The sequence below is a fragment of the Cupriavidus sp. SK-4 genome (assembly GCF_000611125.1).
In the GTDB taxonomy this organism is placed as follows: domain Bacteria; phylum Pseudomonadota; class Gammaproteobacteria; order Burkholderiales; family Burkholderiaceae; genus Cupriavidus; species Cupriavidus necator.
The window spans coordinates 73,383-128,726 of sequence record NZ_JFJW01000095.1; the positions used below are offsets into that span (position 1 = coordinate 73,383).

Consider the following 55,344-nt stretch of genomic DNA (forward strand, 5'->3'; position numbering starts at 1 on the left):
TCCTGCGCCATGCGGACGATGGTGTCGTAGACTGCGGTGTCGCCGTGCGGGTGATACTTACCGATCACATCACCGACGATACGGGCCGACTTCTTGTAGGGTCGGTTCCAGTCGTTGTTGAGCTCGTGCATCGCAAACAGCACGCGCCGGTGCACCGGTTTCAGGCCGTCCCGCACATCAGGAAGCGCCCGGCCCACGATCACGCTCATGGCGTAATCGAGATAGGAGCGGCGCATTTCCTCTTCGAGGGAGACCGGAAGGGTTTCTTTTGCGAATGGATCCATTGCGGCGTGGTTTATGCGGCAGGTTTAAGCGAATGACAGGCCCTTTAGCGCGCGGCACAGTGGGCGCCTGACGGCTGGGCAACATGCCATTCTAACATGCCGCCACCCCCCGCCTCCCGCTCTCCGGACAGCCCTTGCGCACGCCTCCCGAGGCCCTCGCTGAAACCCGGAATCCCTGATGCCACAAGGCTTTGCGGGCGACACAAGACCCATGTTGCACAAACACCACAGGCCCAAAACCCATGCGGCGAATCGAATATATTTACTTCTTAGGAAACGACCCTTGTGGCACAATTCCCCAGCGAAGAGCCAGACATTGTTCGAAGTGGAGCATCCACCACATCGAGAATGTTATACTCCGAAGAATGTATGACTTGTTTTCGTCCATTTGCTCGCAGTAACCCTGCGGTGATCTCATCCTGAGAGGAGAAATATGAAAAAATTTGCCAAGCTCGCGCTCGTTGCAGCTACCGCAGTAATGGCTGCATCCGCTCAAGCTCAGTCCGTCCCTTATGAAAAGAAGGCAGTGAACGACAACTGGGGCAACGGTACGAGCGAGTACGTGTGGAAGAATGGCACGAACGAGCTCTGCTGGCGCGACAGCTCCTGGACCCCGGCCACCGCCAACGCGCTGTGCGACGGCGCCCTGGCCCCGGCCGTAGCGGCACCGGCACCGGCTCCGGTGGCTCCGCCGGTCGTCTCGAGCGAGAAGGTCACTTTCGCTGCTGACACCCTGTTCGACTTCGACAAGGCTGTCCTGAAGCCGGAAGGCAAGGCCAAGCTGGACGACCTGGTCTCGAAGCTGCAAGGCATCACCCTGGAAGTCATCATCGCCGTTGGCCACACCGACTCGTTCGGTTCGGACAAGTACAACGATCGCCTGTCGATCCGTCGTGCTGAATCGGTCAAGGCTTACCTGGTGAGCAAGGGCGTTGAAGCCAACCGGGTCTACACCGAAGGCAAGGGCAAGCGCCAGCTGAAGGTCGATCCGAAGTCGTGCAAGGGCAACCGCAAGTCCCAGATCGCCTGCCAGCAGCCGAACCGCCGCGTGGAAGTCGAAGTGGTCGGCACCCGCAGCGCACGTTAATCGGATCCCTCCCGATGAAAAAAGCCCAGCGCAAGCTGGGCTTTTTTTTTGGTACAGTTGCCCGGACTGTCCCCCTCTTCCTTTCACCACCGGCGCGGCTAGTGCCGCCGGCCCCCGCATACGATGACGTTGCAATCGCAAACCCTTTCCGCAGCCGGCACCCCCAATCAGGACCTGCCGCGCCGCAATGCCGATCCGAAGGAAATCGACAAGTTCAGCGAACTGGCCCACCGCTGGTGGGACCCGGAAAGCGAGTTCAAGCCGCTGCATGAGCTGAACCCGCTGCGCCTGGGCTGGATCGACGGCATCGCCGGCCTGGCTGGCAAGCGCGTGGTCGACGTGGGTTGCGGCGGCGGCATCCTATCCGAAAGCATGGCGCGCCTGGGCGCCACGGTGCGTGGCATCGATCTCTCGACCAAGGCACTGAAGGTGGCGGACCTGCACAGCCTGGAGACCGGCGTTGCCGTGACCTATGAGGAGATCGCCGCAGAAGCGCTGGCCGCGCGTGAACCGGCCAGCGTGGATGTGGTGACTTGCATGGAGATGCTTGAACACGTGCCCGATCCAGCGTCGATCGTGCAAGCCTGTGCCAGGCTGGTCAAGCCCGGCGGCTATGTGTTCTTCTCGACCATCAACCGCAACCTGAAGGCCTACCTGCTGGCCATTGTCGGCGCGGAATATGTGCTCAACATGCTGCCGCGCGGCACGCACGACTACGACAAGTTCATCACGCCGTCCGAGCTCGCGCGCTTTGCCCGTCAGGCCAGGCTGGACCTGGTGGAAATGCGCGGCATGACCTACAACCCGCTGTCGCAGGTGTATGCGCTGGGACGCGACACCGATGTGAACTACATGATGGCGTTCCGCCGGGTGGCAGCATGAGCGCCGGCATCGCAGGGGTCTTCTTCGACCTGGACGGCACGCTGGCAGATACCGCGCCGGACCTGGCGGCGGCCGCCAACCGGCTGGTCGTCGAACGTGGCCAGGCGCCGGTGGCCTATGAAAAACTGCGTCCCGTCGCCTCGCACGGCGCGCGTGGACTGCTGGGTGCTGCCTTCGGCCTGCGCCCGGAGGATGCGGAGTTCCCGGCGCTGCGCGATATCTTCCTGGACTACTACGAAGCCGACATCGCGGTGCACACGCGCCTTTTCGACGGCATGCCGCAAGTGCTGGCCGCGCTCGAGGCAGCGGGCATCCCGTGGGGCATCGTCACCAACAAGATCGCCCGGTTCACCGTGCCGCTGGTCGCTGCGATCGGCCTGGCCCCGCGCGCCAGCGCGGTGGTCAGCGGCGACACCACGCCCCACGCCAAGCCGCACCCCGCCCCGCTGCTGCACGCCGCGGCAAGCGCCGGCGTCGACCCGCGCCAGTGCGTCTACGTGGGCGATGACCTGCGCGACATCCAGGCCGGCAAGGCCGCCGGCATGATCACCGTCACCGCCGCCTATGGCTATTGTGGAGACGCCGAACCGCCCGAGTCCTGGGGCGCCGACCACCTGATCCGCCACCCGGCCGAGCTGATCCCGCTGCTGGTGCCCGCCGCGGTCGCCTGATTGTGTCGCAGGGGTATCCCGGCCGGGCCAGGAACTCCCCGCGACAGCTTGCGTCCAACCGGGTACAATCCAGCTTCCTCACTGGGGCCGACCTGGTTTCGACGTGGGTTACAAAGCAGTGGAGGGCATACCGAGGACCCGTCACCTCGTTAATCAATGGGAATGCAATAACTGCTAACGACGAACGTTACGCACTGGCCGCTTAATTGCGGCCGTCCTCGCACTGGCTCGCTGACGGGCTAGGGTCGCAAGACCACGCGAGGTCATTTACGTCAGATAAGCTCCGGAAGGGTCACGAAGCCGGGGACGAAAATTTAGTGACTCGCCGTCGTAGAGCGTGTTCGTCCGCGATGCGCCGGTTAAATCAAATGACAGAACTAAGTATGTAGAACTCTCTGTGGAGGGCTTACGGACGCGGGTTCGATTCCCGCCGGCTCCACCAGTATTCAGTCCGATGCAGTACCAGCAGGTCTAGAAACCCGCGATAGCCCCAAGGCTTCGCGGGTTTTTTCTTTGACAGCCGGATCCCCCGCTAATCTGTTATCGACGACGGCATCCGCATCGCCGCCTTTGCAGTTGTTTGCAGTCATGACCCCAGCTCTGGTCTACGCTGGAATCGCTGCAAGCCGGGCCACGCACGGCATCAGCATCACAGTGCTCCACAGGCGGACTGGCCTGGCACCGGCTCCCCGTTGCCAGGCCTTTTCTCCACGCCCGCGCGACCGCACATCGTCCACAAGAAACGGAGTTGGCGATGCCAATCAAGTCCATCGAGGTCATCCTCACCCGAGACGCGCAGTGGGCCCTGGAATACGACCCCGATAACCCGGGACCGGTCTACCCGTCCCGCGATGCCGCGATTGCCGCAGGCCTGCAGCTGGCGATGACCCACGATGCCGTCCTGACGATTCATGGCATCAATGACAAATCGGACGCGTTCGATTTCAGGGAATTGCACGTCCCTTTGCTCCATTGATGGTTGGTGCTATCAGCGCGCAGTGGAAAGCAACATCCCCAGAATTGGGGATGCCCGGATCGCGTAGCGGCACCATCATGGTATGCGGGCGTACTGCGACTCGCCCGCTACCACTTGTGGCCCTCGTCCTCCCTGGCCGAGGGCTTTTTCTTGGGTGACGCTCCGGCACAGCGCAGCGTCACCGGGAAGCGCCGCCGGCGCTGGGCGTTATACCCCCAGCGCCCGGCCATCGCTGCGCGGGTCGTGCGCGCCGCTAAGCTGCCCGCCGGCATCGATCCGGATCGCGCCCGGATGGCCGGCCAGCTGGCTTTGCGCAGGGATCGGGCTCAGTTGATGCCCGCGCGCGGCAAGCTCGCTGAACACCGGCAGGCCGGCATCCTGTTCCAGCTTGAGGCTGTCGCGGCTGTCCGAGAAGGTCTTGCCCAGCAGGAAGCGCGGGCGGCGCAGTGCCGTCAGCGGATCCATGCCGTAGTCGATCATCCGTGTCAGCACCGCGGCCAGTGTCTGCGGCTGGCCGTCGGCGCCTTGCGTGCCGTACAGCAGGTGCGGCCGGCCCTGCTTCCGGTAGATGCCGGGGTTGAGGGTATGGAATGGCCGCTTGCCGCCGCGCAGCACGTTGGGGCTGGCGGGATCGAGGCTGAACGATGCGCCGCGGTTGTGCCAGAGCACCCCCGTGTCGCCGACCACAAGGCCGCTGCCCCAGTCGAAATAGACGGTCTGCAGCATGCTCACGCAGCGGCCCTCGCGGTCGGCGGCGCCGATGTAGACGGTGTCGCCGGGCTTGAACACATGCGGCCACGCCATGGCGCGGTCCATGCGGATGCGGCGCGCGTGGGCGTCGAGATTGGACCTGGACAACAGCCGGTCAAGCGGCACGTCGACAAAATCGGGATCGGCGACGTAGCGGTTGCGGTCCAGGAACGCCAGCTTCACCGCCTCGACCAGCAGGTGGTAATAGTCCGCGCTGCCTTCCGGGATGCCGGACAGATCGAACCGATCGAGGATGCCCATGATCTCCAGCGTGGTCACGCCTTGCGTGGGCGGACGCAGGCCGAGCAGTTCGCCGTCGCGGTAGGCGACGCGCAGCGGCACTTCTTCGCGCGCCTGGCAGCGCGCCAGGTCCTGTTCGCGCAACGGCGAGCCGGCCTTGGCCAGCCCGGCGGCAAGGCGGCCGGCGAGGTCGCCCTCGTAGAATTCGCGCCCGCCCTGTGTCGCCACCCGGTCCAGGGTGCGGGCCAGTTCGGGCTGGCGGAACATTTCGCCGGGCCTGGGCATGCGCCCGTCCGGCATGAAGACTTGTCCGAAGCCATCCCAGCCTGACAGGTCCGCCGAGCGGAACTCCTGCCAGAAGCACTGCGACGGCGTGACCGGGAATCCGTTGGCGGCGTACTCGGTGGCCCGCGCCAGCAACGCCGACCACGACTGCGTCCCGCCCCACTGGTCCCGGCTGAAGGCAAAGGCGCGGTCCCAGATCGCAACGGTGGCGGCGGCAGTGAGGGCCGCTGCCGGGCCCCGCAGCGGAATGGTGCCGGCATAGCCCGAGGTCTCGGACGCCGCCTGGCCGATGCCGGAGAACGTGCGCACATTGCCGCCGCGGTCGCTGACCACCAGGAAGGCGTCGCCCCCCAGGCCGGTAAAGTGCGGGTATGTCACGCTCAGCACCGCGCCGATGGCAATCGCCGCCTCGATCGCGTTGCCCCCGGCCTTCAATACCTCCAGCCCCGCCTGGCTGGCCAGTCCATGCGGGCTGGTGACCATGCCCGCGGACGAATGCGCCAGCCCCGCGCGCCCGGATTGCGCCTGCTCCTGCGCCAGTTCCTGGCCGACGGCAGGCAATACGGTGCTGCCCGCCAGCGCGGCCGAGCCGGCCAGGAATGCCCGGCGCGACGTGCCGGTGCCGCAAGGATCCACTTCACCCAGAAATTCCATACCCACTTCTCCCCCCCGGATACGCGGCGGCCGGCCCACGCTGGCAGCCGCGATAACGATTCGATGATGGCGCCGGGTCATGCTGCACCTTGCACGCAGACCCGGCAGGACGCGTCGGCTCAGGTCTCGGTCTTCCAGCCCTGCCATGGGCGTTCGGCAACGGATTCCGGCGCGGCGTAGTGATGCTTGATCCAGGCATAGGCCGGTCCGAGCGCATTCATGGCGATCACCGCGCCGAGCGCGACAACGGGATCGCCCGGCACCGGGCCGAAGCCGCCGAACAGCGTTGCAAAATACGAGGCAAAGCCAAAGAACATGCCGGGGATGAAGCGCAGCGTGACGAACACGCGTGCGAGGTACATCATCGAAGCGTTGAGCGTGAACAGGATCACCATCTCCGCCACGATCAGCGCAGGCCCGGAGAACTGCTCGGCTGCCTGGCGGAAGCAAAGCACGATGACAAAGGCAAAGAGCGAGCCCACCGGCAGCGTCGGCCAGATCTTCTTCAGGTTCTCCGGCGTGGGGCCGCCCATGGCAAAGGTCGCGGCCCAGCTGATAAAAATGGCCCATGGCGGCAGGTGCGAGGCATGCGCGGCGATGGGAACGGTGGTGATGGCAAGCAGTGAGGCCACGACTTCGGCAGGCAGCTTTCTCATGATCGACTCCTTGATGGACGGGGAACAGGCATTGCGGTCAGTGTGGGCAGCACCGGTGCCGATGAATCTCGCAGCGATGCTGCGTGACGACGGTGATCTTGCCGCGCTTGACCACCCATAGCCGCGGCGGGATGTCGATCAGCGCATCGGCCACCTGGAAGGTATCGAGCACGACCAGGTCAGCCTGGCGCCCGACCTTGAGGCCATAGGTGTCGTGCAGGCCGATCGCGCGCGCGGCGTTGTGCGTGCCCATGTCGAGCACCGCGAGCTGGTGCTCGGGCACGCCGAACTGGGCCACGTGCGCCAGCATGTTGCCGATCTGCAGCATGTCGGCCTTGCCGAACGGCGTGAAGGCATTGCGGATATTGTTCGAGGAATACGCCACATTGACCCCGCCGCTGTGCAGGGCCTTTACCGGTGCCAGCCCGCGGCGCTGGTTCTGGACGTCCTTGCGGCCGCCGAGATAGAGATCGGTGGCGGGCAGCGTGACGATGCTGATGCCGGCCTCGCGGATCTGCTCGATCAGCGGCTGCAGCTGCGCCGCGTCAAGCGCGCCCAGGCTCGTGACATGGCCCAGCGACACGCGCCCCTGGTAGCCGGCTTCGATGGTCTTCTGCGCGATATATGACACTGCGGCAAAGCGCTGGTCGCCGGTGTCGTCGGCAAAATCGGCATGCATGTCGACCGGCGCGTCATAGCGCTGCGCCAGTTCGAAGACCATGTCGATATGGCGCATGGTGTCGGCCCAGCTCAGCTCGTTGTACGGGCAGCCGCCGACCACATCGGCGCCCATGTCCATGGCCTCTGTCAGCAGCTCGCGGGTGCCCTGCGATTTCAGGATGCCCTCTTGCGGGAAGGCCACGATCTGCAGGTCGAGCAGGTCGTGGTACTCCGATTTCAGCTCAAGCAGCGTCTCCACCCCGATCAGCCCCTGGATCAGGTCGACATCGGGATGCGCGCGGATCGCCACCGTGCCGTTCCTGACCGCCATGTCCAGCACCTGGCGCGAGCGGTCCAGCACATCCTGGCGCTGCTGCCTGCTTTTCAGGATGCCGGTGACGCGGATGGCTTCGTCCAGCGTGCCGAAGCGCGCCGGCAGGCGGCGGTGCAGCAGTGCCTTGTCCAGGTGCAGGTGCGCTTCGACCAGCCCCGGGATGACCGCGCGGCCGCCGGCCTCGATCACTTCATGCGCCGGCACGTCGATGCCGGGCTCGATGGCGGCGATGCGGCCGTCGCGGATGGCGATATCGGTCAGGGGCGCGTCGTCGCGAACGCAGGCGTCCCGGATCAGCAGATCCAGCTGCATGGCTTGTCTCCTCAGGTCTTGTGATGCAGGCGAAGTCAGGGCTTCGCGACCTGAAGCGTAGGTGCCGGGGCGGCATCACTGCATCAGGATCGGCTGAATTCGATCTAAGGATTTTCCTAGACGCACCGCAGCAGGCTAGGCGGCGTCCCCGGCTTCGGCGAGCAGGCCGTGGCGGATGGCGTAGTGCACCAGCCCGGCGGTCGAAGCGATATCCATCTTGCCGAGGATATTGGCCTTGTGGGTGCTCACCGTCTTGGCGCTGAGCGACAGCGCCGCGGCGATCTCGTTGATGCCCTGCCCCTCGGCCAGCATCTGGAACACCTGCAGTTCACGCGCCGTCAGGCGCGCATGCGGCAACATGGCATCGGGCTGCCGCGCCTGGCTGACAAGCTTGTCGGCAATCGCCGGCGAGACCGCGGTACCGCCGCGCGCCACCTTGCGGATGGCACCGAGCAGCTGGTCGGACTCGACATTCTTGGTCAGGTAGCCCGCCGCGCCCGCGCGGATAGCCTGCACCGCATATTGCGACTCGCGGTACATGCTCAGCACCAGGATCGGCAGCTCCGGATGGCTGGCCCGTATCTGCTGGATCAGCAGGATGCCGCTGCGCCCCGGCATCGACATGTCCAGCAGCAGCACGTCCGGCGGCTGCGCGCGCAGCAGCGCCAACACCTCGCAGCCGTCGGCGGCTTCGGCCACCACCTGCATGTCGGGCACGGTGGAGAAGATCTTCTTGAGCCCGTCGCGGATGATGGTGTGGTCGTCGGCAAGCATCAGGCGGATCATCTTGCGCCTCCGTTGCCAGCGGCGCCGGCATTGGGGATCTGCGCCTCGACCCGGGTGCCGCCGCCCTTCTCGCTGGTTACCGTCAGCTTGCCGCCCAGCATCAGCGCACGCTCGCGCATCCCCAGCAAACCCAGGCTGCGGCGATGCCCGGCCCTGGACGCATCGATGCCGCGGCCGTTGTCGGCAACCACCAGCCGCAAGGTTCCGCCGGCCTCGCTCAGTTCCACCCGCACGCGATCGGCGCGGCCATGGCGGCAGGCATTGGTCAGCGCTTCCTGCGCGATGCGAAAGACCGCGGTGCTGAGTTCGGCGCTGAGCTCGCCGACGGGCTGCAGCGCCAGCTCGCAGACGATGCCGCCGCGCTCGGAAAAAGACTCGGCCAGCCACTCGATCGCAGCGGTCAGCCCCAGCTCATCCAGCAGCGGCGGGCGCAGGTCTGCCGCGATGCGCTGCACCGCGTCCACGGTCGAATCCGCGATCTGCTTGAGCATCTGCAAATGCTTGCGGCACGCGTCGTCGGCATCGGGGCCCTGCTGCGCTTCGATAAAGCTGAGGCCCAGGCGCAATGCCGTCAGGGACTGGCCCAGCTCATCGTGCAGCTCGCGTGAGATCCGTGAGCGCTCCGCCTCGCGCACGGACTGCAGGTAGGCGGACAGCTCACGCAGCTGCGCGCGCGAATCCAGCAACTCCTGCTCGGAGCGCTTGCGGTCGGTAATGTCGCGCGAGATGCCGACCGTGCCGACGACCGCGCCGTCCTGGCCCCGAATCGGCATCTTGATGGTATCGAACCAGCGCAGGCTGCCGTCCTGGCCTTGACGGCATTCCTCATAGCGCCGGCGGATGCCGCTGGCCACCACGGCCTTGTCGGTGCCCAGGTAGACCCGCCCCCATTCCTCCGACCACACCTTGTCCGGCGTGCTGCCCAGGATCTCGGCCTCGGACCGCCCGCATGCGGCCATGAAGGCGTCATTGACCAGCACGTAGCGGGAGCCGGCGTCCTTCAGCCAGGCCTGGTCGGGTATGTTGTTCAGTATGGCCCGCTGCAGGTCGACATACGTATCCATGACTTCTCCTTGCCGGGCCCTTGCCTTGTTGGCAGGCGCCCGATTCATGACAGGCAAGAATCGATTCATGCCTTGCACTCATCGAACAGCATGGCCTGCCTGCATCCCCCCGCAGACTATAGCCAGCAACCGGCGGCAATGCGCTTGTCGTTTTCCTCAATGGCTGGACGAAAGTGAAAGAAGCCCTGATCACAGCGCCTTGCGGCATGGTGTGGATCAAGGGGCTGTTGGGCAGCTCTTCTGTTTCGGTGGAATGAAATCTCTGACCCAGGTTTAAGGCAAGCCTTATGGCCGCCGGAATGCGCCAGACCTATCGTAGTAGCGCAACTTCAACCGGCATGCCGGAGGGCCGGCCCACAACCTGGCCGTTCGTGCACGCCGCACATGCCATCACGGCGAGCCCTGCTATGAACGGAAAACAACTAATCAGCACCCTGCGCCACTGGCTGGTGGTACTTGCATGCCTTGCCGCCCCGCATTTCGCCCATGCAGCCTGCAGTTCCACGCCGGCGATGCCATATCTGCAGGCACTCAGCAACATGGCAGTCGCCGCCAACCTTGCCGTTGGCAGCACCATTCCCGGAACGGTGCACTACTACTCATTCAGCGGCACCTGTGCCAACGTGCCGCCGTACGTGGTGGCCGGCGCTCCCATCATCTCCTGCTACTACGGCAGCGGCACTGAAGTCATGCCCGGCGTCTACTCCACCGGTGCCGCCGGCATCGGCATCCCGCTGCGCAATGCAGCGGGTCAGCCCATGACCAACGCGGCCGGCGTGAACTGCAATACCCTCAGTGCAAACCTTGGCAACCTCGACGCCAACCTGAACTATTCGGTGTCGGTATCGGTGGAATTCGTGAAGACCGGGCCGATCACCTCAGGCAACCTTGACCCCACCCAGACCCGGTTCGGCTTCGGCGTCCACAAGGGCAGCACGGCAGGGGGACTGGGTGGCGTCAACAACTACATCGGCTTCAGCGGCAACGTGACCCCGCGGGAAATTGCCTGCAACACCAACTACCCCCCCGTGGTCAACCTGCCTGCAATCAGCGCCAAGACGCTCGCCAACCAGGGCACGGGCGGCAATACGCCCTTCGCCATCCAGTTGACCTGCAGTGGCGCGGCAATTGTTGGCATGACACTGGACGGGGCCATAGGCACGCCGGTAGCCTCGGCCGCGAATGGCATCCTTGGCATTGTCAATGCCGGGACGGGCGGCATGGCCAGCGGCGCAGGCGTGCAGATCGTCAATGCGAGCGGCACCGCGCCCGTTCCATTGCAGGTGCGCAATGCGATGGGCAACATCACGGCCAACGTCCCCGCCACATACCGCTTCGGCGCGCGATACATCGGCCTGGGTGGCACACCCTCCCCGGGGACGGTGTCGAGCGCGATGATCTTTACCATGGATTATCAGTAGCGCGCAGGGAAGCCGCACGGCGAAGGACTACAATAGGCGGCTGCAGTCCTTGAAGGCTTTCGCCATGTCTGACCATCCCCGCTTCACCATCAACCGTTCCATGGTCGCCCTGGTCCCGGAACAGCCGTTCCTGGACTGGATCCAGGCGGTCGACCCCCAGCCGGTGGCCGGCCTCACGCTAGAGCAGGTGCGCGAGGACCAGAGCGTGTTCCTGCTGCCCGAAGAACTCGCCGATACGCACGACAATGCCATGCGCTGGGTCGAGAAGCGCTGGCAGGAGTTCTTTGAATTCATGCTGGGAGAGTGGTTCGACGACTCGATGTGGCCCGAGGAACTGTCACTGCAGATGTTCCGTGAGTGGTTCAGCGTGCGCTACCACTCGATGGTGTTCGACATGGCGCCTGACGTGCCGGTCATGCACGATGACTGGGACGACGAAGACGACGCGTCCGAGATGCTGCACTAGGACACCGGCCGGCAGAGCTCCGGCCCGGGTTTCAGCGTCGCCAGCGACGCCTCAGAGGAAGCGGTCGAGGATCTTGCGGCTGTGCTTGTCCAGCGCCATCAGGTCGCGGATCAGGTAGTGGATGCCGTGCGTGTCCGATATCAGCAGCGTGCTGCCGGCCAGGCGCCGGATCGCCTCTTCGCCGCGCAACACCAGTTCGGTCTGGCCGCGATCGGTCTGCACCGTCCACACGCTGGGCGTGGCGTAGGTCGACACGCTGACGATGCGCTGGATCTCCGGCATGAACTCGCGCGAGGCGAGTTCCGCTTCGATCATGTCGCGCTCTGCCTGCGGCACATCCTCCAGCCGCGGAATCCACACCACCTCATGCCCGTCGGTGCTCATCAGGCCGATGCCGCCCTGCGGCGCGGAAATCGGGAAAGCGCGCACCGGCACCACGCCTTCGTGAACAGTGCCGTCCTCGGCGATCAGGACCAGGCGGCCAAAACGATTGCGATCTAGCGTAAACATGGGCGTCCGCGTGGTGGCGGGGATGTCATTGGGCATTGGCGGCCTCCGGCGTTTCGATCGCTTCGTCTTCGCCGTCGCCGTCCTCGGTGTCGACATTGCGCGCCTGCGCCTGGTACAGCTTGTAGTACGCGCCTTCGCGCAACAGCAGTTCATCATGGCTGCCGACTTCGACGATCTGGCCGCGCTCCATCACCACCAGCCGGTCGGCCTTGCGCAGCGTCGACAAGCGGTGCGCGATGGCGATGGTGGTGCGGCCCTGCACCAGGTTGTCGAGCGCCTTCTGGATTTCCTTCTCGGTGGCGGTGTCGACCGACGAGGTGGCCTCGTCCATGATCAGGATGCGCGGGTTGATCAGCAGCGCGCGCGCGATCGAGATGCGCTGGCGCTCGCCGCCTGACAGCGCCTGGCCACGCTCACCGACCAGCGAGTCATAGCCGTGCGGCAGGCGCAGGATGAACTCGTGCGCATGCGCGGCGCGCGCGGCGGCGATGATTTCTTCGCGCGTGGCGTCGGGCTTGCCGTAGGCAATGTTGTCTGCAATCGTGCCGAAGAACAGGAACGGCTCCTGCAGCACCAGGCCGATATGGCGGCGGTACTCCGACACCGGCAGCGAGCGGATATCGACGCCGTCGACGCGGATCGCGCCCTCGGAAACATCGTAGAAACGGCAGATCAGGTTGACCAGCGTGCTCTTGCCCGAGCCACTGTGTCCCACCAGGCCAATCATCTCGCCCGGCTCGATCGACAGGTTCAGCCCGCGGATCACCGCGCGGTTGCCGTAGCGGAAGCCCAGGTCGCTCATGTCGATGGCGCCTTCGACCTTGTCCAGCTTCGCCGGGCGCACCGGCTCCGGCACGCTTGACACATGGTCGAGGATGTCGAAGATGCGCTTGGCGCCGGCCGCGGCCTTCTGCGTCACCGAGACGATCCGGCTCATCGAATCCAGCCGGGTATAGAAGCGGCTGATATAGGTCAGGAACGCCACCAGCACACCCACCGTGATGGCGCTGTGCGACACCTGCCAGATGCCGAACACCCACACGATCAGCAGGCCGATCTCGGTCAGCAGGGTCACCGTAGGCGTGAACAGCGACCAAACCGCGTTGACGCGGTCATTGATCGCCAGGTTGTGCTTGTTGGCCTCGCGGAAGCGCGACACCTCACGCTTTTCCTGGGCAAAGGCCTTGACCACGCGGATGCCGGGAATGGTATCGGCCAGCACATTGGTGATTTCGGACCAGATCCGGTCGATCTTCTCGAAGCCGTGGCGCAAGCGGTCGCGCACCAGGTGGATCATCCAGGCGATAAAGGGCAACGGCACCAGTGTGACCAATGCCAGCCACGGGTTGATCGACACCAGGATCACCGCCGTCATGACGATCATCAGCACGTCGGTGGCAAAGTCCAGCAGGTGCAGCGACAGGAAGACGCAGATGCGGTCGCTTTCCGAGCCGATGCGTGCCATCAGGTCGCCGGTGCGCTTGCCGCCGAAGTATTCCAGCGACAGCTTTAGCAGGTGTTCGTAGGTAGTAGTACGCAGATCGGCACCAATGCGCTCCGATACGCGCGCCAGCAGGTAGGTCCGCGCCCACCCCAGCGACCAGGCCACCAGCGCCGCGCCCAGCAATCCCGCCAGGTACAGGCGCACCAGGTCGTAGTCGATCGGCACGCCGTTCTGGAACGGGATCAGCACCTTGTCCATCAGCGGCATGGTCAGGTACGGCGGCACCAGCGTGGCCGCAGTGGACAGCAGCGTCAGCAGGAAGCCCGCCAGCAGCTGCCACTGGTAAGGCCGGGCAAAGCGCCACAGGCGCAGCAGCGCCCAGGTCGACGGCGGGGTTTCCAGCTCCCGGCTGCATTGGGGGCACTGCTCCTCGTCCGGCGGCAGCGGCGCCTTGCAGGTCGGGCACAGCACCTCGCCCGCCTCGCCGGCCGGACGCGCGCCGGCGGCGTCGCGCTGGGCTTCGAACTGGTCGGCCAGCCGCAGCGCGGCCGGATTGTAACCAAGCGTATATCGCCAGCTGGCCAGCCGGCCTTCCGGAGCGCTCAGTTCCAGCGCGCCGACACCCGCGTGGTCGGTGTGCGACAGGCGCAGCGCGGGCCCGATGTTCCATTCCCGCACATTTTTTTCACCGGGAGCCCGGGCAACGATGCGCTGGTCGGTCACAACCAGCCACCCTTGGGTAAAATGCAGCTTCGCGTCGAGGTCCAGAGCCAGTCCGGCCAGGACGGTCTCGCCGGGTCGGAGCCACGATCCGGATTCAGCCCGCCAGGGCTCGTCGGCAGCAGGGGCGGTAGGGACAGGCAGGGAGGACTGGGTCATGGATGGCGCGGCGTGCGTCCAGGGGTACGGACATAACTTGAAACAAATTTAGGCCGGGCACGCTCTGGCGGCCCGCGAATTCGCCCGCAGTATACATAACGACGAACGCGCGGGTACTCATGATGCACTGCACAATCACTTTTACACGAAGAAAGTCAACCCGCTCTGTGCTGTAACGTTACTGAAAGGTTAGGCTTCCATTTCTCGGGCGGTTCCGCCCACTGCCTCAAGCTAATTCAATGAAAAAGAAGGACATTGAGATTTTCGATGTCATGTCGCTGCGCGGCCCGAATATGTGGACATATCGGCCCGTTCTGGAGGCATGGGTCGATATCGGGGAACTGGAGGACTTTCCCTCCAACACGATTCCGGGGTTCTACGAGCGCCTGTCGGCCTGGCTGCCGTCGCTGGTCGAGCATCGCTGCAGTATCGGCGAGCACGGCGGCTTCCTGCAGCGCCTGAAGGAAGGCACCTGGCCCGGCCATATCCTGGAACACGTGACGCTTGAGCTGCAGAACCTGGCGGGCATGCCCGGCGGCTTCGGCAAGGCGCGCGAGACCCCGGTGCGCGGCGTCTACAAGGTGATCGTGCGCGCCTGGCACGAGGAAGTCACCCGCGTCGCCCTGTTCACCGCCCGCGACCTGGTCATGGCCGCGATCGAGGACCGTCCCTTCGACGTCCCCGCCGCCGTGGACAACCTGCGCCGCCTGGTGGACGAGCATTGCCTGGGCCCCAGCACCGCCTGCATCGTCGATGCCGCGGACGACCGCGACATCCCGGCGATCCGCCTGTCGGACGGCAACCTGGTGCAGCTGGGCTACGGCGCGCGCCAGCGCCGCATCTGGACCGCCGAGACCGACCGCACCAGCGCCATCGGCGAAAGTATCTCGCGCGACAAGGACCTGACCAAGAGCCTGCTGGAATCCTGCGGCGTGCCGGTCCCCGAGGGCCGCATGGTCGATTCCCCGGCAGACGCCTGGGACGCCGCCGAGGACATCGGCGTGCCGGTGGTGGTCAAGCCCTATGACGGCAACCACGGCCGCGGCGTGTTCACCAACCTGATGACCCGCGAGGAAGTCGAGACCGCCTACGGCGTGGCCATCGACGAAGGCAACGGCGTCATCGTCGAGCGCTTTATCCCCGGCAACGAGCACCGCCTGCTGGTGGTGGGCGGCCGCCTGGTGGCCGCAGCCATGGGCGAGACCGCGAGCGTGGTCGGCGACGGCAAGTCCACCATCGACGAGCTGATCGAGCTGCAGATCAATTCCGATCCGCGCCGCGGCACCACCGAGGACCATCCGCTGAACCGCGTGCGGCTGGACTCGGCCGCGCGCCTGGAACTGAAGCGCCAGGGCATGGACGCCAGCTCGGTCCCGCCCGAAGGCCGCACCGTGCTGATCCAGCGCAACGGCAACGTCGCCTTCGATGTCACCGACCGCGTGCACCCGAGCGTCGCCGCGCATGCGGCGCTGGCCGCGCGCGTGGTCGGGCTGGACATCGCCGGCGTGGACCTGGTGGCCGAGGACATCTCGCGCCCGCTGGCCGACCAACGCGGCGCCATCGTCGAAGTCAACGCCGGCCCCGGCCTGCTGATGCATATCAAGCCGGCCGAAGGCACGCCGCGCCCGGTGGGCCGCGCCATCGTCAACCACCTGTTCCCTGAGTCCGATGACGACCAGGGCCGCATCCCGGTGGTGGGTGTGACCGGCACCAACGGCAAGACCGTGGTCGCGCGCCTGGTGGCGCGCCTGCTGCAGCTGTCGGGCAAGCATACCGGCCTGGCCTGCAGCGACGGGCTGTTCCTGGACCGCCGCCAGGTTGAAAGCGGCGACCGCGCCAACTGGGAATCGGGCCATCGCATCCTGATGAACCGCGCGGTCGAGGCCGCCGTGTTCGAGAACGACAGCGGCAGCATCCTCTCCGAAGGCCTGGTCTATGACCGCTGCCAGGTCGGCGTGGTCACCAATTTCGACCAGCCCGACCACCTCGGCGACTACTACGTCGAGGACGAGGACCGCATGTACAACGTGCTGCGCACGCAGGTAGACGTGGTGCTGGAGACCGGCGCGGCCGTGCTCAACGCGCGCGACGAACGCCTGGTGGAGATGGCCGGGCTGTGCGACGGCGACGTGATCTTCTTCGGCCTGACGCCGGAGCTGCCCGCGATCGTGTCGCACCGTGCCGCCGGCAAGCGCGCGGTGTACCTGCGCGAAGGCAAGATCGTGCTGGCCACCGGCAGCAGCGAAACCGCGCTGGTGGACGTGGCCGCGGTGCCGCTGACCTATGCCGGGCGCGTCGCGTTCCAGGTCGAGAACGTGCTGGCGGCCGTGGCCGCGGGCTGGGCGCTGGGCATTTCCAACGACCTGATCCGCGCCGGCGTGGTGACCTTCGATGTCGGCCAGGTCGACGTGCCGGGCCGCTTCACGCTGTTCGAGCGCAACGGCGCCACCGTGGTGATTGACGACGCCCACAACGCGCCCGCGCTGGAAGCGCTGGCGACCGCGCTGGACCGCTTCCCGGCCGAGCGCCGCATGGTGGTCTACGGCGCCGGCGTGCAGCGCCGCGACGAAGACCTGGTGCGCCAGGGCATGGCGCTGGGGCAGCATTTCGACCGCGTCTTCCTGTGCGAGGACCGCAGCGTCAAGCGCGCCCTGCCCGATGCCGAGGCGCGCGCGCTGCTCAAGCAGGGCCTGTACGAAGGCCGGCGCGTGACCAAGATCATCGACGAAGGCACGCGTGCCAGCGCCATTGAAACCGCCCTGAACCAGCTGGTGCCGGGCGACCTGCTGGTACTGCAGTGCGACGAGGCCGCCACCGGCGCCACCGTCGACCTGGTGCACCACTGGATGGGCCAGCCTGCGCGCCGCGCCTGACGCGGCCCCAAGCTCAACCGCGCATAGAAGACACGGAAACCGTTCTATGGAAGTCTCACGTATCCGGGCCCTGCGGGGCCCGAACCTGTGGTGCCGCCACACCGCCATCGAGGCGATCGTGGCCTGCCAGGATGCCACCAACATGCTGTCGGCGCTGCCCGGTTTTGAAGACCGGCTGCGCGCCCGTTTTCCTGAGATCGGGCCGCTGCGCCCGGACGAGGAATCGGGCGAGCTGTCGCTGGCCCACGTGCTGGAAGTGACCGCGCTGCGCCTGCAGGCCGCCGCCGGCTGCCCGGTCACCTTCAGCCGCACCGCTCAGACGGTCGAGCCTGGCACCTACCAGGTGATCGTGCAATACAGCGAGGAAGAAGTCGGCCGGCTCGCGTTCGAACTGGCCGAGTCCCTGTGCCGCGCCGCGCGCAACGACACCCCGTTCGACCTCGCCGACGCGCTGCACCGCCTGCGCGAGCTGGACGAAGACGTGCGCCTGGGGCCCAGCACCGGCTCCATCGTCTACGCCGCCGTGGCGCGCGGCATCCCCTACCGGCGCCTGACGCAGGGCTCGATGGTGCAGTTCGGCTGGGGCAGCAAGCAGCGCCGCATCCAGGCCGCCGAGACCGACCGCACCAGCGCCGTGGCCGAATCGATCGCGCAGGACAAGGACCTGACCAAGACCCTGCTGCACGCCGCCGGCGTGCCGGTGCCGCTGGGCCGCTCGGTGCGCAGCGCCGAAGAGGCCTGGGCCGCAGCGCAGGAAATCGACGCCCCGGTGGTGGTCAAGCCGCGCGACGGCAACCAGGGCAAGGGCGTGGCGGTGCGCATCCGCACCCGCGAGGAAGTGATGACGGCCTACGAGGTCGCCTCGGACATCAGCTCGGACGTGATCGTCGAGCGCTATATCCCGGGCCATGACTTCCGCCTGCTGGTAGTCGGCAAGCAGCTGGTGGCGGCCGCGCGCCGCGATCCGCCGCAGGTCATCGGCGACGGCGTGCATACCGTGCGCCAGCTGGTCGAGGAAGTGAACCGCGACCCGCGCCGCGGCGAAGGCCATGCGACCTCGCTGACCAAGATCCGCTTTGACGACATCGCGCTGGCCACGCTGGCCAAGCAGAACCTGACCGCCGATTCCGTGCCGGCCAACGGCACGCGCGTGGTGTTGCGCAACAACGCCAACCTGTCCACCGGCGGCAGCGCCACCGACGTGACCGACGACGTCCACCCGGACATCGCCGCGCGCGCCGTGGCGGCAGCGCAGATGGTGGGCCTGGACATTGCCGGCGTCGACGCCGTGTGCGAGACCATGCTCAAGCCGTTCGAGGAACAGGCCGGCGGCATCGTCGAAGTCAACGCCGCGCCGGGCCTGCGCATGCACCTGCAGCCGTCATACGGCAAGGGCCGCGCGGTTGGCGAAGCCATTGTCTCGACCATGTTCTCCGATGGCGACGATGGCCGCATCCCGGTGGTGGCCGTGTCCGGCACCAACGGCAAGACCACCACGGTACGGCTGATCACCCACATCATGGCCACCAGCGGCCTGCGCATGGGCATGACCGGCACCGACGGCGTGTATATCCAGGGCGAGCGCATCGACACCGGCGACTGCAGCGGCCCGCGCAGCGCGCGCAACGTGCTGCTGCACCCGGACGTGGACGCCGCCGTGTTTGAAACCGCGCGCGGCGGCCTGCTGCGCGAAGGCCTGGCATTCGACCGCTGCGACGTGGCGGTGGTGACCAACGTGGGCGAAGGCGACCACCTGGGCCTGTCCTACATCAACTCGGTGGAAGACCTGGCGGTGCTCAAGAGCGTGATCGTGCAGAACGTCGCGCCGCACGGCATGGCGGTCCTGAACGCGGCCGACCCGATGGTGGTGCGCATGGCCGACGCCTGCCCCGGCAGCGTCACCTTCTTCGCGCACGATCCCAACCAGCCGGCCATGGCCACGCACCGCGCGCAGGGCAAGCGCGTGGTGTTCGTGGACGGCGCCGACATCGTCGTATCCGAAGGCGATACCGAAGTGCGCATCGCACTGGCCGAGATCCCGCTGACGCGTAACGGCACCATCGGCTTCCAGGTCGATAACGCAATGTCGTCGATCGCGGCCGCGTGGGCGCTCGGCATCGACTGGTCGATCATCCGCCGCGGCCTGGCCACCTTCGTCAACGACGCGCAGACCGCCCCGGGACGCTTCAACGTGTTCGACTACCGCGGCGCCACGCTGATCGCCGACTACGGCCACAACCCGGATGCCATCCTGGCGCTGTGCAACGCGGTCGAGACCATCCCCGCCAAACGGCGCGTGGTGGTGATCAGCGGCGCGGGCGACCGACGCGACGACGACATCCGCCGCCAGACCCAGATCCTGGGCGGCGTGTTCGATGAAGTCATCCTGTACCAGGACCAGTGCCAGCGCGGCCGCGCCGACGGCGAAGTGCTGGCGCTGCTGCGCGAAGGCCTGCAGGGCGCGCAACGCGCGAACCAGGTCGAGGAGATCCGTGGCGAGTTCGTTGCCATCGATACCGCGCTGTCGCACCTGCAGCCGGGCGACCTGTGCCTGGTCCTGGTGGACCAGGTGGAAGAGGCGCTGGGGCATATCGCCAGCCGCATCGCACAGGGCTGACCGGCCCGGCGATAAGTAAAAGGCCAGCTCCGCGGAGCTGGCCTTTTACTTTACGGCGCCGATCAGTGGCGCCCGGGCAGCGACAAGCGCCGCTCCAGCATATGCTGCACGCCCGACAGCCCCGTGCTCAGCACCCAGTAGATCGCCGCCACTGCCAGGTACAGCGGCAACGGCTGGTAAGTCGCCGCGATCACCTCCTGCGCCGTGCGCAGCAGCTCGGTCACGGTGATGACCGATACCAGCGAGGTGTCCTTGATCAGGCTGATCAGGCTGTTGGACAGGCTTGGCACCGCCAGCCGCAGCGCCTGCGGGCCGATCACGTAGCGCAGTGCCTGCGCCGGCGTCAGGCCCAGGCTGTAGGCTGCCAGCCATTGGCCGCGCGACACGCCCAGGATGGCCCCGCGCATGCTCTCGGACAGGTAGGCGCCGACGTTCAGGCTCAGCGTCAGCACGCCCGCGGGCGTGGGCTCCAGCGCGATGCCGACGCCCGGCAGCCCGTAGTAGACAACAAAGATCTGCACCAGCAGCGGCGTGCCGCGCATGATGCTGACGTAGGTGCGAGCCACCGCCTTGAGCACGCGGCTATGGCTGATGCCCATCAGCGCCACCACCGTGCCCAGCATCAGCCCGAACACCATCGACCATAACGCGAATTTGATGGTCAGCAGCGTGCCCTGCAGCAGCACTGGCAGGGAATTGGTGACAAGCTGGAGAGCGGACATGGGCGTGGCGGCGGCAGAAGAATGAAAAAGAAAGCGGCGCGGCAGCCATGCAGGCCGCGGCGCCGCGACATGATACCGCCCGGCTTGCTGGCCGGCTTACCTGACTGGCTTACCTGACTGGCTTACTTGATTGGCTTACCGGCGGGCCTGGTCACGTCGGTGCCGAACCACTTCACCGAGAGCTTGCCAAGCGTGCCGTCCTTGCCCAGGTCATCCAGCGCGTGGTTGATGGCCTGCGCGAACTTGGGGTTGTCCTTGCGGAACGGGATGGCCACCTGCGTGGTGGCACCCGCCACGATTGCGCCCTGCCGCAGCGGCAGGTTGGCGGTCTTGACCAGGTAGGCGACCATCAGCCGGTCGTTCAGCGCGGCGTCGACGCGCTGTGCCGCCAGGTCGCGCAGGTACTCAGGCGCGCCGGGATAGGTCTTGACCTCGATGCCCGGCACCGACTTGGCCAGGTCGTTGAAATTGCTGCCCAGGCTGACGCCGAGCTTGTGGCCCTTCAGGTCTTCCAGCGACTTGAACTGGCGGTTGTCGTCCTTGCGCTGGATCAGCTGCGCATCGGAGTAGACGTAGGGCGTGGAGAAGTCCAGCACTTGCTGGCGCTGAGGCGTGACGTTGACCTGGTTGACGATCACGTCGAACTTGCCCGCCTGCAGGCCGGCAATGATGCCGCTCCACTCGGTGGTGACGAACTCCGGCTTCACGCCCAGCTTGCCCGCCACCGCACGCGCCACGTCCACGTCAAACCCTTCCAGCTCGTTCTTCGCGCCACGGAAGCCGAACGGCGGATACGTGCCCTCCAGGCCGATCTTGAGCACGCCGGCCTGCTTGACGGTATCGAGCAGGTCGGCGGCCTGCGCCGCGGTGGACGCCAGCCCGGCGCCGGCAAGCAGCGAGGCAGCCAGCAGGGATTTGAGCCAGCCAGTACGAATCGATCGCATATGTTCTCCAGTGGAAGCGGATAAGCAGTGTGGGGGGCAGACAGCGCCGGAGGCCGCTTCTGAGGGCCGCTGGCCAGTTGTGCTGCTATGAGCCTATATCGGGCTCAACACTACCGCAAACACTATCGAGTGCAAAATATTGATTCATTATGGCTAAATAACCGCCGGACCTGATGCGTCCCGGCGCCGGCGCCCTGCCCTTACTGGTAAGCCTTGTCGTTGGGCGCCGCGAACAACGCCTTCATGTCGGCCGACAGCGGGTAGTTCATGTTGATGCCGCGCGGCGGGATCGGCGACATGAACCACTTGTTGTACAGCTTCTCGGCCCGGCCGCTGGTCTGCAGGTCTGCGATCACGCCGTCGGCCAGCTTCTTGAACGAAGGATCGTCCTTGCGGAACATGCAGGCGTAGTTCTCGGTCTGCAGCGGCGCGCCGACCACCACCCAGTCGCCCGCGCTCTTGGCCTTGGTGCGCTCGCCGTACAGCAGCGGCTCGTCCATGACGAAGGCAGCGGCGCGGCCGGTCTCCAGGATCAGGAAGGACTGGCCGTGGTCCTTGGTGCTGATCAGGTTCATGTTCATGGCCTTGTCGCCGTTCATCTTGACCAGCAGGCGCTCGCCGGTGGTGCCGGCAGTGGTGACCACATTGCGGTCCTTCAGGTCGGTGAACTCCTTCACGCCCGAATCCTTTTTGGTCAGCATCTTGATGCCGTAGACGAACATGCTGTTGGAGAACGCCACCTGCTTCTGGCGCTCCAGGTTGTTGGTGGTGCTGCCGCATTCGATGTCGATGGTGCCGTTCTGCACCAGCGGGATGCGGTTCTGCGAGGTGATCGGGGTCAGGCGCACCTGCAGGCCGGGCATCTTCAGTTCGCTCTTCACCTTGTCGACGATCTGCAGCAGGATCTCGTGCGAATAGCCCATGACCTCCTTGCCGTCGGTGTATGAGAACGGGATCGACGATTCACGATAGCCAAGCGAGATCACACCGCTGTCCTTGATCTTCTTCAGCGTGTCGCCATCGGCGGCATGGGCGGCGCCGGCGGCCAGCAGCAGCGCGGCGGCCGCAAGCGCGTGGCGGGTGGCGGATCGGTGGGGGTGCAGTGATTTCATGTGGCGCTCCTTGTAGTGGGGCTTGGTCATTGAGGCATGTTTCGTGAACGGCGTCGTGGATTGCGGACGCACGGGTACTGCATGAACCAATACTTGCCTGCGGCAGCACTATGCGCGCGCAGCATCAAAATCCTCTGCTTCGATGGCCGGACGGCGGCCTGCCAGCCGGTCGGCCAGCAGGCCGGCGCTGCCCATCGCCAGCGTAAAACCGAGCGCGCCGTGGCCCAGGTTCAGCCATAGCCCGGACACCCGCGACGGCCCCACCAGCGGCAGGCCGTCCGGCGTGGCCGGGCGCAGGCCGGCCCACGGCTGCAGCTGCGCCAGCGGCAGGCCCGGNCGCCAGCGGCAGCTCGGGCACGATGCCCTCGAACAGCGCGCGTGTCTGTGCCACCAGCGTGCCGACCCGCTCCGGGTCGATGCGGGTGCCGCCGCGCACCAGGTCGGCCATGCCCGCCACCCGCAGGGTATTGCCGATGCGCGCGTAGACGATCTTGTTGGCAAAGTCCGTCACGCTGATATGCGGCGCGCGCGCGCCGCTGGCCAGTGGCACCGTGATGCTGTAGCCCTTGAGCGGCCACAGCATCGGCCGCACGCCCAGCGGGCGCAGCAGCGGCACGCTGCCGATGCCGCCGGCCACGATCACCACGTCGGCCGGCACCACGCCGCTGGCGGTACGCACGCCGGTCACGCGCCCGCCCTGCTGCACCAGCTCTTGCACGACGGTGCCGAAGCGCATCGACACGCCGGCGTGCGCCCCGTCTTGCAGCAACCGTGCCAGCGACAGGCAGAAGCGGTGGCAGTCGCCCACTTCCTCGCTCGGCGTGTAGATGGCGCCGGCAATCTCGTTGCGGATGCCGGCCAGCGCGGGCTCCAGCGCCACGCACGCATCGCGGTCCAGCGCCTGCTGCTCGCAACCCAGGCTGGCCTGGTAGTCCAGCAGCCGGCAGGCCGCGTCGAACGCCGCCGCATCGCGGTGCACAACCAGTTTGCCGCGCCGCGCAAAATCGAAGCCGGCGCCCACATCATCATGCTGGTGCCGGGCCACAAAGGCCTGCATCAGGTCGCGCGAATAGAACCCCAGCCGCAGCAGCTTGCGCGTGGTGGCGTCACTGGTGGCGGCGTTGCAGGCGCCCATGAAGGCTGCCAGCCAGCGCCACTGCGCCGGGTCGGCCGCGGGCCGGAAGCGCATCGGCGAATCGCGCCGCAGCAGCCAGCCCGGCACCTTGGCCATCACGCCCGGCCCGGCCAGCGGCGCCACATAGCTGTAGCTTAGCTGCCCGCCATTGGCAAAGCTGGTCTCTTCGGCCGGCCCGTCGTGGCGCTCCAGCACCGTCACCTGGTGGCCGTCCTCGGCCAGGCGCCATGCCGTCGTCATGCCGACCACGCCGGCGCCCACGATCACTACCTGCATTGCCATCCCTTGATTGCTTCGTCCTGATCCGGCAAAGCGTAGTGCAGGCGGCGCGGATTGCCCAATGCGAATACGTGCCAGAATATGTCATCAGGCTATGGATGCCTGCCCGCTTCCCGGATTGCCATGCGCTTGCGCCAGATTGAAGTCTTCCGCGCCGTGATGCTGACGGGCACCGTCAGCGAGGCCGCGCGCCTGCTGCACGTGTCCCAGCCGGTGGTCACGCGCGTGCTGCAGCATGCCGAGGCCTCGCTCGGCTTTCGCCTGTTCGAGCGGGTGCGCGGCCGGCTGCAGGCCACGCCCGAGGCCAATGCGCTCTATGGCGATGTCGAAAGGCTATATGGCGAGATCGAGCGCGTGCGCCGGGTCTCGGAAAGCCTGCGCCACAAGGGCGCCGGGCGGCTGCGCGTGGCCGCCACCCCCAGCCTGGCCAACCCGCTGCTGGTGCCGGCGGTGCGGCGCTTCTGCGCGCGCCACCCGGACACGCAGGTGCAGGTGCTGACCCACCATACCGACGAGATCGTCGGGGCGCTGCTGGCTAACCAGATCGACCTGGGCTTTGCCTTTGCGCCACCGGGCCACGAGGCCATTTCCAGCGAGCCGGTGGCCAGCGGCCGCATGCTGCTGGCGGTGCCGCGCGGCCAGCCGCTGCCCGCCGGCGGGCGCCGCCAGGTGGTGCCGATGCAGCGGCTGATGGAGCGCTCCTTCATCGGCTATGACGACAACAGCTCGCTCGGGCTGCTGGTGCGCCAGACCCTGGCCCGGCACGCGCTGGAGCCGCGCTCGACGCTGGAGGTGCAGACCTATTCGCTGGCGCTGGCCCTGGTCGATGCCGGGCTGGGCGTGACCCTGCTGGACCAGTACACCGCGCTTAGCGCCAGCCCGGAGCGGGTCGCGCTGCACGACGTGGCGCCGGTGCTGCCGTTCGAGATCCAGATGCTGCGCGCCAGCCACCGCGCCGGCTCCAGCCTGGCCGACGACCTGCGCGCGCAGTTTGCGCTGGCCGCCGGGGAACTGGCCGCAACGCTGCCACAGCGGCTGGAAGCGCCAGCCGCCAGCTTTGACGCCACGCCCCGGAGCCGCGATTGACAGCCGCGCGCGCCGTGCACCATCATCAAGCCGCCTGCAGGCACAACCTGCGTGCGCCAAACCGCCTATGTTCGTCCTGACCCTGATCGCCCTTGTCCTTGTCAGCGCCTTTTTCTCGGTCTCCGAGATCGCGCTGACCGCCGCGCGCCGCACCAAGCTGCAAGTTCTGTCGGAGCGCGGCGACGGCCGCGCCACGCGCGTGCTGCGGCTCAAGGAAGAGCCCGGGAATTTCTTCACGATCGTGCAGATCGGCGTCAACAGCGTGGCTATCCTGGCCGGTATCCTGGGTGAGAAGCATGTGTCGGACCTGCTGCTGGAAACGCTGTCGCCCTATATGCAGGTGGTCCACGCCCAGCGCGTGGCCAATATCGGCTCGTTCCTGATCGTGACGCTGCTGTTCATCCAGTTTGCCGACCTGATCCCCAAGCGCATCGCCATGACCTTCCCCGAGCGGTGCGCGGTGGCGGTGATCGACCCGATGCTGACGCTGCTGCGCGTGCTCAAGCCGCTGGTGTGGATCTTCAACGCTGCCGCCGATGCCACGCTGCGGCTGCTGCGCCTGCCGACCAAGCCGGTCGACCAGATCACCACCGAGGACATCGCCGCGATGGTCGATGCCGGCGCCGAAGCCGGCGTGCTGCACAAGCATGAACTCCACCTGATCGAGAACGTGTTCGAGCTCGAGTTCAAGAGCATTACCGCGATCATGACGCCGCGCGACGACGTGGTCTACCTGAGTCTCGACGACCCCGCCGACAGCGTGCGCCGCAAGCTGGTCAACCAGCCGCACGCGCAATACCCGGTGTGCGGGCACGACCTCGACGACGTGCAGGGCTATATCGATTCCAAGGACATCCTGCAACTGCTGCTGGCCGATGAAAGTGCCGCCGCGATCGGCAATATCGGGCGCCACCACGACAAGAACGTGCTGGTGATCCCCGACACGCTGACCCTGTCCGAGGCGCTCACGCGCTTCCGCGAGATGCACCAGAACTTTGCCGTGGTGATGAACGAGTACGGGCTGGTGGTGGGCATCGTCACGCTGGACGATATCGTCGGCGCGCTGATGGGAGACATCCTGTATTCCAGCGAGGACGAGCAGATCGTGCGGCGCGACGACAGCTCCTGGCTGGTCGACGGCCTCACCCCGCTGGTGGACCTGAAGAAGGCGCTGGATCTGGACACGCTGCCCGGCGAGGACTATGTCGACACCGCGGCCGGGCTGGTGATCTATTCGCTCAAGCGCATCCCGAAGAAGTCCGAGTCGATCACCGTGGCAGGCTATCGCTTCGAAGTGCTGGACATCGACCATCACAAGATCGACCAGCTGCTGGTGTCGCGCCTGCCGCAGGCGCCGGAAGCTGAAGCGCCAGCACGGCTGGCGTAGGCGCGATGGCCTGCCGATAGCGCTCCAGCGTATCCGGCAGCCGGAACCACGCCACATAGCTGAACGCCACCACCACCGCTGCCGCCGCCACCGCGCCCAGCCGCCATGGCGCCACCGATTCCTTCGGCGCCGGCACATGCAGTGTGCGGTAGGCCGTGCCGAGCAGCGCGATCCATGCCAGCCCCAGCGCATAGCCTGCAGCGACATCCGACAGCCAGTGCATGCCCAGGTACAGCCGCGATACCCCGATCGCCGCCACCGCCACCACGGTCAGCGCCAGCACCGGAATGCGCACGCGCCACGGCTGGCGCAGGCACATCAGGAAGGCCAGGAAGCCATAGGTGACCATGCTGCTGGTGGCGTGTCCACTGGGGAAGGAATACGATTCCAGGCCACTGTAGATGCTGGCCGGGCGTATGCGTGCCATACCCAGCTTGAGCGCCATCACGCAGGCGCGCGCACCCAGCAGCGCGGCGGCCCAGTACAGGGCCACCGTCCAGGCGCGCCGCCAGCACAGCCACGCGAACACCGCCACCCCCACCGCCAGGGAAATGCGCGCGCCGCCCAGTTCGGTCACTGCCACCATTGCGATATCGAGCCAGTCGGTGCGCAGGGCACGCAGCCATGCAAACACGATCTGGTCGATGCGCACCACGCCCCCGCTTTCGGCGACCTCGCCGGCCAGCCAGAACAAGGCGCTGCCGCAGGCCAGCAGCACAGCGCCGGCCAGCAGCACCACCAGCAGTTCGGCCATGTCGCGCTCGAGCACGCGCAGCGTGAGCGCAGTCAGCCGGCGCGGCTGTGCGGCCGCGCGCGCGGACAGTGCGCCGGCTCCCCACACGCGCCACCGGTCCAGCCAGCGCACCACCGGCCGCAACAGCGCCACCAGCAGCGGCACCAGGCTCAGCAGCAGCACCGTCACCAGCGTGAACAGCGCCAGCAACCCCAGCGCCGTGCCCGGCGTGAGCCAGGCCTCGGCGAAGGCCCTCGCGCGTGCCGGCACGTCAATCACGGGACGCGCCCGCGGCGCCGGAGATGCGGGCGATACTGGCGCGCGCCGGCGCCTCGCAGTCGGCAAAGGCGTCGGTCAGGAAAAGTCGCGGGCGCTGCGCCAGCTTGCCCAGGAACGCCGCGCGGCGGCGCATGAATTCAGTCTGCAGCGCCTCCCCCTGGAGACCGGTGCGCGCGGCCAGCAAGGCGCGGTTCTCGGCGAATACGTCCAGGCTATGGGCATCGAATATTTCCGGTGCCGCGGCCAGCCTGAGCAGGTCGAGATCGAGCACGGTGTCGGCTCCGGCAATGCTCGGGCCATGGCCGCGCGTATCGAGCACGATCTGCGCGGCACGGTCCAGCACCGCGCGGTCCTCGCCGGGCGCCACCGTTTCGATCAGCGCCGCCGACGCCGCCTCGTTGTGCTCGCACCCCGCCACATAGACCGCATCGTGGCACAGCACCGCCAGCGCCTGTGCGCGGTCCAGTGCAATGCCGCGCGCGTGGGCGGTCTCGAACATCTCCAGGATATGGCGGCGGTCGTGGTAGTGCCGGTACGGCGTGTCGTGCAGCGCCAGCACATCGAGCACCGCCTGGCGCGGCAGGAAGTCCAGGCAGGCCAGCGCCGCGGGCCAGGCGGGCGCAAAGCGCGGCACCTCGCCCTGCGGCGTGGCCACCGGTTCGCTGAACACATCGGAGCGGCGCACCCACAGCAATGAGGGATCGCGCATCGCGCGGTAGACCACCACCGGCGCGAGATCGGCCTCGAAGCGGCCGATGCCGACTGCCGTGTAGGCGCCGCCTTTGTAGTGCCGGTACGGCATGCCGGCGACCAGGTTGGGGTCGGCCGGCAGTTCGGCCGGATCGCCGTGGAAGACCGGTGCTGGGGGTTGGCTGGCGGGTGGCTGTGTCATGGTGCGGCATCCTGCGTTGCGGATCGCCATGATAGTGCACTTGGCAGTGCGTCCGGTATGGAGGCCAGTGCGGCGGCCCATGCCCGTCGCATGAAAGACCGGCCGCGAAAAAACAAAACCGACGCGCACTTTCGTGGGCGTCGGCCTGAGTTTTACTACACTGTTTTTGCCTGTCCGGTGGTCGAGCCGGGCAGCTTCTTGTTTTGGCGGAGAGGGTGGGATTCGAACCCACGGTACCGTCGCCGGTACGCCTGATTTCGAGTCAGGTACATTCGACCACTCTGCCACCTCTCCGGTAACTTGTTGCCGTGTGGCGAAACCGAGATTATAGCCATGTCCAGCCAGCCGGTGCAAGAGGCTGGCAGCGGATTTTTTACAGCTCCGGCTCCAGGCGGGTGATGCCGCCCATGTACGGCTGCAGCGCGGCCGGCACCGTGACCGAGCCGTCTGCGTTCTGGTAGTTCTCAAGGATCGCCACCAGCGTGCGGCCCACGGCCAGTCCGGAACCGTTGAGGGTGTGCACCAGTTCCGGCTTGCCCTGCCCCGTGCGCATGCGCGCCTGCATGCGGCGCGCCTGGAAGTCGCCCATGTTCGAGCACGAGCTGATCTCGCGGTAGGTGTTCTGCGCGGGGATCCACACTTCAAGGTCGTAGGTCTTGGTGCTGCCGAAGCCCATGTCGCCGGTGCACAGCACGATGGTGCGGAACGGCAGTTCCAGCTTCTTCAGGATCGCCTCGGCGTGGCCGGTCAGTTGCTCCAGCGCCTCGAACGACTGCGCGGCCGGCACCACCTGCACCAGCTCGACCTTGTCGAACTGGTGCTGGCGGATCATGCCGCGCGTGTCCTTGCCGTACGAGCCGGCTTCCGAGCGGAAGCACGGCGTATGCGCGACGAAGCGCAGCGGCAGCTTCTCGCCGGCGACGATGGCGTCGCGCACGATATTGGTCAGCGGCACCTCGGCGGTCGGGATCAGGTAGAAGTTCTCGATGCGCTCGCCTTCCTCACTGCCGACCTTGCGCGGCACCTTGAACAGGTCTTCCTCGAACTTGGGCAGCTGGCCGGTGCCGCGCATCGAGGCGGCATTGACCATGTACGGCACGTACATCTCGGTGTAGCCGTGCTCCTGCGTATGGGTGTCGAGCATCAGCTGCACCAGCGCGCGGTTCATGCGCGCCAGGCCGCCGCGCAGCATCGAGAAGCGCGAACCGGTAACCTTGACCGCGGTGTCGAAGTCCAGGCCCAGCTTCTCGCCCACGTCGACGTGATCGCGCACGGCGAAGTCGAACTGGCGCGGCTCGCCCACGCGGCGCACTTCGACGTTCTGGGTTTCGTCATTGCCCACCGGCACGCTTTCATGCGGCAGGTTGGGGATAGCCAGCATCAGCTCAGCCAGGTGCGCCTGGATCTCGTCCAGCCGCGCGGCCGAGGCCTTGAGCGTGTCGCCGATGCCGCCCACTTCGGCCATCACGGCCGAGGCGTCCTCGCCCTTGCCCTTGAGCATGCCGATCTGCTTGGACAGGCTGTTGCGGCGGGCCTGCAGTTCCTCGGTCTGGGTCTGCAGTTGCTTGCGTTCGGCCTCAAGTGCCTGGAACGCCGCAACGTCGAGTTGGTAGCCGCGCGTGGCAAGGCGTTGCGCCACGGCGTCGATGTCTTTGCGGAACAGCTGGATGTCGAGCATGTTGCTTTGGTGAAGTGCAGGGCCAGCGACATGCCGGCGGACCCGCCATTTTACTGCACCGGCCCCGTCCGGCGCGAACCGGGCGAGGCCAGGCCACCGCCGCGTTGCCGGCTCACGCCACCGCTCACTCCCCGCCCTTGCCGCCGTCCTTTGCCTTGGCCACGCGCTGCTCGCGGTGCCAGGCGGCATCCAGCTCGCGCAGGTGGCGCAGCTTCTCGGCGATCTTGCCCTCCAGCCCGCGCGGCACCGGCTGGTACCAGCCCTGGGCCTTGAGGTCGTCCGGGAAGTAGTGCTCGCCGGCGGCGTAGGCCTCGGGCTCGTCGTGCGCGTAGCGGTAGGCGTGGCCGTGGCCAAGCTCCTTCATCAACTTGGTCGGCGCGTTGCGCAGGTGCACCGGCACCGCGCGCGACTTGTCCTTGCCGACGAAGGCGCGCGCCGCGTTGTAGGCGTTGTAGCCGGCGTTGGACTTGGGCGCCACGGCCAGGTAGATCAGGGCCTGGCCCAGCGCCAGTTCGCCCTCGGGCGAACCAAGGCGCTCATAGGTCTCGGCCGCGTCCAGCGTGATGCGGGCGGCACGGGGATCGGCCAGGCCGATATCCTCCCACGCCATGCGCACGATGCGCCGCGCCAGGTAGCGTGGGTCGGCGCCGCCGTCGATCATGCGGCAGAACCAGTACAGCGCGGCGTCGGGGTCCGAACCGCGCACGGACTTGTGCAGCGCGCTGATCTGGTCGTAGAAGGCGTCGCCGCCCTTGTCGAAGCGGCGCAGGTTTTCCGACAGCGCGCTGCCCAGCAGCGCGGTGTCGATCTGGGCGGCGCCAGCAGTGCGCGCGGCGCGCGCCACGATCTCGATATTGTTCAGCAGCTTGCGCCCGTCGCCATCGGCCGAGGCCACGATCAGCTGCAGCGCTTCGTCCTGCCATGTCACGCCGCCAAGCTCTTCGCTGGCGCGCAGCGCCAGCTGGGTCAGCTCGGCATCGTCCAGGCTCTTGAGCACATAGACCGCCGCGCGCGACAGCAAGGCGCCGTTGACTTCGAACGAGGGGTTCTCGGTGGTGGCGCCGATAAAGGTGAAGAGCCCGCTTTCCACATGCGGCAGGAAGGCATCCTGCTGGCTCTTGTTGAAGCGGTGGACCTCGTCGACGAACACCAGCGTGCGCCGCCCGTGCGCGCGGAACTGCTCGGCGCGCTCGACCGCCTCGCGGATGTCCTTGACCCCCGACAGCACCGCCGACAGCGCGATGAACTCGGCGTCGAAGGCACTGGCCATCAGCCGCGCCAGCGTGGTCTTGCCCACACCCGGCGGGCCCCACAGGATCATCGAATGCGGCTCGCCGGACTCGAACGCCACGCGCAGCGGCTTGCCCGCACCCAGCAGGTGCTGTTGCCCGATCACCTCGTCGATGGTGCGCGGGCGCAGGCGCTCGGCCAGCGGTTGCCGGGAACGGTCGGGAGTATCGGAAAACAGCGTGTCCGCCACGGTATTCAAGCCTTGTGAATGCAGAACGCCACAGTGTAGACCATCAGCGCCCTGCCCCTTGCGTGGCGCGCTAGGCGGCAAATGCCACCACGTCCTCGATCTCGACGCGGATGCCGATGCGCTCGCCCACGGCATGGTTGTGGTGGGACGGCACCAGCGCCAGCACGCGGCCACCGCTGGCCAGGCGCAGCGTGTACAGGATCTCGGCGCCACGGAAGGCCTTGTGGACCACCTCGGCGCGCATCGGGCTGGCGTCATCGTGGATGATGTCGTCGGGGCGCACCAGCACGTCGACGGCGGCGCCAGCGGGCAGCGCCAGCGGCGCCGCGGGCCGCAGCAGGCCCAGTTCCAGCTCAATCTCCGCGGTCCCGCGCAGCCGCCCCGCCATCAGCACGCCCTGCCCGATAAAGCCCGCGACAAAGCGCGATGTCGGCCGGTGGTACAGGTCGTGCGCGCTGCCCCACTGCTCGATCACCCCGTCGTGCATGACGCCGATCTCGTCGGCCATGGCAAAGGCCTCGTGCTGGTCGTGCGTGACCAGGATCGCGGTGGTGCCCTGCGCCTTCAGGATCGCGCGCACCTCCAGGCTCAGGCGTTCGCGCAGGTCGACGTCGAGGTTGGAGAACGGCTCGTCGAGCAGCAGCAGCTCCGGGCGCGGTGCCAGCGCGCGCGCCAGCGCCACGCGCTGCTGCTGGCCGCCGGACAGCTCATGCGGATACTTGCGGCCAGCGCCGGCCAGTCCGACCAGCTGCAGCACCTCGTCCACGCGCGCAGCGCGCCCGGCGCGGCTGGTCCGCACCAGGCCGAAACCCACGTTGGCCGCCACGTCCAGGTGCGGGAACAGTGCATAGTCCTGGAACACCATGCCGATGCGGCGCTGCTCGGGCGCCAGCAGCGCCCCGGACGACGACACCACCTGCCCGTCCAGCACGATGCGGCCGTCCTGCAGCGGCTCGAACCCGGCGATGGCGCGCAGCACCGTGGTCTTGCCGCAGCCGCTGGGCCCCAGCAGGCAGGCGATATTGCCGCGCGCCACCGAGAACGACAATCCCTTGACCACCGCATGGCGGCCGAAGGCGTGACGGATATGGTCGACCTCGATGACAGCGGCGCCAGCGCCAGTGACGTCGGCTGCGCCTGCGCGGGTTGCCGGCCGGCTGCGCGCCTGGGCGCCGGGCAAGCGTGAATAGGAATCGGTTCGCATGTGCGCATTATAGGGACGCAGCCGGGGGCCGGGACCGCCTTTCGGGGCGAAAGCGCGCCCCACATTGCTAGAATGCGGCAGCCCGCACGCTGTGCGCGGCACTTCCGCCCACTTTCCGACGCATGCTCCTGTCCAGCCGCCGCCGCTTCCATCCCCTGACCCTGGCCACCCTGGCAGTGGCGCTGCTGATCGCCGTGCCGGTGCTGGTGATCGCCTCGGCCGTGCTGCTGCCTGCCGGCGACACCTGGCGCCACCTGATCGACACGGTGCTGGCGGAATACGTGCGCAACACCGTCTGGCTGCTGTGCGGCGTCGCCGTGGGGGTATTGCTGCTGGGGGTGACCACCGCCTGGCTGGTATCGACCTACCGTTTCCCGGGCCACACCGTGATGGAATGGGCGCTGGTCTTGCCGATGGCGATGCCCGCCTACGTCATCGCCTATGCCTACACCGATGCGCTGCAGTTTGCCGGGCCGGTGCAGGGCTGGCTGCGCGAGCTGACCGGCTGGAAGGCGCGCGAGTACTGGTTCCCCGATATCCGCTCGCTGGGCGGCGCCATCGCCCTGTTCTCGCTGGTGCTGTATCCCTACGTCTACCTGACCGCGCGCGCCGCCTTCCTGCAACAGACCCAGAACACGCTGGAGGCCGCGCGCCTGCTCGGCCACGGCACCTGGAGCCGGCTCTGGCGCGTGGTGCTGCCGCTGGCGCGCCCCGGCATCGTTGCCGGCACCGCGCTGGCGATGATGGAAACGCTGGCCGACTTCGGCACCGTCGCCTACTTTGCCATCCCGACTTTCTCCACCGGCATCTTCCGCGCCTGGTTTTCGCTTGGCGACAAGAACGCCGCGGCGCAGCTGTCGGCATGCATGCTGCTGTTTGTCGCCGCCATCCTGCTGATGGAGCGCGCCAGCCGCGGCCGCGCGCAGGTCTACGGCAACCAGCGCCGCGCCGTGGCCTGGACGCTGGACGGCGCGCGCGGCTGGCTGGCGCTGGCCGTGTGCATGGTGCCGGTGCTGCTGGGCTTCCTGATTCCCGCGCTGATGCTGTGCCGCATGGCCTTCACCGACGGCGATGCGCAGTTCGGCGCGCGCTTTGTCGGGCTGGTGCGCAACAGCTTCTTGCTGGCCAGCGCCACCGCGCTGGCCGCGGTGACGGTCGCGCTGGCGGTGGGCTACGCCGCGCGCGCGGCCAACGGCAAGCGCAGCTGGCTGATGCGCGGCCTGACGCGGCTGTGCGGCATGGGTTATGCGCTGCCGGGCTCGGTCATTGCCGTGGGCGTGCTGGTGCCGGTGGCGCGGCTCGACAACGCGCTGTCGGCCTGGCTGCAGCAGCAGTTCGGGCTCTCGGTGGGGCTGCTACTGACCGGCGGCATCGCCGCGTTGGTCTATGCGCTGCTGGTGCGCTTCCTGGGCGTGGCGCTGCAGACCGTCAATGCCGGGCTGGGCAAGATCACGCCCAGCATGGATGCGGCCGCGCGCAGCCTGGGCCACGGCCCCGGCGCCACGCTGCGGCGCGTGCATTTCCCGATGCTGCGCGGCAGCCTGCTGACCGCGGCACTGATCGTCTTTGTCGACGTGATGAAGGAGCTGCCGGCCACCTTCGTGATGCGCCCGTTCAACTTCGACACGCTGGCCGTGCAGGCCTACAACCTCGCTGCCGACGAGCGCCTGACCGAGGCCGCCACCGCCTCGCTGGTGATCGTGGCCGTGGGCCTGCTGCCGGTGATCGTGCTGTCGCGCACGATCCGGCGCGAAGCGCAGCGCTGATCCTCCCGCGCTACTTGCCCTAAAGTCGCGCCGCAACACGCCGATAGCCTTTAGAACCCGTTTCAGAATGAAAAAGGGGACGCGTTCAAGCCAGGCGCGGGCCGCCGGCCTTGGTCATTCCAAGGTCAAGGCCCGTAACGACGCATGCGCCGCGCCTGGCTTGAACCCGAAGGGAAGGCTGCTGCCGGGCCCCTTTTTCATTCTGAAACGGGTTCTTATGGCCCGGCGTTCGCCCGGGAGCAAACAGCGGCACGCCTGCCGCGCAAGAACCTATGCTGCGATATCACATCCTGCTGTTCAAGTTGAACCGGCTCAGCCGCAACAAGCTGAGCGGCGTGGAAGAAGTCTCGCTGGCCGGACAATTGGCGGAGATGGTCGATTCGGCCGACACGGCCGCGCGCGTCATCGCCGACCTGTTCGATCACGCCAACCCGCAGGTGCGCCGCATCGCGCTCAACGCGATCCGCCGCGCGCGGCAGTTCTCGTCGCCCGAGCTGCAGCCCGCGCTGGTGCGCCGCATGGCCGATGCCGAAGCGGTGCTGCGCCATGACGCCGTCTGGATCGTGCAGGAAACCCGGATGGATGGCGCCGAACTGCGCGCCGCGCTGCGCCGCCTTGCCGGCAAGGTGCAGCTGCCGTGGGACGCCGAGCGCGCCCGCGCCAATCCCGGCGACACCGCGCTGGCGGCACAGGTGCGCGCGCGCATGGCATTGGACAAGCTGCTGGAAAAGAGTGCGGCGGAGCGCAACCAGGCGCTGGCCTCGATGACGCTGGGCGGGACGCCGGACCAGCCCTATGCCGAAGGCACGGTCGGCCACAAGGGCCTGCTGCACCGGGCACTGGTGCGGCGCCAGGCGGGGCGGCGGCTCAACAGCAGCGTGAAGCTGACGTTCCGCAAGCTGGAGCCTACGCAGGTGACGGGGAACAAGCGGTTCCTGCTGTAGCAGGAACCGCCCTGCTGCAAAGGCCGTGGCGGCTTACTTGAAGCCGGCGCGGTCCACCAGCTTCTGTGCCTGCGGCTGGTACTTGCCCAGTTCGGCCACGTTGATGGTGTCGGACTTGAACGTGCCCAGCGCTTCCAGCGCCGGGTTGCTGACCTTCACACCCTGCACCACCGGCCATTCGTTATTGCCGTCGGCAAAGTAGCGCTGCGCCTCGTCGCTGGCCAGGTACTCCAGGAACTTGACCGCCGCTTCCTTGTTGGGCGCATGCTTGAGCATGCCGCCGCCCGAGACGTTCATGTGCACGCCCTGGCTCGACTGGTTCGGCCACAGCACGCCCAGCTTGTCGGCCACGGCCTTGTCTTCCGGCTTGGTCGACTTCAGCAGGCGCGCGATGTAGTAGGTGTTGGCAATGGCCACGTCGCACTCGCCGGCGGCAACCGCCTTGAGCTGGTCGGTGTCGCCGCCCTTGGGCACGCGCGCCAGGTTGGCGGCCAGGCCGCGCGCCCATTGCTCGGTGCGGGCCTCGCCATCGTGGGCGATCAGGCTGGAGACCAGCGACAGGTTGTAGACATGGCCGCTGGAACGCGTGCAGACCTTGCCCTTCCACTTGGGATCGGCCAGGTCTTCATAGCTGGCGATATCGCCGGCCTTGACCGCGGTCTTGTTGTAGGCAATCACGCGGCCGCGCGCCGAGAAGCCGAACCATTCGCCATTGGGGTCGCGATAGTTGGCCGGGATGCGCGATTCCAGCGCCTTCGACTTTACCGGCGCAAACACGCCAGCCTGCTGGGCGCGCCACAGGCGGCCGATATCCACCGTGATGAACACGTCCGCCGGGCTGTTGGCGCCTTCATTGCGGATGCGCTCCAGCAGCGGGTCTTCCTGGCCTTCGATGCGGTTGATCTTGATGCCGGTCTGCTTGGTGAAGTTGGCGTACAGCGCTTCGTCCGTCTGGTAGTGACGCGCGGTGTAGAGGTTGAGCACCTTTTCCTGCGCCGCCGCGGCGAGCGGCAGGGTCAGCAGGGCCAGCGCCGCAGCGCGCGGCAGCAAGGTTCGGATAGTGGTCTTCACGCGGATGGCTCCCCAGCATGGTTTGGGCAGCCGCCGGGGACCCCGAGGCCGCCCGGTTATTGGATTCCGGTCAGCGGGAAACAATATTGATTCTTGTTCAGGCGGTCAAATTACATTTCTGTAATGTTGACGCCCGTTGACGGATCAATGCCAGGGAGATGCCCGCATTAACGTAGTCGCCCCTTGTGCAAGGCGAGCCGGCAAGGCAGGCGCCGGATCTCAGCCGCGGCGTACCCAGACCGCCTTGCCAGCCTTGACTCCCAGCGTGCGGCGCTGCGGGTTGTAGTCCATGGTGCCGGGGAACTGCTGGCCGTCGCGCTCGCCCAGTCGCCACGCGCAGCCCTGCAGCAGGCCGATGGCCTCGGCCTCGGGCTTGCCGACCAGGGCATCGTCGGCCAGCTTGTCGGCGGCACAGCCCTCCGGCGTGCCACGCGCGCCTTGCGGGCCGGTCGGCGCGGGCGCCGCGCAAGCCGCCAGCAGGGCCCCGCCCGCCGCCAGCATGGCGGACTGGCGCAGCCAACGGCGGATGGTTCGCTTCGCAATCATGTTGTTCTCCTGATGGGTATGGCGAGTATGAGGATGCTGGGACACGCGGCACACCGCGGCGTTCAGCTTCCTTGCACACCGATATGATACTTTTGCCGAATCGCCATGTATTGTGCACATTTTCCGTGTGGCCTCGGCTTGATCTGGATAAACCGGGCTATAACCCATGCGTGCTATCAGTGAGTAAGCGGGCCGGCAACGTCCCGCACCACTCCACCCACCGCGCATCCCTTGCGCCTTCCCTGGGAGCAACGCATGACCGCAATGATGAAAGCCGCCGTTTTTGTCGAGCCTGGCCGGATCGAACTGGCAGACAAGCCCATCCCGGATATCGGCCCCAACGATGCCCTGGTGCGTATCACCACCACCACCATCTGCGGCACCGACGTGCACATCCTCAAGGGTGAGTACCCGGTGGCGAAGGGCCTGACCGTGGGCCATGAACCCGTCGGCATCATCGAAAAGCTAGGCAGCGCGGTGACGGGATACCGCGAAGGCCAGCGCGTGATCGCCGGCGCAATCTGCCCCAACTTCAACTCCTACGCGGCGCAGGACGGCGTGGCCTCGCAGGATGGCAGCTACCTGATGGCCAGCGGCCAGTGCGGCTGCCACGGCTACAAGGCGACCGCGGGCTGGCGCTTCGGCAACATGATCGACGGTACCCAGGCGGAATACGTGCTGGTGCCCGACGCCCAGGCCAACCTGGCGCCGATCCCCGATGGCCTCACCGACGAGCAGGTGCTGATGTGCCCTGACATCATGTCCACCGGCTTCAAGGGCGCGGAAAACGCCAATATCCGCATCGGCGACACCGTGGCCGTGTTCGCGCAGGGCCCGATCGGGCTATGCGCGACCGCCGGCGCGCGGCTGTGCGGCGCCACCACCATCATTGCCATCGACGGCAACGACCACCGGCTGGAGATCGCGCGCAAGATGGGCGCGGACGTGGTCCTGAACTTCCGCCACTGCGACGTGGTGGACGAGGTCATGAAGCTGACCGGCGGGCGCGGCGTCGACGCCTCGATCGAGGCGCTGGGCACGCAGGCAACCTTCGAGCAGTCGCTGCGCGTGCTCAAGCCCGGCGGCACGCTGTCCAGCCTGGGGGTCTATTCAAGCGACCTGACCATTCCGCTGTCGGCCTTCGCCGCGGGGCTGGGCGACCACAAGATCAACACCGCGCTGTGCCCCGGCGGCAAGGAACGCATGCGGCGGCTGATCAATGTGATCGAGTCGGGCCGCGTCGACCTGGGAGCGCTGGTGACGCACCAGTACAAGCTGGACGACATCGTCGCGGCCTACGACCTGTTCGCCAACCAGCGCGACGGCGTGCTGAAGATCGCCATCAAGCCGCACTGACGGCGGCGCCTCGGGTTCAGCCCTTGGCTCGGGCGGCCAGCGCCTGCATGGCGTCGGCCGGCAACGGGCCGTGGCAGGTGCGCTCGCCGCCGGACTCGCTGACCACCAGCCATACCTGGTCCGGCTGGCCCTTCGGATGCAACAGCCAGGCCGGGCCGCGCGCATTGCTGCTGGGCGGCAGGTCTTCCAGCACGCCGGTGCTGGCCGACTGCAGCATCACCGCGCACTCTGCGGCGGGCACGCGCGTGGCCTTGAGGAAGCCGGGATTGCCCAGCACTTCGGGCAATCCCGAGTCCGGTGCGCGCAGGAAGGAATCGACATCGAACTTGCTGGCGCCGCCGCCGCTGCTGGCACATGCCGCCAACAGCAGCGCGCCGGCACTGGCCAGCAACACGGCGCGCTGGCGGCGCCGGGAACGGATGGTGACTGCGGGACCTTCCTGCGGATCGTTCATGGCGGGCCTCACTGCTTCATCACATCGGCGCCCTTGGGCACCGTAAACCGGAATGCATCGGCCGCCAGCGGCGGGTTTTTTTGCATGCCCGTGAAGGTCAGCAGGGTGGTGTTGCCGAACGCGTCGCGCAGCTCCATGGCCTCAAGATTGCCGGCCTTGAAGCCGATGCCGATGCGCTCGAACTGCGTGTCCTTGGACTTGGGCGTCAGCTCCAGCCACTCTACGCCGTCGCGCGTCGGGCCGTTCTTGACCACGAAGTTCTTTTCCAGGTCATTGCTGCCGAACAGGATCGCCGCCGGGCTGGACCCGAGCGCGCCGTCAAGCTTGCGCTCGGTGACCTGGTTCAGGTCCTTGTCGTAGATGTACAGGGTCTGGCCATCGGCCTGCAGCAGCTGGTCGTAGGGCTTGGTATAGCGCCAGGTGAACTTGCCCGGGCGCGAGAACACAAAGGTGCCGCTGGAGGTGCCGGTCACCTTGCCGTTGGCGCCCTGCCCCTTGACCTGGCGCTGCGTGAATTCGCCGCGCGCGCTCTTCACGCCGGTGACAAAGCTCTGCAACTGGTCGGTGGCGGCGGCATGGGCCGGCGCCTGGAGGGCAAACATCGCCAGCGCGGCGCAAGCCGACACGAGGATGCGGTTTCGCATGGTTCGGGTCCTGGTTGTTATGGGGGCGTCGCCGCGTGTGCTGCCACCAACGCTGTAGGCCGCTGCACGGGCAACTTGTCTGTTTAGAGCAGGCGGCAGCCGGAGGATTCCACACGGCCCGCGCTCGCGGGTAACCGGATATTACGGCAGACACCGCGGGAACCGCGCCTGTTCTGCGGCGAAAACTCTGAATTGGCGGGAAAGGGCAGCCTGTGGCGATATCTCGTATCCAGGCGAAACACTTCCTTACCCGCCGGGGGTCACAATGCAAGGCATGTACGTAGAGCAATCGCCACGTCGCCTCATGCATGCTGCTTCGCTGCAAGGCGGCCATTCCGACCGGGCCAGCAATATGACAACGACCGCATCCAATGCCTCCGAGGACAAGTGTACCGATGGCCGCCTGCCGTTCCGGCACGGTTTCAGGCGTCTCGATCACGACGAGATCGACAGGATCGCGGCGCGCAGGGTCAGGATCGAACTCGAAGCTCGACGGGGAAGGACTGCCGCTACCAAGCCCCTTAGTCCCGCCATGGTCGGCACAGGCATCCTGGCGGGCGTGGCGTTTGTCTTTTCCGTGATGACATGGCTGAATGAGACCACGCAAGACAAGGTCGACAAGGCCACCGCGCCGCTCGCCACCCGGATGACCGAGATGGGCCGCCGCCTCACGGATCGCCTCGATGCGGTCGATGCGCACATTGAGCGCCTGGAAGTGCGCGTCGACAAGCAATTTGAAACCATCAACACGAAGCTCGACCTGCTGCTCAAGCGCCGCTAGCACACATCACAGGCCGGCTGGGATGAGCGCTGGCAGCGCTCAGTCATCGTCACGCGCGGCCGCACCACCACCCTGCGCCAGAATGTCACGATTGCCGTTGCCCGACATCGCCGAAACCAGCCCTGCCTTCTCCATATCCTCCAGCAGCCGCGCGGCACGGTTGTAGCCGATGCGCAGGTGGCGCTGCACCAGCGAGATCGACGCGCGCCGGTTCTTCAGAACCACCTCGACTGCCTGGTCGTACAGCGGATCGGCCTCGCCGCCGCCACCGCCGATGCCAGCACCACCGCCAAACCCGTCGCCGCCGCCGGCGTCATCGGTCAGGCCGCCTTCGAGGATGCCCTCGATGTAGTTGGTCTCGCCGGATGCCTTCAGCTTTTCCACCACGCGGTGGACTTCCTCGTCCGAGACAAAGGCGCCGTGCACGCGCACCGGCAAGCCAGTGCCCGGCGCCAGGTAGAGCATGTCGCCCATGCCCAGCAGCGCTTCGGCGCCCTGCTGGTCGAGGATGGTGCGCGAGTCGATCTTGCTGCTGACCTGGAACGCGATCCGGGTCGGCACGTTGGCCTTGATCAGGCCGGTGATCACGTCCACCGACGGGCGCTGGGTGGCCAGCACCAGGTGCAGGCCGGCTGCGCGCGCCTTCTGCGCGATGCGGGCAATCAGTTCTTCCACCTTCTTGCCGACCACCATCATCAGGTCGGCCAGCTCGTCGATGACGATGACGATGGTGGGCAGCCGGTCCAGCGGCTCCGGGGCATCCGGGGTCAGGCTGAACGGGTTGGGGATCTTCTCTTCGCGGGCCGCGGCCTCGTCGATCTTCTTGTTGTAGCCGGCCAGGTTGCGCACGCCCAGCTTGCTCATCAGCTTGTAGCGGCGCTCCATCTCGCCGACCGCCCAGTTCAGGGCATTGCCGGCCTGGCGCATGTCGGTCACCACCGGGCACAGCAGGTGCGGGATGCCCTCGTAGACGCTCATTTCGAGCATCTTCGGGTCGATCAGGATCAGGCGTACGCTTTCCGCCTTGGCCTTGTACAGCAGCGACAGGATCATCGCGTTGATGCCGACCGACTTGCCCGAGCCGGTGGTGCCGGCCACCATGCAGTGCGGCATGCGGGCCAGGTCGGCCACCATCGGCTTGCCGGCGATGTCCTTGCCCAGCGCCATGGTCAGGCTGGACGCGCTCTCGTTGTAGACCTGCGAGCCCAGGATTTCCGACAGGCGCACGGTCTGGCGCTTCGGGTTGGGCAGCTCCAGCCCCATGTAGTTCTTGCCCGGGATGGTCTCGACCACGCGGATCGACACCAGCGACAGCGAGCGCGCCAGGTCGCGCGCCAGGTTCACCACCTGGCTGCCCTTGACGCCGGTGGCCGGCTCGATCTCATACCGCGTGATGACCGGGCCCGGGTAGGCCGCCACCACCTTGACTTCGACGCCAAAGTCCTTGAGCTTCTTCTCGATCAGGCGCGAGGTGAACTCCAGGGTCTCGGCGCTGACGGTTTCCTGGTGCGGCGGGATCGGGTCCAGCAGCGACAGCGGCGGCAGGTCCGAGTCCTGGATATCGGCAAACAGCGGCTGCTGCTTCTCGCGCTCGACGCGCTCATGCTTGGGCACCGCCTGCGGGCGCACGATCTGCACCGGCGCCGCCTCTTCGATGCGCACGCGCTGCACCTCGACGGTTTCCTTGCGCTCGGTCTTGGCGGCCTCGCCGATGATGCGGTCCTGCTTGCTCTCGCGGCGGGCCTTGAAGCCCAGGAACAGGGTCTCGACAAAGCCGCCGACATGCTCGGCCACGGTCAGCCAGGAGAAATGGAAGAACAGCGACAGCCCGATCGCCAGCAGCAGCAACAGCAGCAGGGTCGCGCCGGTGAAACCCAGCGCCACCTGCAGCCAGCCGCCCAGCAGGTCGCCCAGCACCCCGCCCGGCGCGCGCGGCAGCGCGGCGCGCAGCGGGTACATGCGGATCGCCTCCAGGCCCATGCTGGAGAACAGGGTCAGCCCAAAGCCGATCCAGCTGACGGTCACGCCCTGACGGTGCAGGCCGTGGTCGGCGCGCTCGGGCAGCTCGGCGGTCAGCGTGCGCCAGCCGCGCCAGCAGCGGCGCACCAGCAGCACCGCCAGCCAGTAGGCGGAAAAGCCGAAGATAAAGAACAGCACGTCGGCCACCCAGGCGCCGACGCGCCCGCCCAGGTTGTGGATATCTGCCACCTGGTTGGCATGCGACCAGCCCGGATCGGTCTTGCTGTAGCTGGCCAGCACGCACAGGAAGCCCAGCGTGACGGCCAGCAACAGGAACCAGCGGACCTCGCCCAGCAGTTTGCCAATGCGGGATGGCAAGGCTGAGGGATCGGTGCGGGTGGTCGTGGTAGCTCGGGCCATGCCTGGTTAAGACTCGCGTGTAAGGTGATTCCGGATGCGTTTCGGGCCGATGCCGGCATCGGTCAGTGGTCACTCACCGGGTGACTGACGGTCATCGTGGCGGCCATTTTAACGTGGCCCGAGACTATCGCACTCATTGGAATTTGCAACAGTGAGCAAATGCGGCTCCTCTTATAATGTCGCTTTCGAGCAATGCCGGTGGGCAGCATGCCGCACCGGCCACAGGAACGCATCATGGCAAAACACGCAAAAGTGCTGATTCTCGGTTCTGGTCCCGCCGGCTATTCCGCCGCGGTCTACGCGGCCCGCGCCAACCTGGAACCGGTGCTGATCACCGGCCTGGCACAGGGCGGCCAGCTGATGACCACCACGGACGTCGAGAACTGGCCAGGCGATGCCAAGGGCGTCCAGGGTCCTGAACTGATGCAGCGCATGCTGGCGCATGCCGAGGAATTCAAGACTGAGATCATCTTCGATCACATCCACACCGCCAAGCTGGTGGACGACAACGGCCAGCCGGCCCGCCCCTTCCGCCTGATCGGCGACGCCGGTGAATATACGTGCGACGCGCTGATCATCGCCACCGGCGCCTCGGCGCAGTACCTGGGCCTGCCGTCCGAAGAGTCCTTCATGGGCCGCGGCGTGTCGGCCTGCGCCACCTGCGACGGCTTCTTCTACAAGAACCAGGACGTGGCCGTGGTCGGCGGCGGCAACACCGCCGTGGAAGAGGCGCTGTACCTGTCGCATATCGCCAGCAAGGTCACCGTGATCCACCGCCGCGACAGCTTCCGCGCCGAGCCGATCCTGGTCGACCGCCTGCTGCAGCGTGAAAAGGAAGGCCGCGTGGTGATCCGCTACGACAGCGTGCTGGACGAGGTGCTGGGCGATGAATCCGGCGTGACCGGCATCCGCGTGCGCGGCACCAAGACCGGCCAGGCCGAGGACCTGAAGCTGGCGGGCGTGTTCATCGCCATCGGCCACAAGCCCAACACCGACCTGTTCGAAGGCCAGCTGGCCATGGAAAACGGCTACCTGGTGACCAAGTCGGGCCTGCAGGGCGACGCCACCGCCACCAGCGTGCCGGGCGTGTTTGCCGCCGGCGACGTGCAGGACCATGTCTACCGCCAGGCCATCACCAGCGCCGGCACGGGCTGCATGGCCGCGCTGGACGCCCAGCGCTTTGTCGAAGCCCTGAAGTAAGCACAGCTCCCTCCGCCGGCCGGGCCGCCACGGCCCGCCGGCGCGTCCCCCTGCGGCATCTCCTGCCGCCCCGCCAGTCGATATAATCTGCGCCGAGCCCTCGGAGATTCTCAATGACGCACGGCGCCCGCAAACCCGACCGACCGCCCCAACGTTTCGGCCTGAACGACCTTGCCAGGCTGCGCGACACCCTCAAGGCCGATACCGAGCGCCGCGAAGCCGAGCGCGTGGCCGCCGAGCAGGCCGCCCAGCGCGCCCGCGAGGAGGCCGACGTGTTCCGCACCAGCGTGGGCCAGGTCAGCCAGCTGCGCGACCGCAACCGCGCCCCCGTGCCCGCCAGCAAGCCCGCCCCGGTGCCGGTGCAGTCGCGCCGCAACGACGAAGCGGTGCTGGCGGCCTCGCTGTCCGATGATTTCGACGTGGAAAGCCTGCTGGAAACCGACGAGACCCTGTCGTTCCGCCGGCCCGGCATCGGCATGGACGTGATCCGCAAGCTGCGCCGCGGCGAATGGGTGCCGCAGGACAAGGTCGACCTGCACGGCCTGCGCAGCGACGAGGCGCGCGAGGCGCTGGCCGAGTTCCTGCGCCGCTCGGTGCGCAACGGCGTGCGCTGCGTGCGCGTGATCCACGGCAAGGGCCTGGGCTCGCCCGACAAGCTGCCGGTGCTCAAGGGCAAGGTGCGCAGCTGGCTGGTGCAGAAGGAGGAAGTGCTCGCCTTCGTGCAGGCGCGCGAGGCCGAAGGCGGCGCCGGCGCACTGATGGTGCTGCTGCGCCAGCCGCGCACCTGACGCATCTCCACGGATGCACGTTCCGCTTGAATTGCTGATGGGGCGGCTGCCCCTGATCCTCCACATCATGGAGGTGATCGGCGTGCTCGCCTTCGCGGTCTCGGGCGTGGTCGACGCGCGCAAGCAGCGCCTGGACGTGGTCGGCACCTTCGTGGTGGCGTTTGCCACCGCCTTTGGCGGCGGCACCGTGCGCGACGTGCTGCTGGACCGGCGCCCGTTCTACTGGGTCGACCACGAAGGCTACGTGCTGCTGATCTTCGTGATGTCCTTCGGCGCCTCGTTCGTGCTGCGCGTGGTCAGCCGCGTGGCCTCGGACCGAGCCATGATCGTGGCCGATGCGATCGGGCTGGGGCTGTTCTCGGTGACCGGCGCCTCGCTGGCGCTGGTGGCGCAGATGACGCCGACCGTGGCGGTGATGATGGGCATCATCTCGGCCGTGTTCGGCGGCGTGGTGCGCGACGTGCTGTGCAATGAGGTGCCGATGATCCTGCGCGACCGCTCGCCCTATGCCACCTGCTCCTTTATCGGCTGCTGGATCTATGTCGGCATGAGCTGGCTGGCGGTGCAGCAGGAAGCGGCGCTGCTGACCGGGGCAGTGGCGATCATCGCCATGCGGCTGATGTCGGTGCGCTACGGGTGGAAGCTGCCCAGCTGAACCCCGCCCGCTAATGAAAACGCCGCCCTGCAAGGCGGCGTTTTTCTGTCCTGGCCCGTAGCTCAGACCGCGGCTTCGTCCTGCTCGCCGGTGCGGATGCGGATCACGCGCTCGATCTCGGTGACGAAGATCTTGCCGTCGCCGATCTTGCCGGTGTGGGCGGCCTTGACGATGGCGTCCAGCACGGTGTCCAGCTGGTTCTCGGCCACCACCACTTCGATCTTGATCTTGGGCAGGAAGTCGACCACGTACTCGGCGCCACGGTAGAGCTCGGTATGCCCCTTCTGGCGGCCAAATCCCTTCACTTCGGTCACCGTCAGCCCGGTCACGCCGACGTCGGCCAGGGCTTCACGCACCTCGTCGAGCTTGAACGGTTTGATGATGGCGGTAATCTGCTTCATGACTGGCCCCTGTTTATCGTTTGTTCACACGCCTGGCGGCGCATCGCCGCGGTCGCGGCGCTCTCCGGGTGGCATTTTAACAGCCCTTGGCCGCTTGCATTTCCGCCTGCCCCACAGCCGGCGCGGCCGCAGCGTTGGCTAGCACGCATCCGGGCACGCGCCGGCCCTGTGGATAACCCTGTGGACAGCCACTGGAGAAACTGTGCACAAGCCGCCACCCAGGAGCCGGGGCACGACCGGCGCTGCGCTCAATCCGGCACCTTCTCCAGGTCCGCCAGCCACACCACCGACTCTGAATCGCTCGGCGCACGCCAGTCCCCCCGCGGCGACAGCGATCCGCCCGAGCCCACCTTGGGCGCGTTCGGGATGCATGAGCGCTTGAACTGGCTGGTGCGGAAGAAACGGTCCAGGAAGATCGCCAGGTTGCGCTTGATCTCCGGCAGCCCGTACTGGTTGCGCACCACATGCGGGCCGTTGGGCCAGACGCCGCGCTCGCGGTCGCCCCAGGCATGCTGCGCCAGGAAGGCGATCTTGGACGGCGTGAAGCCGAAGCGCAGCGTGTAGTAGAGGTTGAAGTCCTGCAGCTCATACGGGCCGATGGTGCTCTCGGTCTTCTGCTCGGGGCCATGGTTGCTGTCGCCCGGAACCAGCTCGGGGCTGATGTCGGTGTCGAGCACGGCCAGCAGCACGTCGGAACCGCCCTCGCCCACTTGCCTGGTCTCGGCCACCCAGCGCACCAGGTGCGAGATCAGCGTCTTGGGCACACTGGCGTTGACGTTGTAGTGCGACATGTGGTCGCCCACGCCATAGGTGCACCAGCCCAGCGCCAGTTCGCTCAGGTCGCCGGTGCCGATCACGATGGCGTGGTGGAAGTTGGCCAGCCGGAACAGGTGGTTGGTGCGCTCGCCGGCCTGTACGTTCTCGAAGGTCACGTCGTAGACCTTCTCGCCGGCGGCGTACGGGTGGCCCAGGTCCTTCAGCATGGCCAGGCACGACGGACGGATGTCGATCTCGGTCGCGGTGCAGCCTACCACCTGCATCAGCTGGCGCGCCTGCAGCAGGGTGCGGTCGCTGGTGGCGAAGCCCGGCATGGTGTAGGCCAGGATATTGGCGCGGGGCAGCCCCAGGCGGTCAATCGCCTTGGCGCAGACCAGCAGCGCATGGGTGGAATCCAGCCCGCCCGACACGCCGATCACCACCTTGCTGATCCTGCTGGCCGACAGGCGCTGCACCAGCGCCTGCACCTGGATGTTGTAGACCTCCATGCAGCGTTCATCGCGCCGGCGCGGATCGGCCGGCACGTACGGGAAGCGCGCCACGTTGCGCGCCAGCGGCAGCGACTTTTCCAGCGTCAGGTCGAGCGGGAAGCGAACCACGCGGAACTTGTCCACTTCTGCCTTGTGCCGCCGCACCGAGTGGCCGAAGGTCACCTGGTGCATGCGCTCGCGCGACAGCCGCTCGACGTCGATATCGGCGCAGAGCAGGTGCGAGGTATCGGCAAAGCGGTCGGATTCGGCCAGCAGCTCGCCGTTCTCGCAGATCAGCGCCTGGCCGTCCCAGGCCAGGTCGGTGGAGGACTCGCCCTTGCCGGCCGAGGTGTACAGGTAGGCCGCCAGGCATCGCGCCGACTGCTGCGAGACCAGCTGGTGCCGGTAGCCGGCCTTGCCGACCACGATATTCGAGGCCGACAGGTTGACCAGCACCGTGGCCCCAGCCAGCGCCGCAAACGACGACGGCGGGATCGGCACCCAGACGTCTTCGCAGATTTCCGCGTGGAAGCGGAAGTCGGGGATGTCCTCGACATCGAACAGCAGCCCGGCGCCGAACGGCACGTCCTGGCCCAGCAGCCGGATCGACTCGACCGCGGCGTTGTCGGCGGCGCTGAACTGGCGCGCCTCGTAGAACTCCGAGTAGTTCGGCAGGTAGGACTTGGGCACCACGCCCTGGACACGCCCGCGCGCCACCACCACGGCGCAGTTGAACAACTGGTGCTCGACCCGCAGCGGCATGCCGACGATCAGCGCCGCCGGCAGCTTGCGCGAGGCCTCGACGATGGTGGCCAGCGCCGCCTCGCAGGCGTCCAGCAGCGCGCGCTGGTGGAACAGGTCGTCGCAGGTGTATGCGGAGATGCCCAGCTCCGGGAACGCCACCAGCACGGCGCCCTGCTGTGCCGCCTGCGCCGCCAGGGCCATGGTCTCGGCGGCGTTGAAGGTCGGGTCGGCCACCCGGCAGACGGGCACGCCCACCGCGACACGCGCAAAGCCGTGGGAATACAGGTTGAAAAACGGGTTCTTCATATCGGGCCTTGGTTATCGAACCATCCGGACCATGCCGCCGCCTGAAGCATCCCGGGATGCCTCGGCAAGCACTGGTGACGAGGATGCTCCATTTTACGACGGTCGCCCCGCGCCTGCCGCGCGGCACAGCAACGGCGCATCGTTTCCGGTAGACTCGATCGATCCACAGACGGGAACTGGTGCAATGCAGTCTGAATCATGCGTGCCCGGCGAGGGCAAGGACCAGCGCCAGCCGGCACAGCACAAGCGCAAGGCGGCAGGCGTCCCTGCGCAGGAATACCGTACCGAGATCATCTCCGACCTGGGCGAGATCGATGCCGCCGCCTGGGACGCCCTGGTGGCGCACCACGCCGACGCCACGCCGTTCCTGAAGCATGCCTTCCTGCACGCCCTGCACACCAGCGGCAGCGCCTGCGCCGAGACCGGGTGGAACCCGCGCTACCTGACGTTGTGGGCGCCGGCCAAGGACGGCCACCCGGAACGGCTGGCCGCGGCCATGCCGCTCTACGCCAAGGCGCATTCCTATGGCGAATATGTCTTCGACTGGGCCTGGGCCGACGCCTATGCCCGCAACGGGCTCGAGTACTACCCCAAATGGCTGGCGGCAATTCCCTTCACGCCGGTGCGCGGCGCGCGGCTGCTGGCCGAAGACGCCCATGGGCGCCGCCTGCTGCTGCAGATGGCGCTGGCGCTGGCCGCCGAAAGCCAGATGTCGTCGCTGCACATCCTGTTCCCCGACGAGGCGGAAGCCGCCCTGATGCAGCAGGCCGGCATGCTGATGCGGCATGGCGTGCAGTTCCACTGGACCAATGACGGCTACGGCAGCTTCGACGACTTCCTCGCCACGCTGTCGCAGAAAAAGCGCAAGAACATCCGCGCCGAGCGCCGGCAGGTCGCGCAGGCCGGCATCAGCTTCCGCCGCCTGCGTGGCGCGCAGATCGACGACGACGCGTGGAAATTCTTCAACCGGTGCTATCGCCAGACTTACCGCGAGCACCATTCAACGCCCTACCTGAACCTGGATTTCTTCCGGCGCATCGGCGCCGCCATGCCGCAGCACCTGCTGCTGGTGATCGCCGAGCGCGAGGGCCAGCCCATCGCCAGCTCGCTGCTGGTCTATGACGATACGCCCGAAGTCAGCACGCTCTACGGGCGCTACTGGGGCGCGCTCGAGTACCACGCTTGCCTGCACTTCGAAACCGCGTACTACCAGCCGCTGGAATTCTGCATCGAGCAAGGCATAGGCACCTTCGAAGGCGGCGCCCAGGGCGAGCACAAGATGGCGCGCGGCTTCCTGCCGGTGGCCACGCGCTCGGCCCACTGGCTGGCGCATCCCGCCTTTGCCGATGCGGTCGAGCGCTTCCTCGCGCGCGAGCGCCAGGGCATCGACGCCTACCTGGACGAGCTGGGCGAACGCAACCCGTTCACCCGCGCCTGAAGACTCCGCGCAGCGCTCAGCGCCACATCCGCCGCAGCGTGTTGTCGCCCAGCATGTAGTGGTGGAACAGCGACGCCATCGCATGCAGCCCGATCGCCAGGTAGAAGGCGGTGCCCAGGGTCTCGTGGACCTCCTTGACGGTGTCCTTCAGCGCCGGGTCGGCTGCCACCAGCGCTGGCACTTCCACCCCCAGCGAAGGCAGCGCCAGCAGATGACCTCCGGCGTTCATCGCCAGCAGCCCCAGCAACGGCTGGGCCAGGATATACAGATACAACACCCAATGCATGGCCTCGCCGGCCAGCTGCATCCAGCGCGCGCCCGGCTCCGGCGCGGGCGCTCCGCGCACCAGGCGCCACAGCAGGCGCGGCATTGCCAGCAGCAGCACCAGCGCGCCCGCCCATTCATGGACTGTCATGGCCAGCGCCCGCGGCGGCGTGCCCTTGGCAAAACTGCCCTTCAGCTCGATCGCGGCATAGGCCAGCGCCACCAGCAGGAATACCGCCCAGTGGAAGCACGCCGCCAGCCGGTCATAGCGGCGCAGCGGCGACAGGGCCTGCGGCAATGCCTGGATTTCGGTGATGGGATTCATGGGGACTCCTCTTGTCAGCACCCGCACAGCGTAGCGCAAGGCACTTGCCCGGGTGCTGCCGTGCATCAAGTGCGCAGCAACAAAAAACCCCGCCGGAGCGGGGCTTCTTCAGCGGCGGTTCAGCTTACTTCTTGTAGTTGGCCACGCCGTCGGTGATTTCCTTGTGGGCTTCTTCGATGCCGGCCCAGCCTTCGACCTTGACCCACTTGCCGGCTTCCAGTGCCTTGTAGTGCTCAAAGAAGTGCTTGATCTGGTCCAGCTGGTTCTGCGGCACGTCCGACAGGCCCTTCATGTAGGCCGTGGCCGGCGACAGCTTGTCCACCGGAACAGCCACCAGCTTGGCGTCCACGCCCGCCTCGTCGGTCATCTTCAGCATGCCGAGTGCACGGCAGCGCACCACGGCGCCGGCCAGGATCGGGAACGGCGACAGCACCAGCACATCCACCGGGTCGCCGTCGCCCGACAGCGTCTGCGGGATGTAGCCGTAGTTGGCCGGATAGCGCATGCCGGTGCCGATAAAGCGGTCGACGAACAGCAGGCCGGTTTCCTTGTCTGCCTCGTACTTCACCGGATCGCTCTGGGCCGAGATCTCGATGATGACGTTGAAATCGTTGGGGATGTCCTTGCCCGGGGACACGAGATTGAAGCTCATGCGGTTCTCCAGATGCCTGCGGTGTGTTGTTGGATGGCGGGCATTATAGCGGCTCATGCCTGACCGCAGGCTGACAGGCCGGCGGATGCGCAGAGGACATGGCGCGTTGCAGGCTGGCCGCTGTCGGCGATAATGGCGCATTCTTCAGCCGTCACTGAATAGCGCAGCCGCCGCGCTGCCCCGGAGCCACCCATGCACGCCCAGCACTTCGTCGCCAACCGCCTGATCGCGCCCGACAACGGCCTGCGCATCAAGGTCTTCGATCCGTCCAACGGCGAGCCGTTCGCCGAGATCGCACGCGGCAATGCCACCGATATCAACGTCGCCGTCCATGCGGCGCGCCAGGCCGCCGAAGGCGCCTGGGGCCAGATGGCGCCAGCCGAGCGGGTGCGCCTGCTCAACCGCGTCGCCGTGGCGCTGATCGCCCACGAGGACGAACTGGCAGCGCTCGAGGCCCGCGACACCGGGAAGCCGCTGCGCCAGGCGCACGCCGATGCCCGCGCCGTGGCCCGCTATTTCGAGTTCTACGCCGGCGCGGTAGACAAGCTGCACGGCCAGACCATCCCCTACAACCCCGGCTACACCGTGCTGACCGTGCGCGAGCCGCACGGCGTGACCGGCCACATCATCCCGTGGAACTACCCGCTGCAGATCTTCGGGCGCAGCGTGGGCGCGGCGCTGGCCACCGGCAACGCCTGCGTGGTCAAGCCGGCCGAGGATGCCTGCCTGTCGCTGCTGCGCGTGGCCGAGATCGCCGCCGAGGCCGGCCTGCCCGAAGGCGCGCTCAATATCATCACCGGCTACGGCCATGAAGCCGGCGCCGCGCTGGCGCGCCACCCGGGCATCAACCATATCTCGTTCACCGGCTCGCCCCAGACCGGCAAGCAGGTGGCCCAGCTGGCCGCCGAGAACCACGTGCCGGTCACGCTGGAGCTGGGCGGCAAGTCGCCGCAGATCGTCTTTGCCGATGCCGACCTGGATACGCTGGTGCCGGTGGTGGTCAACGGCATCGTGCAGAATGCCGGCCAGACCTGCTCGGCCGGCAGCCGCCTGCTGGTGGAGCGGCCGGTCTATGACGCGCTGCTCGACCGGCTGGCGTCGGTATTCGAGTCGCTGCGCGTGGGCCCGTCCGAGCTCGACCTGGAATGCGGGCCGCTGATCAGCCGCAAGCAGCAGCAGCGCGTGTGGGACTTTGTCTCGGATGCGCAGCACGCCGGCGTGGCCGTGATGGCGCAAGGCCAGATCGTGGCCGAGGCGCCCGAGGCCGGCTACTACCAGGTGCCGATGCTGTTCCGCGACGTGCCGCCGGCGCACCGGCTGGCGCAGGAAGAAGTGTTCGGCCCGCTGCTGGCGGCGATGCCGTTCGACACCGAGGCCGAGGCCATCGCACTGGCCAACGGCACGCCTTACGGACTCGTGGCCGGGGTCTGGACGCGCGACGGCGGGCGCCAGCTGCGCCTGGCGCACAAGCTGCGCGCGGGCCAGGTCTTTATCAACAACTACGGTGCCGGCGGCGGCGTTGAACTGCCCTTCGGCGGCACTGGCCAGTCCGGCTACGGCCGCGAGAAGGGCTTCGAGGCCCTGTACGCATTCACCACCCTGAAAACCATCGCCATCCAACATGGGTAACATCAATTTCCTGTCCGTCGCCTTTGCCATCTTCTTTTTCTGGATGGCATGGCATGTCCGGAACAAGCGCGCCACCAATCCTTCCGGCATGCCGCGGCTGCAGGTCTTCAAGCGCAAGTGGGGCGACGTCGTCGGCGACCGCGTGCACTGGTGCCTGTATGTGGCACTGCCCTTCCTGCTGGCACTGATGATGGTTGCCAATGCCCTGCGCGGGCGGGGGCCGTTTTCGCACTAGGCATTGAGTACCCCGCAGCACGGATCACCAGAACATAACCACAACACCAGGAGACAAGCCATGAGACTGGCCAACAAGGTAGCGATCGTCACCGGCGGCGGTTCCGGCTTCGGCGAAGGCATTGCCCACACCTTTGCGCGCGAAGGCGCCAACGTGGTGGTGGCCGACCTGCGCGAGGAAGCCGCCGAACGCGTCGCCGCCGCGATCCGCGATGCCGGCGGCCGGGCCCGCGCGGTGCGCGCCGACGTCTCGCGCGAAGCCGGCACCGAGGCCATGCGCGAAGCCGCGCTGGCCACCTTCGGCGACGTCCATATCGTGGTCAACAACGCCGGCACGACCCATCGCAACAAGCCCATCCTCGAAGTCACCGAGGAGGAGTTCGACCGGGTCTACGCCGTCAACGTCAAGAGCATCTACTGGTCGGCGCGCGCCTTTATCCCACACTTCCGCCAGCGCGGCGGCGGCGTGTTCGTCAATATCGCCTCCACTGCCGGCATCCGGCCGCGCCCGGGCCTGGTCTGGTACAACGGCAGCAAGGGCGCGGTGATCACCGCCAGCAAGGCCATGGCCGCGGAACTCGGCAAGGACAACATCCGCGTCAACTGCGTCAACCCGGTGATCGGCGCCACCGCCCTGCTCGAAGAATTCATGGGCATGCCCGATACGCCCGAGAACCGCGCCAAGTTCCTTGCCACCATCCCGATGGGCCGCATGTCGACCCCGCAGGACGTGGCCAACGCCTGCCTGTACCTGGCCTCGGACGAAGCGGCCTTTATCACCGGCACCTGCATCGAAGTGGACGGCGGCCGCTGCGTCTGAGCCGGTGCCCGCCGCCTGCCCTCCCACTTAGTCGTAGCTGTAAAACGCGTCACACAGAAGCGCCATATCCTCAGGAGACAGCATGACAACGACCGCAGTAAACCCCGGCGTCAGCGACGCCGCCTTTGAAGACGCCACCTACCGCAAGGTCAGCTGGCGCCTGGTGCCCTTCCTCTTGCTGTGCTACGTGGTGGCCTACCTGGACCGCGTCAACGTGGGCTTTGCCAAGCTGCAGATGCTCAACGACCTGCAGTTCAGCGAGACCATCTATGGCTTGGGCGCCGGCATTTTCTTCATCGGCTACTTCCTGTTCGAAGTGCCCAGCAACGTGATCCTGCACAAGGTGGGCGCGCGCATCTGGATCGCGCGCATCATGATCACCTGGGGTGCGATCTCGGCGGCGATGATGTTCGTCACCACGCCGACCATGTTCTACGTGCTGCGCTTCCTGCTGGGCATTGCCGAGGCCGGCTTCTTCCCCGGCATCATCCTGTACCTGACCTACTGGTACCCGGCCAACCGGCGCGGACGCACCACCACCTACTTCATGACCGCGGTCGCGCTGGCAGGCGTGATCGGCGGGCCGCTGTCGGGCTGGATCATGCAGTCCTTCCACGGCCACAACGGCTGGTCCGGCTGGCAGTGGATGTTCCTGCTTGAGGGCATTCCGTCGATCCTGGTGGGCCTGTGGGTGCTGGCCTACCTGGACGACCGCATCGCCCACGCCAAGTGGCTGTCGCCGCAAGAGAAGGCGCTGCTGGAGCGCAATATCGCCAGCGAGGATGCGCACAAGGAAGACCCGCCGATCCGCACCGTGATGTCCAGCCCGCGCGTCTGGCTGATGAGCGCGATCTACTTCTGCTTCGTGATGGGCCTGTACGGCGTCAGCTTCTGGCTGCCGACCATCATCAAGCAGACCGGCGTCAAGGGCGCGCTCGATATCGGCCTGCTGACCGCCATCCCCTATGGCTGCGCGGTGGTCGGCATGGTGCTGGTGGCCTACAGCGCAGACCGCAGCGGCGAGCGCCGCTGGCATATCGCGCTGCCCGCGCTGGCCGGTTCGCTGGGCCTGCTGCTGTCGGTGCAATGGCATAACGACACCACGCTGGCAATGGTGGCGCTGACGCTGGCCACCATCGGCATCCTGACCACGCTGCCGCTGTTCTGGAGCTTGCCGACTTCCTTCCTGGCCGGCACTGGCGCGGCCGCGGGCATCGCGCTGATCAACTCGCTGGGCAACCTTGCGGGCTTCCTCAGCCCCTATGCGGTGGGCTGGCTCAAGGACCTGACCCACAGCACCGATTCGGGCATGTACCTGCTGGCCGCTTGCCTGGTGGTGGGCGCGGCGCTGACGCTGTCGGTGCCCAAGCGGCTGGTGAGCCGGAAATAGCCCGTCCGCCAGGATCACACGCCGTCAACGGCCCTTCCCTTGCGGGCAGGGCCGTTTTTCTTCCGGCACCTGCGAAGTCGCTCGCACGCCGCCTGCGGGCCACAATGCGCCGTCGGCTGACGCGGATGTAGGACCAAGCCCGGCAGTGTCGCCCATCCCTGGGCCCTAGGATGGAAAAGAGAGACCCGGAGTGATCCCACGGGGTCCTCCGGGGCATCTGATTCCGTAGCTCGCCCAAGGAGGCCACGATGCCGCACCTGCCCCCGTTTGCCCCTACCCGTTCGCTGGAACTTGTCGAAGCGCGCCTGGCACGGCGCTCGCGCGTCAAGCGCCTGGTGATCGCGCTTAGCGCCGGCGTGGTCGCGCTGCTGGCCCTGGTGCCGGCGGCCAGCCATGCGCAGGCGCCGGTGGTGGACGCCAGCCCTGCGCCTGCCGCCCCGGGCAGCACCATGGCGCCGACCCCGGGTGCCACCATGCCGGCCGCGCCGCCGGCCGACACCATGCCACCTGCCACACAGCCCGCACCGG

48 protein-coding genes, 1 tRNA gene, 1 other RNA gene and 2 pseudogenes (1 of these 52 cut by a window edge) are annotated in these 55,344 nt (G+C 67.1%); 24 read left to right on the plus strand and 28 right to left on the minus strand.

What is annotated here, in order from left to right; genetic code table 11:
• Window positions 1-284, minus strand: the beginning of a protein-coding gene (gene gyrA, locus CF68_RS20665; RefSeq protein WP_035822345.1) for a DNA gyrase subunit A. 2,383 nt of this gene lie to the left of the window's left edge; the window shows 284 of its 2,667 coding nt (coding positions 1-284); the start codon lies at window positions 282-284; its stop codon lies off the left edge, out of view.
• 433 nt (window positions 285-717) lie between these two features.
• Between gyrA and ompA the strand changes: the two genes are divergently transcribed.
• The 5 genes from ompA (at window position 718) to CF68_RS20685 (ending at window position 3,900) form a co-directional block, all read left to right on the plus strand.
• Window positions 718-1,371, plus strand: a complete 654-nt coding sequence (gene ompA, locus CF68_RS20670; protein ID WP_012352078.1) for an outer membrane protein OmpA — start codon at window positions 718-720, stop codon at window positions 1,369-1,371.
• Between the two features lie 123 nt (window positions 1,372-1,494).
• Window positions 1,495-2,253: a bifunctional 2-polyprenyl-6-hydroxyphenol methylase/3-demethylubiquinol 3-O-methyltransferase UbiG gene (gene ubiG / locus CF68_RS20675; RefSeq protein ID WP_035822349.1), complete on the plus strand. Its 759-nt coding sequence runs from the start codon at window positions 1,495-1,497 to the stop codon at window positions 2,251-2,253.
• A complete protein-coding gene (gph, locus tag CF68_RS20680; protein WP_035822351.1) occupies window positions 2,250-2,924 on the plus strand; it encodes a phosphoglycolate phosphatase in 675 nt (224 codons plus the stop codon). The genes ubiG and gph overlap by 4 nt, the downstream gene beginning before the upstream one ends.
• A gap of 83 nt (window positions 2,925-3,007) precedes the next feature.
• Window positions 3,008-3,366: a transfer-messenger RNA gene (ssrA, locus tag CF68_RS35735) on the plus strand.
• Between the two features lie 312 nt (window positions 3,367-3,678).
• Window positions 3,679-3,900, plus strand: a complete 222-nt coding sequence (locus CF68_RS20685) for a hypothetical protein (RefSeq protein WP_010812967.1) — start codon at window positions 3,679-3,681, stop codon at window positions 3,898-3,900.
• Window positions 3,901-4,107: 207 nt separating this feature from the next.
• Here the strand turns inward: CF68_RS20685 and CF68_RS20690 are convergent, their stop codons facing one another.
• The 5 genes from CF68_RS20690 to CF68_RS20710 all read right to left on the minus strand — a co-directional run bounded on the left by CF68_RS20690 (window position 4,108) and on the right by CF68_RS20710 (window position 9,641).
• Window positions 4,108-5,829 carry a gamma-glutamyltransferase family protein gene (locus tag CF68_RS20690; protein WP_051591611.1) on the minus strand — a complete coding sequence of 574 codons (1,722 nt, stop codon included), beginning with the start codon at window positions 5,827-5,829 and terminating at the stop codon, window positions 4,108-4,110.
• A gap of 119 nt (window positions 5,830-5,948) precedes the next feature.
• Complete coding sequence (locus tag CF68_RS20695) at window positions 5,949-6,485, minus strand: DUF1097 domain-containing protein (protein WP_035822353.1); 537 nt, start codon at window positions 6,483-6,485, stop codon at window positions 5,949-5,951.
• A 37-nt stretch (window positions 6,486-6,522) separates the two neighbouring features.
• Window positions 6,523-7,791, minus strand: a complete 1,269-nt coding sequence (locus CF68_RS20700) for an amidohydrolase family protein (protein ID WP_084187351.1) — start codon at window positions 7,789-7,791, stop codon at window positions 6,523-6,525.
• Window positions 7,792-7,926: 135 nt separating this feature from the next.
• Complete coding sequence (locus CF68_RS20705; RefSeq protein WP_035822355.1) at window positions 7,927-8,577, minus strand: response regulator transcription factor; 651 nt, start codon at window positions 8,575-8,577, stop codon at window positions 7,927-7,929.
• Window positions 8,574-9,641 (minus strand): sensor histidine kinase, encoded by a 1,068-nt coding sequence (locus tag CF68_RS20710; protein ID WP_035822358.1) that lies wholly within the window; start codon window positions 9,639-9,641, stop codon window positions 8,574-8,576. The genes CF68_RS20705 and CF68_RS20710 overlap by 4 nt, the downstream gene beginning before the upstream one ends.
• 287 nt (window positions 9,642-9,928) lie before the next feature.
• Between CF68_RS20710 and CF68_RS20715 the strand changes: the two genes are divergently transcribed.
• A complete protein-coding gene (locus tag CF68_RS20715) occupies window positions 9,929-11,062 on the plus strand; it encodes a fimbrial protein (protein WP_235205838.1) in 1,134 nt (377 codons plus the stop codon).
• A 64-nt stretch (window positions 11,063-11,126) separates the two neighbouring features.
• Entirely contained in the window at window positions 11,127-11,528 is a 402-nt protein-coding gene (locus CF68_RS20720) for a hypothetical protein (protein WP_013955832.1), read from the plus strand.
• A gap of 51 nt (window positions 11,529-11,579) precedes the next feature.
• On the opposite strand, the gene CF68_RS20725 is transcribed toward CF68_RS20720, so the two are convergent.
• Entirely contained in the window at window positions 11,580-12,074 is a 495-nt protein-coding gene (locus CF68_RS20725; RefSeq protein ID WP_035822360.1) for a DUF1854 domain-containing protein, read from the minus strand.
• Window positions 12,064-14,361 carry an ABC transporter ATP-binding protein gene (locus CF68_RS20730; protein ID WP_035822362.1) on the minus strand — a complete coding sequence of 766 codons (2,298 nt, stop codon included), beginning with the start codon at window positions 14,359-14,361 and terminating at the stop codon, window positions 12,064-12,066. Before CF68_RS20730 ends, CF68_RS20725 begins: the two co-directional genes overlap by 11 nt.
• 239 nt (window positions 14,362-14,600) lie before the next feature.
• On the opposite strand from CF68_RS20730, the gene cphA (CF68_RS20735) reads away from it, so the two are divergent.
• Both cphA (CF68_RS20735) and cphA (CF68_RS20740) read left to right on the plus strand, forming a co-directional pair.
• Window positions 14,601-17,234, plus strand: a complete 2,634-nt coding sequence (cphA, locus tag CF68_RS20735) for a cyanophycin synthetase (RefSeq protein WP_035822364.1) — start codon at window positions 14,601-14,603, stop codon at window positions 17,232-17,234.
• A 46-nt stretch (window positions 17,235-17,280) separates the two neighbouring features.
• Entirely contained in the window at window positions 17,281-19,851 is a 2,571-nt protein-coding gene (gene cphA, locus CF68_RS20740) for a cyanophycin synthetase (RefSeq protein WP_035822366.1), read from the plus strand.
• Between the two features lie 62 nt (window positions 19,852-19,913).
• Here cphA (CF68_RS20740) and CF68_RS20745 read toward each other — a convergent pair whose 3' ends face one another.
• From CF68_RS20745 to CF68_RS20760, 5 genes and pseudogenes are all read right to left on the minus strand, one after another.
• Window positions 19,914-20,573, minus strand: coding sequence for an amino acid ABC transporter permease (locus tag CF68_RS20745; protein WP_035822369.1), 660 nt, complete (start codon window positions 20,571-20,573; stop codon window positions 19,914-19,916).
• Window positions 20,574-20,695: 122 nt separating this feature from the next.
• Window positions 20,696-21,517: a transporter substrate-binding domain-containing protein gene (locus CF68_RS20750; protein ID WP_035822372.1), complete on the minus strand. Its 822-nt coding sequence runs from the start codon at window positions 21,515-21,517 to the stop codon at window positions 20,696-20,698.
• A gap of 200 nt (window positions 21,518-21,717) precedes the next feature.
• The gene (locus CF68_RS20755; RefSeq protein ID WP_035822451.1) at window positions 21,718-22,629 is read right to left on the minus strand and encodes a glutamate/aspartate ABC transporter substrate-binding protein; all 912 of its coding nucleotides are present in this window, start codon (window positions 22,627-22,629) and stop codon (window positions 21,718-21,720) included.
• Window positions 22,630-22,737: 108 nt separating this feature from the next.
• The gene (locus CF68_RS39195) at window positions 22,738-23,130 is read right to left on the minus strand and encodes an FAD-dependent oxidoreductase (protein WP_369798896.1); all 393 of its coding nucleotides are present in this window, start codon (window positions 23,128-23,130) and stop codon (window positions 22,738-22,740) included.
• Window positions 23,048-24,046 (minus strand): annotated as a pseudogene (locus CF68_RS20760) (D-amino acid dehydrogenase); the annotation flags it as partial. The pseudogene CF68_RS20760 and the gene CF68_RS39195, both read right to left, overlap by 83 nt.
• 120 nt (window positions 24,047-24,166) lie before the next feature.
• Between CF68_RS20760 and CF68_RS20765 the strand changes: the two are divergent.
• Together CF68_RS20765 and CF68_RS20770 are read left to right on the plus strand one after the other, a co-directional pair.
• Window positions 24,167-25,129, plus strand: coding sequence for a LysR substrate-binding domain-containing protein (locus CF68_RS20765; RefSeq protein WP_035822375.1), 963 nt, complete (start codon window positions 24,167-24,169; stop codon window positions 25,127-25,129).
• A 67-nt stretch (window positions 25,130-25,196) separates the two neighbouring features.
• On the plus strand, window positions 25,197-26,516 hold the full coding sequence (locus CF68_RS20770; RefSeq protein ID WP_035822377.1) for a hemolysin family protein: 1,320 nt from the start codon (window positions 25,197-25,199) through the stop codon (window positions 26,514-26,516).
• Here the strand turns inward: CF68_RS20770 and CF68_RS36380 are convergent.
• The 6 genes from CF68_RS36380 to CF68_RS20795 all read right to left on the minus strand — a co-directional run bounded on the left by CF68_RS36380 (window position 26,398) and on the right by CF68_RS20795 (window position 32,782).
• Window positions 26,398-27,528, minus strand: coding sequence for a phosphatase PAP2 family protein (locus tag CF68_RS36380; protein ID WP_152548525.1), 1,131 nt, complete (start codon window positions 27,526-27,528; stop codon window positions 26,398-26,400). The two genes, CF68_RS20770 and CF68_RS36380, sit on opposite strands and share 119 nt — an antisense overlap.
• Window positions 27,521-28,420 (minus strand): DUF1653 domain-containing protein, encoded by a 900-nt coding sequence (locus CF68_RS20775; RefSeq protein ID WP_161786871.1) that lies wholly within the window; start codon window positions 28,418-28,420, stop codon window positions 27,521-27,523. The genes CF68_RS36380 and CF68_RS20775 overlap by 8 nt, the downstream gene beginning before the upstream one ends.
• A 204-nt stretch (window positions 28,421-28,624) precedes the next feature.
• A tRNA-Ser gene (locus tag CF68_RS20780) sits at window positions 28,625-28,714 on the minus strand.
• 79 nt (window positions 28,715-28,793) lie between these two features.
• Window positions 28,794-30,098: a serine--tRNA ligase gene (gene serS, locus CF68_RS20785; RefSeq protein WP_035822380.1), complete on the minus strand. Its 1,305-nt coding sequence runs from the start codon at window positions 30,096-30,098 to the stop codon at window positions 28,794-28,796.
• A 124-nt stretch (window positions 30,099-30,222) separates the two neighbouring features.
• Window positions 30,223-31,578 (minus strand): replication-associated recombination protein A, encoded by a 1,356-nt coding sequence (locus CF68_RS20790; protein ID WP_051591613.1) that lies wholly within the window; start codon window positions 31,576-31,578, stop codon window positions 30,223-30,225.
• A 70-nt stretch (window positions 31,579-31,648) separates the two neighbouring features.
• Window positions 31,649-32,782, minus strand: coding sequence for an ABC transporter ATP-binding protein (locus CF68_RS20795; protein ID WP_084187357.1), 1,134 nt, complete (start codon window positions 32,780-32,782; stop codon window positions 31,649-31,651).
• Window positions 32,783-32,904: 122 nt separating this feature from the next.
• On the opposite strand from CF68_RS20795, the gene CF68_RS20800 reads away from it, so the two are divergent.
• Together CF68_RS20800 and CF68_RS20805 are read left to right on the plus strand one after the other, a co-directional pair.
• On the plus strand, window positions 32,905-34,548 hold the full coding sequence (locus CF68_RS20800; RefSeq protein ID WP_035822382.1) for an iron ABC transporter permease: 1,644 nt from the start codon (window positions 32,905-32,907) through the stop codon (window positions 34,546-34,548).
• A gap of 272 nt (window positions 34,549-34,820) precedes the next feature.
• Window positions 34,821-35,492, plus strand: coding sequence for a hypothetical protein (locus CF68_RS20805; RefSeq protein ID WP_035822384.1), 672 nt, complete (start codon window positions 34,821-34,823; stop codon window positions 35,490-35,492).
• A 33-nt stretch (window positions 35,493-35,525) separates the two neighbouring features.
• On the opposite strand, the gene CF68_RS20810 is transcribed toward CF68_RS20805, so the two are convergent.
• Together CF68_RS20810 and CF68_RS20815 are read right to left on the minus strand one after the other, a co-directional pair.
• Window positions 35,526-36,563 carry a Fe(3+) ABC transporter substrate-binding protein gene (locus CF68_RS20810; RefSeq protein ID WP_035822387.1) on the minus strand — a complete coding sequence of 346 codons (1,038 nt, stop codon included), beginning with the start codon at window positions 36,561-36,563 and terminating at the stop codon, window positions 35,526-35,528.
• Window positions 36,564-36,782: 219 nt separating this feature from the next.
• On the minus strand, window positions 36,783-37,109 hold the full coding sequence (locus CF68_RS20815) for a hypothetical protein (RefSeq protein ID WP_035822391.1): 327 nt from the start codon (window positions 37,107-37,109) through the stop codon (window positions 36,783-36,785).
• A gap of 255 nt (window positions 37,110-37,364) precedes the next feature.
• Between CF68_RS20815 and CF68_RS20820 the strand changes: the two genes are divergently transcribed.
• Window positions 37,365-38,465 carry an NAD(P)-dependent alcohol dehydrogenase gene (locus CF68_RS20820; RefSeq protein WP_035822393.1) on the plus strand — a complete coding sequence of 367 codons (1,101 nt, stop codon included), beginning with the start codon at window positions 37,365-37,367 and terminating at the stop codon, window positions 38,463-38,465.
• A 16-nt stretch (window positions 38,466-38,481) separates the two neighbouring features.
• On the opposite strand, the gene CF68_RS20825 is transcribed toward CF68_RS20820, so the two are convergent.
• Window positions 38,482-38,919 carry a hypothetical protein gene (locus CF68_RS20825; RefSeq protein ID WP_035822395.1) on the minus strand — a complete coding sequence of 146 codons (438 nt, stop codon included), beginning with the start codon at window positions 38,917-38,919 and terminating at the stop codon, window positions 38,482-38,484.
• An 8-nt stretch (window positions 38,920-38,927) separates the two neighbouring features.
• A complete protein-coding gene (gene lolA / locus CF68_RS20830) occupies window positions 38,928-39,563 on the minus strand; it encodes an outer membrane lipoprotein chaperone LolA (RefSeq protein WP_035822397.1) in 636 nt (211 codons plus the stop codon).
• Window positions 39,564-39,828: 265 nt separating this feature from the next.
• On the opposite strand from lolA, the gene CF68_RS37150 reads away from it, so the two are divergent.
• Window positions 39,829-40,344, plus strand: coding sequence for a hypothetical protein (locus tag CF68_RS37150; RefSeq protein ID WP_152548526.1), 516 nt, complete (start codon window positions 39,829-39,831; stop codon window positions 40,342-40,344).
• 39 nt (window positions 40,345-40,383) lie between these two features.
• Here CF68_RS37150 and CF68_RS20840 read toward each other — a convergent pair whose 3' ends face one another.
• The gene (locus CF68_RS20840; RefSeq protein ID WP_035822401.1) at window positions 40,384-42,723 is read right to left on the minus strand and encodes a DNA translocase FtsK; all 2,340 of its coding nucleotides are present in this window, start codon (window positions 42,721-42,723) and stop codon (window positions 40,384-40,386) included.
• 234 nt (window positions 42,724-42,957) lie between these two features.
• Between CF68_RS20840 and trxB the strand changes: the two genes are divergently transcribed.
• The 3 genes from trxB to CF68_RS20855 all read left to right on the plus strand — a co-directional run bounded on the left by trxB (window position 42,958) and on the right by CF68_RS20855 (window position 45,366).
• The gene (gene trxB / locus CF68_RS20845; RefSeq protein WP_035822459.1) at window positions 42,958-43,923 is read left to right on the plus strand and encodes a thioredoxin-disulfide reductase; all 966 of its coding nucleotides are present in this window, start codon (window positions 42,958-42,960) and stop codon (window positions 43,921-43,923) included.
• 113 nt (window positions 43,924-44,036) lie between these two features.
• Complete coding sequence (locus CF68_RS20850; protein WP_035822403.1) at window positions 44,037-44,711, plus strand: Smr/MutS family protein; 675 nt, start codon at window positions 44,037-44,039, stop codon at window positions 44,709-44,711.
• 13 nt (window positions 44,712-44,724) lie between these two features.
• Complete coding sequence (locus tag CF68_RS20855; protein WP_035822406.1) at window positions 44,725-45,366, plus strand: trimeric intracellular cation channel family protein; 642 nt, start codon at window positions 44,725-44,727, stop codon at window positions 45,364-45,366.
• Window positions 45,367-45,428: 62 nt separating this feature from the next.
• On the opposite strand, the gene glnK is transcribed toward CF68_RS20855, so the two are convergent.
• Both glnK and CF68_RS20865 read right to left on the minus strand, forming a co-directional pair.
• Window positions 45,429-45,767 (minus strand): P-II family nitrogen regulator, encoded by a 339-nt coding sequence (gene glnK / locus CF68_RS20860; protein WP_006162803.1) that lies wholly within the window; start codon window positions 45,765-45,767, stop codon window positions 45,429-45,431.
• A gap of 248 nt (window positions 45,768-46,015) precedes the next feature.
• Window positions 46,016-48,064, minus strand: a complete 2,049-nt coding sequence (locus tag CF68_RS20865) for an NAD(+) synthase (RefSeq protein ID WP_035822409.1) — start codon at window positions 48,062-48,064, stop codon at window positions 46,016-46,018.
• Between the two features lie 184 nt (window positions 48,065-48,248).
• Between CF68_RS20865 and CF68_RS20870 the strand changes: the two genes are divergently transcribed.
• Window positions 48,249-49,502 carry a GNAT family N-acetyltransferase gene (locus CF68_RS20870; protein WP_035822412.1) on the plus strand — a complete coding sequence of 418 codons (1,254 nt, stop codon included), beginning with the start codon at window positions 48,249-48,251 and terminating at the stop codon, window positions 49,500-49,502.
• A gap of 16 nt (window positions 49,503-49,518) precedes the next feature.
• On the opposite strand, the gene CF68_RS20875 is transcribed toward CF68_RS20870, so the two are convergent.
• Together CF68_RS20875 and ppa are read right to left on the minus strand one after the other, a co-directional pair.
• The gene (locus CF68_RS20875) at window positions 49,519-50,091 is read right to left on the minus strand and encodes a cytochrome b (protein ID WP_035822415.1); all 573 of its coding nucleotides are present in this window, start codon (window positions 50,089-50,091) and stop codon (window positions 49,519-49,521) included.
• A gap of 124 nt (window positions 50,092-50,215) precedes the next feature.
• Window positions 50,216-50,743 (minus strand): inorganic diphosphatase, encoded by a 528-nt coding sequence (ppa, locus tag CF68_RS20880; RefSeq protein ID WP_035822416.1) that lies wholly within the window; start codon window positions 50,741-50,743, stop codon window positions 50,216-50,218.
• Window positions 50,744-50,935: 192 nt separating this feature from the next.
• On the opposite strand from ppa, the gene CF68_RS20885 reads away from it, so the two are divergent.
• The 5 genes and pseudogenes from CF68_RS20885 to CF68_RS20905 all read left to right on the plus strand — a co-directional run.
• The gene (locus CF68_RS20885) at window positions 50,936-52,372 is read left to right on the plus strand and encodes an aldehyde dehydrogenase family protein (RefSeq protein ID WP_035822418.1); all 1,437 of its coding nucleotides are present in this window, start codon (window positions 50,936-50,938) and stop codon (window positions 52,370-52,372) included.
• A complete protein-coding gene (locus CF68_RS20890; RefSeq protein WP_010813008.1) occupies window positions 52,365-52,607 on the plus strand; it encodes a hypothetical protein in 243 nt (80 codons plus the stop codon). The genes CF68_RS20885 and CF68_RS20890 overlap by 8 nt, the downstream gene beginning before the upstream one ends.
• A gap of 60 nt (window positions 52,608-52,667) precedes the next feature.
• Window positions 52,668-53,426 carry an SDR family oxidoreductase gene (locus CF68_RS20895; RefSeq protein WP_035822420.1) on the plus strand — a complete coding sequence of 253 codons (759 nt, stop codon included), beginning with the start codon at window positions 52,668-52,670 and terminating at the stop codon, window positions 53,424-53,426.
• 82 nt (window positions 53,427-53,508) lie between these two features.
• Window positions 53,509-54,816 carry an MFS transporter gene (locus tag CF68_RS20900; RefSeq protein WP_035822422.1) on the plus strand — a complete coding sequence of 436 codons (1,308 nt, stop codon included), beginning with the start codon at window positions 53,509-53,511 and terminating at the stop codon, window positions 54,814-54,816.
• Window positions 54,817-55,064: 248 nt separating this feature from the next.
• Window positions 55,065-55,344, plus strand: a pseudogene (locus CF68_RS20905) (hypothetical protein); the annotation flags it as partial.

What these genes read in the sequence shown, in the direction of transcription:
- ompA (WP_012352078.1), top strand. Translation starts at nt 718, where the DNA reads ATGAAAAAATTTGCCAAGCTCGCGCTCGTTGCAGCTACCGCAGTAATG.
- ubiG (WP_035822349.1), top strand. Translation starts at nt 1,495, where the DNA reads ATGACGTTGCAATCGCAAACCCTTTCCGCAGCCGGCACCCCCAATCAG.
- gph (WP_035822351.1), top strand. Translation starts at nt 2,250, where the DNA reads ATGAGCGCCGGCATCGCAGGGGTCTTCTTCGACCTGGACGGCACGCTG.
- CF68_RS20685 (WP_010812967.1), top strand. Translation starts at nt 3,679, where the DNA reads ATGCCAATCAAGTCCATCGAGGTCATCCTCACCCGAGACGCGCAGTGG.
- CF68_RS20690 (WP_051591611.1), bottom strand. Translation starts at nt 5,829, where the DNA reads ATGGAATTTCTGGGTGAAGTGGATCCTTGCGGCACCGGCACGTCGCGC.
- CF68_RS20695 (WP_035822353.1), bottom strand. Translation starts at nt 6,485, where the DNA reads ATGAGAAAGCTGCCTGCCGAAGTCGTGGCCTCACTGCTTGCCATCACC.
- CF68_RS20700 (WP_084187351.1), bottom strand. Translation starts at nt 7,791, where the DNA reads ATGCAGCTGGATCTGCTGATCCGGGACGCCTGCGTTCGCGACGACGCG.
- CF68_RS20705 (WP_035822355.1), bottom strand. Translation starts at nt 8,577, where the DNA reads ATGATCCGCCTGATGCTTGCCGACGACCACACCATCATCCGCGACGGG.
- CF68_RS20710 (WP_035822358.1), bottom strand. Translation starts at nt 9,641, where the DNA reads ATGGATACGTATGTCGACCTGCAGCGGGCCATACTGAACAACATACCC.
- CF68_RS20715 (WP_235205838.1), top strand. Translation starts at nt 9,929, where the DNA reads ATGGCCGCCGGAATGCGCCAGACCTATCGTAGTAGCGCAACTTCAACC.
- CF68_RS20720 (WP_013955832.1), top strand. Translation starts at nt 11,127, where the DNA reads ATGTCTGACCATCCCCGCTTCACCATCAACCGTTCCATGGTCGCCCTG.
- CF68_RS20725 (WP_035822360.1), bottom strand. Translation starts at nt 12,074, where the DNA reads ATGCCCAATGACATCCCCGCCACCACGCGGACGCCCATGTTTACGCTA.
- CF68_RS20730 (WP_035822362.1), bottom strand. Translation starts at nt 14,361, where the DNA reads ATGACCCAGTCCTCCCTGCCTGTCCCTACCGCCCCTGCTGCCGACGAG.
- cphA (WP_035822364.1), top strand. Translation starts at nt 14,601, where the DNA reads ATGAAAAAGAAGGACATTGAGATTTTCGATGTCATGTCGCTGCGCGGC.
- cphA (WP_035822366.1), top strand. Translation starts at nt 17,281, where the DNA reads ATGGAAGTCTCACGTATCCGGGCCCTGCGGGGCCCGAACCTGTGGTGC.
- CF68_RS20745 (WP_035822369.1), bottom strand. Translation starts at nt 20,573, where the DNA reads ATGTCCGCTCTCCAGCTTGTCACCAATTCCCTGCCAGTGCTGCTGCAG.
- CF68_RS20750 (WP_035822372.1), bottom strand. Translation starts at nt 21,517, where the DNA reads ATGCGATCGATTCGTACTGGCTGGCTCAAATCCCTGCTGGCTGCCTCG.
- CF68_RS20755 (WP_035822451.1), bottom strand. Translation starts at nt 22,629, where the DNA reads ATGAAATCACTGCACCCCCACCGATCCGCCACCCGCCACGCGCTTGCG.
- CF68_RS20765 (WP_035822375.1), top strand. Translation starts at nt 24,167, where the DNA reads ATGCGCTTGCGCCAGATTGAAGTCTTCCGCGCCGTGATGCTGACGGGC.
- CF68_RS20770 (WP_035822377.1), top strand. Translation starts at nt 25,197, where the DNA reads ATGTTCGTCCTGACCCTGATCGCCCTTGTCCTTGTCAGCGCCTTTTTC.
- CF68_RS20775 (WP_161786871.1), bottom strand. Translation starts at nt 28,420, where the DNA reads ATGACACAGCCACCCGCCAGCCAACCCCCAGCACCGGTCTTCCACGGC.
- serS (WP_035822380.1), bottom strand. Translation starts at nt 30,098, where the DNA reads ATGCTCGACATCCAGCTGTTCCGCAAAGACATCGACGCCGTGGCGCAA.
- CF68_RS20795 (WP_084187357.1), bottom strand. Translation starts at nt 32,782, where the DNA reads ATGCGAACCGATTCCTATTCACGCTTGCCCGGCGCCCAGGCGCGCAGC.
- CF68_RS20800 (WP_035822382.1), top strand. Translation starts at nt 32,905, where the DNA reads ATGCTCCTGTCCAGCCGCCGCCGCTTCCATCCCCTGACCCTGGCCACC.
- CF68_RS20805 (WP_035822384.1), top strand. Translation starts at nt 34,821, where the DNA reads ATGCTGCGATATCACATCCTGCTGTTCAAGTTGAACCGGCTCAGCCGC.
- CF68_RS20815 (WP_035822391.1), bottom strand. Translation starts at nt 37,109, where the DNA reads ATGATTGCGAAGCGAACCATCCGCCGTTGGCTGCGCCAGTCCGCCATG.
- CF68_RS20820 (WP_035822393.1), top strand. Translation starts at nt 37,365, where the DNA reads ATGACCGCAATGATGAAAGCCGCCGTTTTTGTCGAGCCTGGCCGGATC.
- CF68_RS20825 (WP_035822395.1), bottom strand. Translation starts at nt 38,919, where the DNA reads ATGAACGATCCGCAGGAAGGTCCCGCAGTCACCATCCGTTCCCGGCGC.
- lolA (WP_035822397.1), bottom strand. Translation starts at nt 39,563, where the DNA reads ATGCGAAACCGCATCCTCGTGTCGGCTTGCGCCGCGCTGGCGATGTTT.
- CF68_RS37150 (WP_152548526.1), top strand. Translation starts at nt 39,829, where the DNA reads ATGCAAGGCATGTACGTAGAGCAATCGCCACGTCGCCTCATGCATGCT.
- CF68_RS20840 (WP_035822401.1), bottom strand. Translation starts at nt 42,723, where the DNA reads ATGGCCCGAGCTACCACGACCACCCGCACCGATCCCTCAGCCTTGCCA.
- trxB (WP_035822459.1), top strand. Translation starts at nt 42,958, where the DNA reads ATGGCAAAACACGCAAAAGTGCTGATTCTCGGTTCTGGTCCCGCCGGC.
- CF68_RS20850 (WP_035822403.1), top strand. Translation starts at nt 44,037, where the DNA reads ATGACGCACGGCGCCCGCAAACCCGACCGACCGCCCCAACGTTTCGGC.
- CF68_RS20855 (WP_035822406.1), top strand. Translation starts at nt 44,725, where the DNA reads ATGCACGTTCCGCTTGAATTGCTGATGGGGCGGCTGCCCCTGATCCTC.
- glnK (WP_006162803.1), bottom strand. Translation starts at nt 45,767, where the DNA reads ATGAAGCAGATTACCGCCATCATCAAACCGTTCAAGCTCGACGAGGTG.
- CF68_RS20865 (WP_035822409.1), bottom strand. Translation starts at nt 48,064, where the DNA reads ATGAAGAACCCGTTTTTCAACCTGTATTCCCACGGCTTTGCGCGTGTC.
- CF68_RS20870 (WP_035822412.1), top strand. Translation starts at nt 48,249, where the DNA reads ATGCAGTCTGAATCATGCGTGCCCGGCGAGGGCAAGGACCAGCGCCAG.
- CF68_RS20875 (WP_035822415.1), bottom strand. Translation starts at nt 50,091, where the DNA reads ATGAATCCCATCACCGAAATCCAGGCATTGCCGCAGGCCCTGTCGCCG.
- ppa (WP_035822416.1), bottom strand. Translation starts at nt 50,743, where the DNA reads ATGAGCTTCAATCTCGTGTCCCCGGGCAAGGACATCCCCAACGATTTC.
- CF68_RS20885 (WP_035822418.1), top strand. Translation starts at nt 50,936, where the DNA reads ATGCACGCCCAGCACTTCGTCGCCAACCGCCTGATCGCGCCCGACAAC.
- CF68_RS20890 (WP_010813008.1), top strand. Translation starts at nt 52,365, where the DNA reads ATGGGTAACATCAATTTCCTGTCCGTCGCCTTTGCCATCTTCTTTTTC.
- CF68_RS20895 (WP_035822420.1), top strand. Translation starts at nt 52,668, where the DNA reads ATGAGACTGGCCAACAAGGTAGCGATCGTCACCGGCGGCGGTTCCGGC.
- CF68_RS20900 (WP_035822422.1), top strand. Translation starts at nt 53,509, where the DNA reads ATGACAACGACCGCAGTAAACCCCGGCGTCAGCGACGCCGCCTTTGAA.